This window comes from Psychrobacter sp. G (genome assembly GCF_000418305.1).
GTDB lineage: Bacteria > Pseudomonadota > Gammaproteobacteria > Pseudomonadales > Moraxellaceae > Psychrobacter > Psychrobacter cryohalolentis.
Genome location: NC_021661.1, coordinates 2,824,630 through 2,882,300 on the forward strand (window position 1 = coordinate 2,824,630; position 57,671 = coordinate 2,882,300).

Annotated in this window: 47 protein-coding genes (2 of these 47 only partly in view); 24 read left to right on the forward strand and 23 right to left on the reverse strand. The window is 43.0% G+C overall.

Features of this window, described 5'->3' with window-relative positions; translation table 11 throughout:
* A protein-coding gene (locus PSYCG_RS11830; RefSeq protein ID WP_020444387.1) for a hypothetical protein crosses the window boundary here: on the forward strand, nucleotides 1–185 show its end. It extends 688 nt beyond the left edge of the window; only the last 185 of its 873 coding nucleotides appear in the window; the start codon falls outside the window, past its left edge; the stop codon is at nucleotides 183–185.
* A 79-nt stretch (nucleotides 186–264) separates the two neighbouring features.
* On the opposite strand, the gene PSYCG_RS11835 is transcribed toward PSYCG_RS11830, so the two are convergent.
* The 5 genes from PSYCG_RS11835 to PSYCG_RS11855 all read right to left on the reverse strand — a co-directional run bounded on the left by PSYCG_RS11835 (nucleotide 265) and on the right by PSYCG_RS11855 (nucleotide 7,662).
* Nucleotides 265–2,082: an aminopeptidase P family protein gene (locus PSYCG_RS11835; RefSeq protein ID WP_020444388.1), complete on the reverse strand. Its 1,818-nt coding sequence runs from the start codon at nucleotides 2,080–2,082 to the stop codon at nucleotides 265–267.
* A gap of 361 nt (nucleotides 2,083–2,443) precedes the next feature.
* A complete protein-coding gene (locus tag PSYCG_RS11840; protein WP_020444389.1) occupies nucleotides 2,444–4,006 on the reverse strand; it encodes a peptide MFS transporter in 1,563 nt (520 codons plus the stop codon).
* A 312-nt stretch (nucleotides 4,007–4,318) separates the two neighbouring features.
* Entirely contained in the window at nucleotides 4,319–4,744 is a 426-nt protein-coding gene (locus PSYCG_RS11845; RefSeq protein ID WP_020444390.1) for a hypothetical protein, read from the reverse strand.
* Nucleotides 4,745–4,879: 135 nt separating this feature from the next.
* Nucleotides 4,880–6,454 carry an apolipoprotein N-acyltransferase gene (gene lnt, locus PSYCG_RS11850; RefSeq protein WP_020444391.1) on the reverse strand — a complete coding sequence of 525 codons (1,575 nt, stop codon included), beginning with the start codon at nucleotides 6,452–6,454 and terminating at the stop codon, nucleotides 4,880–4,882.
* Between the two features lie 308 nt (nucleotides 6,455–6,762).
* Nucleotides 6,763–7,662 carry an HlyC/CorC family transporter gene (locus PSYCG_RS11855; protein ID WP_011514586.1) on the reverse strand — a complete coding sequence of 300 codons (900 nt, stop codon included), beginning with the start codon at nucleotides 7,660–7,662 and terminating at the stop codon, nucleotides 6,763–6,765.
* Between the two features lie 276 nt (nucleotides 7,663–7,938).
* Here PSYCG_RS11855 and PSYCG_RS11860 point away from each other — a divergent pair, with 276 nt between their 5' ends.
* Nucleotides 7,939–9,282: a DUF4105 domain-containing protein gene (locus tag PSYCG_RS11860; protein WP_020444392.1), complete on the forward strand. Its 1,344-nt coding sequence runs from the start codon at nucleotides 7,939–7,941 to the stop codon at nucleotides 9,280–9,282.
* Nucleotides 9,283–9,334: 52 nt separating this feature from the next.
* On the opposite strand, the gene PSYCG_RS11865 is transcribed toward PSYCG_RS11860, so the two are convergent.
* Nucleotides 9,335–9,898, reverse strand: coding sequence for a YcgN family cysteine cluster protein (locus tag PSYCG_RS11865; RefSeq protein WP_020444393.1), 564 nt, complete (start codon nucleotides 9,896–9,898; stop codon nucleotides 9,335–9,337).
* A 160-nt stretch (nucleotides 9,899–10,058) separates the two neighbouring features.
* On the opposite strand from PSYCG_RS11865, the gene PSYCG_RS11870 reads away from it, so the two are divergent.
* From PSYCG_RS11870 to mutY, 4 genes are all read left to right on the forward strand, one after another.
* Complete coding sequence (locus PSYCG_RS11870; RefSeq protein ID WP_020444394.1) at nucleotides 10,059–10,796, forward strand: dienelactone hydrolase family protein; 738 nt, start codon at nucleotides 10,059–10,061, stop codon at nucleotides 10,794–10,796.
* Between the two features lie 153 nt (nucleotides 10,797–10,949).
* Nucleotides 10,950–14,063 carry a DUF2339 domain-containing protein gene (locus PSYCG_RS11875; RefSeq protein WP_020444395.1) on the forward strand — a complete coding sequence of 1,038 codons (3,114 nt, stop codon included), beginning with the start codon at nucleotides 10,950–10,952 and terminating at the stop codon, nucleotides 14,061–14,063.
* 156 nt (nucleotides 14,064–14,219) lie between these two features.
* On the forward strand, nucleotides 14,220–15,176 hold the full coding sequence (ylqF, locus tag PSYCG_RS11880; RefSeq protein WP_041772331.1) for a ribosome biogenesis GTPase YlqF: 957 nt from the start codon (nucleotides 14,220–14,222) through the stop codon (nucleotides 15,174–15,176).
* A 243-nt stretch (nucleotides 15,177–15,419) separates the two neighbouring features.
* Nucleotides 15,420–16,667 (forward strand): A/G-specific adenine glycosylase, encoded by a 1,248-nt coding sequence (mutY, locus tag PSYCG_RS11885; RefSeq protein ID WP_020444397.1) that lies wholly within the window; start codon nucleotides 15,420–15,422, stop codon nucleotides 16,665–16,667.
* 112 nt (nucleotides 16,668–16,779) lie between these two features.
* Here the strand turns inward: mutY and PSYCG_RS11890 are convergent, their stop codons facing one another.
* On the reverse strand, nucleotides 16,780–17,682 hold the full coding sequence (locus tag PSYCG_RS11890) for an acyl-CoA thioesterase (protein WP_020444398.1): 903 nt from the start codon (nucleotides 17,680–17,682) through the stop codon (nucleotides 16,780–16,782).
* 258 nt (nucleotides 17,683–17,940) lie between these two features.
* Complete coding sequence (gene rapA / locus PSYCG_RS11895; RefSeq protein WP_187289118.1) at nucleotides 17,941–20,829, reverse strand: RNA polymerase-associated protein RapA; 2,889 nt, start codon at nucleotides 20,827–20,829, stop codon at nucleotides 17,941–17,943.
* Between the two features lie 702 nt (nucleotides 20,830–21,531).
* Here rapA and PSYCG_RS11900 point away from each other — a divergent pair.
* The 3 genes from PSYCG_RS11900 to PSYCG_RS11910 all read left to right on the forward strand — a co-directional run bounded on the left by PSYCG_RS11900 (nucleotide 21,532) and on the right by PSYCG_RS11910 (nucleotide 26,033).
* Complete coding sequence (locus tag PSYCG_RS11900; RefSeq protein WP_020444401.1) at nucleotides 21,532–23,844, forward strand: sensor histidine kinase; 2,313 nt, start codon at nucleotides 21,532–21,534, stop codon at nucleotides 23,842–23,844.
* Nucleotides 23,845–23,928: 84 nt separating this feature from the next.
* On the forward strand, nucleotides 23,929–24,909 hold the full coding sequence (locus tag PSYCG_RS11905) for a response regulator (protein WP_020444402.1): 981 nt from the start codon (nucleotides 23,929–23,931) through the stop codon (nucleotides 24,907–24,909).
* Between the two features lie 185 nt (nucleotides 24,910–25,094).
* Nucleotides 25,095–26,033, forward strand: coding sequence for a D-2-hydroxyacid dehydrogenase (locus PSYCG_RS11910; RefSeq protein WP_020444403.1), 939 nt, complete (start codon nucleotides 25,095–25,097; stop codon nucleotides 26,031–26,033).
* Nucleotides 26,034–26,052: 19 nt separating this feature from the next.
* Here PSYCG_RS11910 and PSYCG_RS11915 read toward each other — a convergent pair whose 3' ends face one another.
* Both PSYCG_RS11915 and PSYCG_RS11920 read right to left on the reverse strand, forming a co-directional pair.
* Nucleotides 26,053–27,666 carry a flavin-containing monooxygenase gene (locus tag PSYCG_RS11915; protein ID WP_020444404.1) on the reverse strand — a complete coding sequence of 538 codons (1,614 nt, stop codon included), beginning with the start codon at nucleotides 27,664–27,666 and terminating at the stop codon, nucleotides 26,053–26,055.
* A 135-nt stretch (nucleotides 27,667–27,801) separates the two neighbouring features.
* The gene (locus tag PSYCG_RS11920; protein ID WP_020444405.1) at nucleotides 27,802–28,515 is read right to left on the reverse strand and encodes an RluA family pseudouridine synthase; all 714 of its coding nucleotides are present in this window, start codon (nucleotides 28,513–28,515) and stop codon (nucleotides 27,802–27,804) included.
* A gap of 353 nt (nucleotides 28,516–28,868) precedes the next feature.
* Here PSYCG_RS11920 and trxA point away from each other — a divergent pair, with 353 nt between their 5' ends.
* The 3 genes from trxA to PSYCG_RS11935 all read left to right on the forward strand — a co-directional run bounded on the left by trxA (nucleotide 28,869) and on the right by PSYCG_RS11935 (nucleotide 31,574).
* Nucleotides 28,869–29,195, forward strand: a complete 327-nt coding sequence (gene trxA, locus PSYCG_RS11925; protein WP_020444406.1) for a thioredoxin — start codon at nucleotides 28,869–28,871, stop codon at nucleotides 29,193–29,195.
* Between the two features lie 529 nt (nucleotides 29,196–29,724).
* Nucleotides 29,725–30,993 carry a transcription termination factor Rho gene (gene rho, locus PSYCG_RS11930; protein WP_020444407.1) on the forward strand — a complete coding sequence of 423 codons (1,269 nt, stop codon included), beginning with the start codon at nucleotides 29,725–29,727 and terminating at the stop codon, nucleotides 30,991–30,993.
* A 341-nt stretch (nucleotides 30,994–31,334) separates the two neighbouring features.
* Complete coding sequence (locus PSYCG_RS11935) at nucleotides 31,335–31,574, forward strand: hypothetical protein (RefSeq protein WP_011514602.1); 240 nt, start codon at nucleotides 31,335–31,337, stop codon at nucleotides 31,572–31,574.
* Nucleotides 31,575–31,743: 169 nt separating this feature from the next.
* On the opposite strand, the gene PSYCG_RS11940 is transcribed toward PSYCG_RS11935, so the two are convergent.
* A complete protein-coding gene (locus PSYCG_RS11940; RefSeq protein WP_020444408.1) occupies nucleotides 31,744–32,628 on the reverse strand; it encodes a neutral zinc metallopeptidase in 885 nt (294 codons plus the stop codon).
* A gap of 542 nt (nucleotides 32,629–33,170) precedes the next feature.
* Here PSYCG_RS11940 and PSYCG_RS11945 point away from each other — a divergent pair.
* Nucleotides 33,171–33,527 carry a hypothetical protein gene (locus tag PSYCG_RS11945; RefSeq protein WP_020444409.1) on the forward strand — a complete coding sequence of 119 codons (357 nt, stop codon included), beginning with the start codon at nucleotides 33,171–33,173 and terminating at the stop codon, nucleotides 33,525–33,527.
* Nucleotides 33,528–33,704: 177 nt separating this feature from the next.
* On the opposite strand, the gene PSYCG_RS11950 is transcribed toward PSYCG_RS11945, so the two are convergent.
* The 5 genes from PSYCG_RS11950 to rpmI form a co-directional block, all read right to left on the reverse strand.
* Entirely contained in the window at nucleotides 33,705–34,004 is a 300-nt protein-coding gene (locus PSYCG_RS11950) for an integration host factor subunit alpha (protein WP_011514605.1), read from the reverse strand.
* A gap of 247 nt (nucleotides 34,005–34,251) precedes the next feature.
* Nucleotides 34,252–36,657, reverse strand: a complete 2,406-nt coding sequence (pheT, locus tag PSYCG_RS11955; protein WP_020444410.1) for a phenylalanine--tRNA ligase subunit beta — start codon at nucleotides 36,655–36,657, stop codon at nucleotides 34,252–34,254.
* Nucleotides 36,658–36,761: 104 nt separating this feature from the next.
* The gene (gene pheS, locus PSYCG_RS11960; RefSeq protein WP_020444411.1) at nucleotides 36,762–37,817 is read right to left on the reverse strand and encodes a phenylalanine--tRNA ligase subunit alpha; all 1,056 of its coding nucleotides are present in this window, start codon (nucleotides 37,815–37,817) and stop codon (nucleotides 36,762–36,764) included.
* Nucleotides 37,818–38,156: 339 nt separating this feature from the next.
* Nucleotides 38,157–38,513, reverse strand: coding sequence for a 50S ribosomal protein L20 (gene rplT, locus PSYCG_RS11965; RefSeq protein ID WP_011281252.1), 357 nt, complete (start codon nucleotides 38,511–38,513; stop codon nucleotides 38,157–38,159).
* A 150-nt stretch (nucleotides 38,514–38,663) separates the two neighbouring features.
* Nucleotides 38,664–38,861: a 50S ribosomal protein L35 gene (gene rpmI / locus PSYCG_RS11970; protein ID WP_011514608.1), complete on the reverse strand. Its 198-nt coding sequence runs from the start codon at nucleotides 38,859–38,861 to the stop codon at nucleotides 38,664–38,666.
* Nucleotides 38,862–39,395: 534 nt separating this feature from the next.
* Here rpmI and hisIE point away from each other — a divergent pair.
* The 6 genes from hisIE (at nucleotide 39,396) to PSYCG_RS12000 (ending at nucleotide 45,127) form a co-directional block, all read left to right on the forward strand.
* Nucleotides 39,396–40,244: a bifunctional phosphoribosyl-AMP cyclohydrolase/phosphoribosyl-ATP diphosphatase HisIE gene (gene hisIE, locus PSYCG_RS11975; protein ID WP_020444412.1), complete on the forward strand. Its 849-nt coding sequence runs from the start codon at nucleotides 39,396–39,398 to the stop codon at nucleotides 40,242–40,244.
* Nucleotides 40,245–40,433: 189 nt separating this feature from the next.
* Nucleotides 40,434–40,676: a Sec-independent protein translocase subunit TatA gene (gene tatA, locus PSYCG_RS11980; protein ID WP_011514610.1), complete on the forward strand. Its 243-nt coding sequence runs from the start codon at nucleotides 40,434–40,436 to the stop codon at nucleotides 40,674–40,676.
* Between the two features lie 26 nt (nucleotides 40,677–40,702).
* A complete protein-coding gene (tatB, locus tag PSYCG_RS11985; RefSeq protein ID WP_020444413.1) occupies nucleotides 40,703–41,398 on the forward strand; it encodes a Sec-independent protein translocase protein TatB in 696 nt (231 codons plus the stop codon).
* Nucleotides 41,398–42,282: a twin-arginine translocase subunit TatC gene (gene tatC, locus PSYCG_RS11990; protein WP_020444414.1), complete on the forward strand. Its 885-nt coding sequence runs from the start codon at nucleotides 41,398–41,400 to the stop codon at nucleotides 42,280–42,282. The genes tatB and tatC overlap by 1 nt, the downstream gene beginning before the upstream one ends.
* A 218-nt stretch (nucleotides 42,283–42,500) precedes the next feature.
* Nucleotides 42,501–44,000 (forward strand): UvrD-helicase domain-containing protein, encoded by a 1,500-nt coding sequence (locus tag PSYCG_RS11995; RefSeq protein ID WP_020444415.1) that lies wholly within the window; start codon nucleotides 42,501–42,503, stop codon nucleotides 43,998–44,000.
* A gap of 104 nt (nucleotides 44,001–44,104) precedes the next feature.
* Entirely contained in the window at nucleotides 44,105–45,127 is a 1,023-nt protein-coding gene (locus PSYCG_RS12000; protein WP_020444416.1) for a tRNA dihydrouridine synthase, read from the forward strand.
* Nucleotides 45,128–45,176: 49 nt separating this feature from the next.
* Here PSYCG_RS12000 and PSYCG_RS12005 read toward each other — a convergent pair whose 3' ends face one another.
* Nucleotides 45,177–45,602: an MAPEG family protein gene (locus tag PSYCG_RS12005; protein WP_020444417.1), complete on the reverse strand. Its 426-nt coding sequence runs from the start codon at nucleotides 45,600–45,602 to the stop codon at nucleotides 45,177–45,179.
* 14 nt (nucleotides 45,603–45,616) lie between these two features.
* Nucleotides 45,617–46,030, reverse strand: coding sequence for an OsmC family protein (locus PSYCG_RS12010; RefSeq protein ID WP_020444418.1), 414 nt, complete (start codon nucleotides 46,028–46,030; stop codon nucleotides 45,617–45,619).
* A gap of 489 nt (nucleotides 46,031–46,519) precedes the next feature.
* Between PSYCG_RS12010 and PSYCG_RS12015 the strand changes: the two genes are divergently transcribed.
* On the forward strand, nucleotides 46,520–47,041 hold the full coding sequence (locus PSYCG_RS12015; protein WP_011514617.1) for an RNA pyrophosphohydrolase: 522 nt from the start codon (nucleotides 46,520–46,522) through the stop codon (nucleotides 47,039–47,041).
* Nucleotides 47,042–47,140: 99 nt separating this feature from the next.
* On the opposite strand, the gene PSYCG_RS12020 is transcribed toward PSYCG_RS12015, so the two are convergent.
* Together PSYCG_RS12020 and PSYCG_RS12025 are read right to left on the reverse strand one after the other, a co-directional pair.
* Complete coding sequence (locus PSYCG_RS12020; protein WP_020444419.1) at nucleotides 47,141–47,965, reverse strand: NRDE family protein; 825 nt, start codon at nucleotides 47,963–47,965, stop codon at nucleotides 47,141–47,143.
* Between the two features lie 197 nt (nucleotides 47,966–48,162).
* A complete protein-coding gene (locus PSYCG_RS12025) occupies nucleotides 48,163–49,836 on the reverse strand; it encodes a DUF4139 domain-containing protein (RefSeq protein WP_020444420.1) in 1,674 nt (557 codons plus the stop codon).
* 157 nt (nucleotides 49,837–49,993) lie between these two features.
* Here PSYCG_RS12025 and lgt point away from each other — a divergent pair, with 157 nt between their 5' ends.
* The 3 genes from lgt (at nucleotide 49,994) to PSYCG_RS12040 (ending at nucleotide 52,452) form a co-directional block, all read left to right on the forward strand.
* Nucleotides 49,994–50,878: a prolipoprotein diacylglyceryl transferase gene (gene lgt, locus PSYCG_RS12030; protein ID WP_011514620.1), complete on the forward strand. Its 885-nt coding sequence runs from the start codon at nucleotides 49,994–49,996 to the stop codon at nucleotides 50,876–50,878.
* A 73-nt stretch (nucleotides 50,879–50,951) separates the two neighbouring features.
* On the forward strand, nucleotides 50,952–51,824 hold the full coding sequence (locus PSYCG_RS12035) for a thymidylate synthase (protein ID WP_020444421.1): 873 nt from the start codon (nucleotides 50,952–50,954) through the stop codon (nucleotides 51,822–51,824).
* A 55-nt stretch (nucleotides 51,825–51,879) separates the two neighbouring features.
* Nucleotides 51,880–52,452 carry a dihydrofolate reductase gene (locus tag PSYCG_RS12040; RefSeq protein ID WP_020444422.1) on the forward strand — a complete coding sequence of 191 codons (573 nt, stop codon included), beginning with the start codon at nucleotides 51,880–51,882 and terminating at the stop codon, nucleotides 52,450–52,452.
* A gap of 114 nt (nucleotides 52,453–52,566) precedes the next feature.
* On the opposite strand, the gene uvrC is transcribed toward PSYCG_RS12040, so the two are convergent.
* Together uvrC and PSYCG_RS12050 are read right to left on the reverse strand one after the other, a co-directional pair.
* A complete protein-coding gene (gene uvrC, locus PSYCG_RS12045; protein WP_020444423.1) occupies nucleotides 52,567–54,411 on the reverse strand; it encodes an excinuclease ABC subunit UvrC in 1,845 nt (614 codons plus the stop codon).
* Nucleotides 54,412–54,559: 148 nt separating this feature from the next.
* Nucleotides 54,560–56,080, reverse strand: a complete 1,521-nt coding sequence (locus tag PSYCG_RS12050; RefSeq protein WP_020444424.1) for a DUF3360 family protein — start codon at nucleotides 56,078–56,080, stop codon at nucleotides 54,560–54,562.
* A gap of 453 nt (nucleotides 56,081–56,533) precedes the next feature.
* Between PSYCG_RS12050 and PSYCG_RS12055 the strand changes: the two genes are divergently transcribed.
* Nucleotides 56,534–57,112 (forward strand): DUF4442 domain-containing protein, encoded by a 579-nt coding sequence (locus PSYCG_RS12055; protein ID WP_020444425.1) that lies wholly within the window; start codon nucleotides 56,534–56,536, stop codon nucleotides 57,110–57,112.
* Nucleotides 57,113–57,302: 190 nt separating this feature from the next.
* On the opposite strand, the gene rplS is transcribed toward PSYCG_RS12055, so the two are convergent.
* Nucleotides 57,303–57,671, reverse strand: partial view of a 50S ribosomal protein L19 gene (gene rplS, locus PSYCG_RS12060; RefSeq protein ID WP_020444426.1) — the 3' portion only. It continues 60 nt past the right edge of the window; the window shows 369 of its 429 coding nt (coding positions 61–429); its start codon lies off the right edge, out of view; the stop codon is at nucleotides 57,303–57,305.

The following is a 57,671-nucleotide window of genomic DNA, read 5'->3' on the forward strand; positions in this document are numbered from 1 at the left end:
ATGCCAAACTCAGCGTCACTCATAAAGACTTAATTCATGAGCTTGAAATGCAGATTGACGATTATTTGAGCGATCAGATGATGCTGATGTCTGAAAACCTAAAATCTTGGCTACGTGCTGAGATGACTCAACATTTAAGCGAGCAAGACAAAACTCTGTCTAACGGTAATCTTCCAAAAAACTAAACGCATTCTCTGAACAAAAAAAAGCCCCATAAATATTACGGGGCTTTTTTATGCTTGCTTAAAAAAGCCCCGTAAATATTTATGGGGCTTGCGTACGCTCCGTTAGCCAGTCAAGTGCTGCGCCATCGACGCGATTTTTTAGCTCTGCATATACTTGGCGATGATAGTCATTCAGCCAATCGACCTCTACTTGACTTAATAATGATGGCTCAATCAAACGCGTATCAATTGGGCAGTAAGTAACAGTCTCAAAATTAAGGAAATTACCAAATTCCGTCTCTACTGGCTGAGCAATACGTTTATTAACCATCAAGTTTTCGATACGAATACCCCATTTGCCTTCGCGGTATAGACCCGGCTCATTACTAGATATCATACCTTCCTTCATCGCACGCTCTTTCGGCGTACTGGCGCTATAAGCAATAACTTGTGGACCTTCATGGACATTGAGGAAGTAACCAACGCCATGACCCGTACCGTGACCATAATCCATTTGAGCTTGCCATAGTGGCGCACGGCAAATCGCATCAATCAGTGGTGAGGCAATGCCATCAGGAAAATGTGCTTTTGCTAAAGCAATATGTGCTTTAAGTACGGTGGTAAAGTCGCGTTTGTGTTCCGTGCTTACTTGACCGATGCCAACCACGCGCGTGATATCTGTGGTGCCGTTTTGATATTGAGCACCTGAATCAATCAGTAGCAGTCCGCCTTCGCCTTCATTTACCTCTAAATAGCTGAATTTTTCTGGTGTTGCGCGGTAATGCGGCAAAGCACCGTTTTCATTGAAACCTGCGATAGTCGGGAAACTTGGCGACACATAATGTGGCTGCTGACTACGTACCTCAATCAGCATACTATCAACATCCAGCTCGCTTAAACGCTCACCGTCTGCTAAACGCTGCTCAAAGGTGGCAAAAAACTCACATAATGCTGCGCCATCTTGACGCATCGCTTCCCGTACATGATCGATGTCAGCGTCAGATTTAACCGATTTTAGCAAAGTACTTGGCGCCATTTGCTCAATAAAACCTACGCCATCGGCCATTTTAGATAGCGTACCCACTGCCACTTTACTCGGGTCTAATAGCAATAAGTCATCGGCTGTGAGCGTACCTAATGCGTCTTGCACTGCCTCATAATCAGCAATTGCGATGCCGCTATCTTTCAAGCTTTGTGCTATCTCGCTACTGACTTTATTATTATCAATAAACAATGTCGCGTCGTTTTCGCTAATGAGCATATGTGCCAAAAACACAGGATTATAATCAACATCAGCGCCGCGTAAGTTGGTCAGCCAAGCAATATCATCCAAGCTCGAAAGCAAATGATGCGTCGCCCCTGCCTCTGCCATACCCGCACGGACTGCGGCAAGTTTGTCGATAGCAGACTGCGCTAAAAACTGTGCATCATGTACATATAAACTGGCTGCTGGCAATGCTGGACGGTCAGTCCATACTTCCGTCAATAGATCACGCTCAGTAATTAAGGTAATATCATTGGCTTCAAAGGCATCAAGCAAGCGATCTTGCTCAGCGATAGACAGTACATTGCCATCGACTGCCACGCTATCACCTTCCGCCAGGTGCGCAGCGAGCCAATCGATATGGTTTGGCTGGCCCGGTGCTAGCTTCTCTAAAGTAATACCCGTGCCATCCAACTGCTCAGCTGCATGTACCCAGTAGCGGCTGTCGGTCCACAGACCAGCAAAGTCAGCGGTAACGACCAATGTACCGACCGAACCGGTAAATCCTGACAACCAAAGCCTCGCCTGCCAATATTCTGGTAAATACTCAGACAGATGCGGATCAGCAGAAGGGACAATAATCGCTGTCAGGTCTTGTGCTGCTAGGGTTTGACGTAAGCTCTCGATACGATCATGAATGGCTTGTTTATTCATTAGGTAATTCCTTATGAGTGTTTAAAAATTAGTATTTAAAACAGTTTTTAAAAAATAACGTGAGGCGACTATGGATAGCCGTCTTATTTGAGAAATTGCTTTGGTTCTTCATGTGAATTAAAAAATAACAAAGATTAGGCAAATGATATTAGGCAAAGTCATTTTGCATAGTAATCAGACAAGGTTGATGAAGCGTAAGAGTAAGAACAATACTCTTAGATGTTTGGGCGGACAGTCAGCTTTCAATGGTCTTAGGCAAATATCTTGCTAAATTAAAAAATAAGACGTGCTACCCATAATGGTAACACGTCTTATCATCAGTCACTGACTTGGACCACTCATCTAATCAATAACTGGTTATCTAGCTGGCTTGATCCGCATGCTCGCTTTTTTTGAGCATATTATTGATAGGTTTTGCCAATAATAGCAAGATAACTGCCGTTACTACCAAAAAGACAGTCATAGTGGTAAACAATCCGGGTAATCCTTCAATCTTATCTGCTGATACATGACCACCAAAGAATGCCGCAACTAAGTTGCCAAGTGCAACAGAAGCAAAGAACAGTCCCATCATCTGCCCTTGCATACCTTTTGGCGCAAGCTTCGTCATAGCAGACAACCCAACAGGGCTCAGTGCCAACTCACCAAGCGTCAGTAGTAATAGACTACCAACCAACCATAAAGGTGATGCCAAGCCGCCATCAGCGGTTAAGATGCTTTTTGATGCAAATATCATCAAGGCAAAACCAGCAGCCGCAAGTAACATACCAAGCGCAAACTTCGTCATACTACTTGGCTCAAGACCTCGATTGCCAAGCTTGACCCATAAAATACTAGCTATAGGCGCTAATATTAAGATAAACAACGGATTCAATGATTGAAACCAGATACTGGGTACTTCAAACCCTAAAACATTTAGATCTGTATAGCGATCGGCAAACAAGTTAAAAGACGTTGGTTGCTGCTCAAAACTTGACCAAAATAGCGTCGAGCCAATAATCAAAATAAAGCAAATCATCAAACGCAGCTTATCTGTTTTATCCAGTCTTGGTGAAATAGCCATTACTGCAAAATATAAGATGACCACTGCAGCAATGACATAAGTCATATATTCTGCGACCATTTCAGGGTTAAATGGCATGATACCAGTGGATACTAAAATCACAATGGCAACTAGCAAAGCTAAGAATCCTGCAACCCACTGACCGACGTTTTTAAACAGTCCTGTCGTTTGTTCCCATTCAGGGGTGATGTTTTTGGCACTGGCATAACGATTTAACGTCTTTTTAGCAGAAAAGCGGTAAATGATTAGCGAAGCCAACATACCAAGTCCACCAACGCCAAAACCTATATGCCACATCCCTTTTTCTTTAAATACACCCACAATCAGTGCTGCCAATAGCGCGCCAATATTGATACCCATATAAAATAAAGTAAATCCACCATCGCGGCGCGAATCGCCCTTAGGATATAAGGCACCAACCATCACTGAGATACAAGTTTTAAATAAGCCAGAACCCAAGACGATACAGATGAGCCCCATAAAGAACAGCGTCATACCGAACATAGCAGAAAGCGCGATACACAAATGACCCAAAGCAATAATAATACTGCCCCACCATAGCGCACGCTCTTGACCGAGCCAATTGTCAGCTAGCCAGCCGCCCGGTACAGCTGCTAAATACAACGAACCGGCAAAAATACCATAAATGGCAGAGGCAGTCACTTCATCAAAGCCAAAACCCCCACTATCGACAGTCGCTACCATAAACAATACCAGTAGCGGACGGATACTATAATAAGAAAAACGCTCCCACATTTCAGTGAAAAATAACGGGCGTAGCGGCTTAGGATGTCCCATAAAGCCATTTTCTAGCGATGCCAATTCGGCAGCACTTACCTCTGATTTTGATTCTATATTCATAAATCTATTCCCTTAAATTCCACTTAGATAATGCCCCAATTCCTAATTCTTTTAGTCAGTGGTTTTATAGGCGCAATATTGTTTCACCTGCTCGGAAGCAAGTAAAGAGAGAATTGGTCAATAATTACACAAACAACCATAAAAAAACCCCGCTCTCCATGATTGAGAACGGGGTTTTTATGGTTGTGCTGAGTCGTAATCATAGTGGCAATGGCAATGCCACTAAGTAGAGACTGAACGCTACATTGAGAGACTTAATTATAGACAGCTTGCTCATCGCTATATTTATACTAACACTCTAAAACAGCAAAATTACTGTGCAGCAGGCGCTTTTTCAGTAGTTTCCGCTGCTACTCCATCAGCAGGTTCTGCTGTTAAATCAGCATCGGCAACTGCCGCTTGACTTACTGTACCTTCAGCAGTAGCTGTACCTGCTTCTGCGCTAACAACGGCACTATCAGCGTCAGTTGCTGGAGTCACTGTCGCATCCGCGGGAGTAGCAGTCGCCGCTGCGGTATTATCTGCTGCTGGTGCAGTAGCAGTTGCTGCCTCTTCGGTTGCGGTTGCAGGTGCTTCTGCTTCAACTGCTGGCATAGTTTCAGCAGTGATATGCTCTCCCGCTGGGCGCAAAAAACCAGAAATACCGATCAATAAGACGATACCTAAAAATAAGGCGACACCGCCTAAAGTCAACAATAGCTCTTTTTTAGGGTTGTTTTCGACAATATGTTCTGACATACCTTATCCACCTTGCACAAAATATTTAAAATATTGGGCTATTATATCGCAATTTATGTCGATTTGTTAAAACCCTCACTAATTAAAGGTTTTATTATCGAAAAACATGATAGCCACCATATATTTACAGTGTAATTACTCAATCGTACGTGTTTGAGGCGTCGATCGTTTGCCAAGATAGCTCAATAACAATAGCAGCGCAATCACGATTAAAATAGGATAATTACCAAAGCGCATAAAAGGGGTATTACCGACACGCGCCTGAACATCGCCACGTAATACGGTACGCTCAAACTGCGGCGCACGTTTAACAATACGCCCTTTGTGGTCAATAATGGCGGTCACACCCGTATTGGTCGCACGCATAAACCAGCGTCCGTTCTCTAACGCGCGCATCTGTACCATTTGTAGATGTTGCAGCGGACCCGCTGAAGTGCCAAACCATGCATCGTTTGAGATGGTCAATAAAAAGTCAGTATCGATAGCGTTTTTGCGCGTGGTATCAGGATAAGCGACTTCATAACATACTGCTGCGCCCAGATTATGCCCACGTACACGCAGCGGTGATTGGCTATCACTACCGCGGCTATAGCTCATGATATCTTGGCTACCGGCAAGATTTGGCAAGATATCTAGCATACCCTCAAATGGAATATATTCGCCAAAAGGGACCAAACGCTGCTTTTTATACATCCCTTCCGCGTCACTACCAAGCGCAATCACACTATTATAAAACGGCGGGTACTTATCTATTTTTGGATCAAAGTCTGCTTGATCTCGATAAGGAATACCTGTGACCCATGTGGTATCGGTTTCTTTTGCCATCTTTACCATTTCATTGATAAAACCAACCGCTTCATCTTGAAACATAGGAATAGAAGATTCTGGCCATACGACAATATCACGTTCCCATTCTGTACTGGTCAAAGTTGCATATATTTTTAGCGTCTCTACTTGGTATTCAGTCAGCCACTTTAAGTCTTGGGGGATATTGCCCTGAATTAACGACACCGACAAATCAGGTGTGCCCTTTGGCTTCGTCCATTGTGGATTGATGAGCCATAAAGAAGTACTAATGATTAATAGCGCAAACGTAGCAATCAGATAACCACCGCGACGGCGAAATTGCTCCACGATACTGGCTGCTAATAATACGGCCACAAACGATACAGCAAACACGCCCGCGACTGGTGCTAATGACGACAGCCAATACTGCTCAGTAAACGCATAACCAACAAACAGCCACGGAAAGCCTGTGAACAGCCAAGTCTTCATCCACTCTTGCAATATCCATAGCGCGGCAAATGATAACGGCTGCTTGCCAACCAGCCGATTAAAAGTCAGCGCCAAAAAGCCATGGAATAACCCCATGCCCAGACCCATTAGCGCAATCATAATCAGCGCAAGCCATACTGGCGTATCACCATACACATGAATGGACGTATATAACCAAAACGCCCCCACACACCAAAGCCCTGTGCCATAAGCCTGACCAATAAAAAATGCTCGCTTACCACTCATCTGTGGCAATAATAAAGCGTATAAAATCGCCGGAGAGACCAAAGCCACGGGCCAAAAGCCATAAGGCGCGAGTGCAAATATAAATATTGCGCCTGCCAGCCACGCAATCAATATCGTCAGCACCAGAGGTAAGCCCTTTGGCTTCTCAGGGTTTAGACGTTTTTGCAAATCAACAGTAGACAGACGCATAGCAGTTATCCAAAACTTTATTATTCAGTAATTTCAAATCTTGATGATTCAATCGACGTTTCATATAAAAACAGGCATATTATGCTCAATACAGCCGTCAAAAATCAAACTTGCTCATAATACCAGTCTGTCCAAAATAATGGGTAAATTTGCGTGTTTTATCGATCAATTTATCGACCAAAGAGTGATTACAAATGCTAAAAAACAAAAAAACACGATCGCAATCGTGTTTTTTGTATGCTTATGACCTTTATTAAGCGTATCTTTAATAGCTCTAATCAATAGGCTCAACTTATTCAACAAAGTGTTTAATGGCTGCCAATCAAGATTTGTTGTTCAGGATTAATTTTAGTCAGCTCAAGATTTTGAATAAAACGCCCTTCGACATCAGTGATAGTGATTTGCCAATCGTCTATGACCACGCTCTCACCTTCTAAATCTCCGACATGACCAAGAGTCTGCATGACCAAGCCACCCATGGTATCGACATCAGTATCATCAAAATGACAACCAAGCTCATCGTTACAATCTTCAATCACGGTAGAAGCTTGCACACGCCAAGTATTGGGCTTTTCAGGGTCAGCGACGATATTATTAATGTCACTGTCTTCATCAAAATCATCATGCTCATCGACGATGTCACCGACGATTTCCTCAAGCAAATCCTCCATCGTGACCACACCACCAAAATTGCCAAATTCATCGACAACAATCGCCATATGAACTTGGGTACGCTGCAATGAACGCAGCAAAGTATCAGAGCGTGCACTTTCACTGATATAGAGTGGCTGACGCACCAAATCTCTTAAGCGCTTGCTACTGATTTTCTCTTCTTCATCGCGCACCATGTGCACCAACAGAGGAATCAAATCTTTTGCCAACAGAATACCAATGACCGCATCGTCATCTTGGCTATCAAAAACCGGATAGCGCGAATGGGTGGTTTCAAGGATGATGTCCATGACTTCAGCAAGGCTGGCGCTTTCGTGTAGCCCAACCACCTGCGGGCGCGGCGTCATGATTTCACGCACTTGTGTTGCAGGCAAATCAAGCACACCTTCTAACATATCCACGGTGTCAGGTTCTAGAAATTGGCGCGAGTCTTGCACCAAACGTATCAGTTCATCTCGGGTTTCGGGGGCGGTCGATAGCCAGCGTTTTAAGCCGCGCATCGACCAACTACTCGGGCTTGGAGCATCTTCAGACATGATGGTGTGAGTTAACCTCTTTAATTAATGTAATGGCAATTAGAATCATAAAAATGATAGATGGGGATAAAAAGGCTAAATAAAACAGTCAGCTTATCATTAAGAGGATATTAAAGCACAAATCATCCATCTTAATCAGGTTTACTTTATCGCAAGGCTTGGCGACATTCAACGTCAAATTCACTCAAATTGTATTGTCAGTGTGTTGCAATTTTTGCTATGGTCAAAGCCTGTTTCTTTCTTAATAAAAGCCAACACAAAGGCAAAATAAACCTTATGTCGCTACGTGCCTTTTTTTCTCGCCTATTTTCGTCGCACTCAACTGGTCATCGTTCAGACAATGGCTTAGGCAATCATCAGTTAAATAATGACAAGGCAAATAGCACATTGAATAAACCATCAAATCGTAAGCCACTAAAATCTAAGCCAACCAAACCCAAGTGGCGATATTATTTGCTGCAATTTTTTATTGCGCTAACGCTGTTACTGTCAGCGGTTTGGCTATTGCTAGCGATTTGGTATCAATTCGGTGGTCAATCAGTTATCACGTGGTTCACAACCATTACTGTCATTGGGCTACTGGCAGCACTGCTTGCCATTCGCTTGCGGACAAGCATGGCTGAGACACTGATAAACAGGCTTACTGGTATAAGGAAAGTGAATAGTAAACGTATTTCTGCAAAGACTGTTGTTAAAAGCCTTATAGCCGCTTATACGACATTTTGGCTCATCGGTCTTGGCTGGTTTTTCTCTATTGAAGCAGAGCAATCACGTGACTGGATGCCAGAAGTTTCTGAAAGAGTCACTTATAGGCGCGATCCTAGCAATCCTAATCTGATTACACTCACCAATGTACGAAATTTTGATTGGCATACCGACACAGAAGCGACAGAGCGCTGGGAGACGCGCACGATTGATATGTCTAAACTATCGGGTATCGATGTGAGTAATTCGTATTGGATGGGACCACTGATTGCTCATACTTTGGTGAGCTTTCGGTTTGAAGATGAGCGACCGCTTGCCTTTTCATTTGAGATTCGTAAAGAAAATGGCGAATCGTTTTCGGCATTGGCAGGATTTTTTAGACGTTTTGAATTGAGCCTGATTGCCGCTGAAGAGCGCGATATTATATACACACGTACTAACGCGCGCGGTGAGCAGGTGTATCTATTTCCCATTAGCCATCTACAGCAGCATGAAGTCAAAGCATTGTTTGAGTCATATTTGACAGCCGCTGATGAGCTCAATGCCAAGCCTGCGTGGTACAACACTTTAACCAGTAACTGTACCAATATTATCTTTTATATGGCGCGACTGGTCAGTGATGATCGTCTGCCATGGGACTACCGAATTTGGGTCTCGGGTTGGTTGCCCAATTATCTTTATGATGCTGGTATGCTAGATACCAATCCCGAAAATAGAGAACAACCTTGGTTGATGGATACCTGGTATGAGCGCACCCATATCAATCCAAAGGTTAAAGGATTTCAGAATAGCAGCGATATTCATGGCAGCGAATTTTCACGACAAATTCGACAAAGCATTCCTATTCCGCCATTGGCTGATTCGCAAAATATTGCCGAAGCAAATGCTAAATCCGCCGCTCAAGCTTCCCATTAATATCACTGCTACAAGAGATTAAAAATTTCAACAATAAAAAGATCAGAGATTGTTAAGGCTTCACCCAATTCACCACGCGCGTTTCCATCTCTTCATCATCCATACCGATCTCAGTCACGCAGCGCCCTGCTACGCCGACATTGGCAGCGCGCATTTGTTGCTTGGTTGCCACTGTATCTTGGGTCAATAATAAATGCCAATTTGGTAAGCTTTGACCTTTATATAAGCGTTTATAGGCACAGTGCGACGGTAGCCACATCATATTTGGCAGATTTTCAATGGTCAGCTGAATGCAATCTGGCACATGCTCTTGGCGTGTCGCATAATGCCTGCAATAGCCAGTCGCACAGTCCATTAGCTGGCAGGTTACATCAGTATATTCCACCAAATCTTCATCAACATTACCCTGCTCGTCCTCATCAATATATTTAATCAAGCAGCAACTGCCGCAACCATCACACAAGGCTTCCCATTCGCTAGGGTTTAATTCTGCTAGCGTATAGCGTGACCAAAACTGCGGGCGCAGTGATTCAGTCGAGCCACCTTCAAATAATAAAGGCGTGTCCGTAGCAGCTCTTAAGTGGGATTTATCGTTATTTAACAAGTTTAGGGTCATAAAACTGCCGTATCATTTTGACAAAGAGCGTTACAGTATTATAGCTGTTTTTGACTAAGTTGGGCGTTATGGTAGTAAAGGTCAGCAAATAGATCACTCAAAAAATACAGATATCTGATACTTATAATGTAAATTTCATTACCTAAAAAAGGACAACACTATGTCAATTAAGACGTTTGAATTAATCAGTACCACTGAAAATGGTATTCAATTGATTAGCTATGTCGCATTACCAGAAAATGCGACAGATGATAATCCTGTCGCTGGCATTTTGGTCGCGCCCGAATGGTGGGGCGTAGTCGAGCATCCAAAGAATGTCACTGAACGCTTAGCAAAAGCAGGCTACGCCGCGGTCGCTATGGACGTATACGGTGAAGGTAAACTGACTTCTGATGCTGCACAAGCAAATATGTGGATGGAGCAAGTATTAGCCGATCAAGATATGCTAATGGCGCGCTGCCGTTTGATTCTCAATGACTTTAGTGATCAACTAGCCGTTGATAGCGATAAGTTAGGTGCAATTGGCTATTGCTTTGGTGGCAAAATCGTCCTTGATATGGCGCGCGAAGGTATGCCATTAAAAGCAGTCGCTACCTTCCACGGCAACCCATCACCGAAGCAGCCTGCCGATGAGCAGTTCACTGCTAAAGTATTGGTTGCTCATGGTCGTGATGACTCTATGGTATCTATGGATGCGATAGAAGGTCTTAAGTCAGAGCTAGATGCGGCGAACGTTGATTACACTATTGATGTTTATGATGGTGCTAAGCATGGCTTTACCAACCCACATGCCGATGAGCGTGCAGCGAAAAATGAAGTAGATCTTGGTTACAACGAGACGGCGGCTAAACAGAGCTGGGACAATATGCTAGAGTTTATGAAAGATAATTTGGCATAATAGCTTTTTATACTACTTTGACATTCAATAAGCTTATTTAAGCCCTTTAAATTTCTTTGAATAAGCTCATTTGTGGCGTGTTGGCCGCGTCACTCTTGTGCTTACAATCAAATAGCGTCATTATCACTTAATGGATAGACAGATTGAGTGGGAATGATGCTATATTTTTTGATGGGTTCTTTAGGCTGGCTGGTTGTAATTACTTTAATAGTAATTATGATTGCCCTTTATATTAGGCTGCATCAGCAATTGGCACAACTGCGTCAAGACATGACGCAGCTAAAGAGCGAGCTTGAGCAGCAAAAGAATACTACCGCTACTGTAAAAGGTACTGTTGTAAAAAGTGTATTTGACATCGAATCACCTAGTGATGATGCATTGTCATCAACAGAAAAATCAATGCCGCCCCCGTTACCACTTAGTGCTTTATCTTCTAATCCTCTATCAAATAACTTTGTATCAACATCTGCAAAACAATCATCAGTTTCCAATAGTCAGCCTTTGACCGATAAAACCGCTAATGCGCCGATAGAACCTGACGAGCGCTCATTTCCTATTGTTACCTCACTTCTTTATTCGATTCAAAACTGGTTTTTGGGTGGCAATTTAGTGGTGCGTGTTGGAGTATTGGTTTTACTGATCGGCGTGGTTCTACTGCTGCGCTTACTAAGTGACTTAATCCAAGTGCCTATTGGCGTCAAGCTAACAGTCATTATTATCCTAGGATTAGGGCTGGCAGGATTAGGCTTGAAGCTGGCGGCAAAACGCTTTGCGTATGGTATAAGCTTACAAGGTACTGGCTTAGCCATCGCTTATCTGACCACATTTTTTGCCTATAGCGTCTATCAGGTGATTGGTAGTCTGCCAAGCTTTATAGCGCTTGGCATATTATCAGCAGTCACGGTCGCTTTAGCCGTGCGTCAAAATGCTTTTCCTTTGGCCTTATTAGCATTATCCGGTGGATTTTTTGCACCGATTTTGACCAGTCAAGATACTGGCAGCTTAACGATACTCTTTAGCTATTACTTGTTATTAAATATCACCATTGCGGTTATTGCTCATTATCGCCCGTGGAAGGTGCTGAACTTATTTGGCGCGAGCGTGACATTTGGGCTGGCTTATTATTGGGGATTGACTGAAAATTTAGCAGTAATCATAGAAAACCAACGCTGGGCATTGGTATTACTCGTCGCACTACATGTCATGTTGTATTTGTTCGTCGTGATTCGCTATGCACAGCAAATCATTGCTTATAACGATACTATTTTTTATAACGATAGTGACGCCGCTACCGTTACGGCTATTGATACCGACCAGACTGCTGATATGAAGAGTCAGCATGCCAGCTATGTGTTTCCTATTGATATTGGGCTACTGTTCTCTGTGCCGCTATCAGCATTTGGTTTATTTTCAGCGTTACTGTACGATATCAATCACGCTTTAACCTTAACTAGCGCAGTTTTAGCAGTAATTTATTTGGGGCTTGGCTGGACGTTTATTCAGCGCAGTCAGCGTTATGCATTGATTACGGAAGGGATGCTGGCATTAGGTTTTGGCTTTTTGGCATTAGTGATTCCGCTGGCATTAAATGCAGAATGGATTGCCTTCGGCTGGTCGGTGCAAGGCTTAGCGCTGGTATGGTTTGGCAGGCGTTCTCTTCGTGCATGGTCAGTATTATTGGGTTTAGTATTGCAGCTAATTAGCATTGGTATGTTATCAAATACCTTTGTCATTACCCTTGATTACTATCCGACGCTCGCATTAACCATTTCTGCCATCAGTGCAATTGCCAGCGTCTTTATCTTACGTGCCAGCAATTCGCCTATTTCATTACCTATTTCATCGCCTATGACAGCGACGCAAGGCTCAATGCCATCTGTCCACGATTCTGAAAATCAGCTTAATGCCAATAATACGCTGTCCGAATACGGCAAAGCGTTAGGCATTAGTGAGACAGCAACTCAGCAATGGTTTGAAAGTATCAACAACCAAAGTATCGCGTTTAAAATCATTTGGCAACGTCCTTCTTTGATACGGCTGTTAACGCTCACTGCGGTGGGTTGGCTGCTGTATGTGTTAGTCCTCGATTTTGACCAATGGCTTGCCAACTGGCAATTGGCAACATCGACGCTTATTGCCTTAGCAAGTGTCGTTAGCATGATTATTTATTATTTTATCAATCAATATCGTTCATGGCGAGAAATCAGACAATTTAGCCATGGTTTGCTGCTGTTATTTTATGCGATGCTGATCTTACAACTGCCACAACAATATGAATTTGACTATCAATGGACAGCCTTTTATTGGCCGATATTTACAACGTTGTTCATCGGCTGGCTGATTCTTGGTCAATTATGGCTAAAGACGTGGCATAACAATGCTAATAACGACGACAATAACGGTGCAGAATTAAAAGGCTACGATAGTGCAAGCTGGCTTGGTACTGGCATTATAGTTTTGGCAGAAGCAGTACATTATGGATTGCCCGATTCAAAAGGCGTGATGACCATCCTTGTGCCGGTTGTGCTTATGTTAGCTGGGCTCTGGTTGACGTACCGTCAGCAAAATAATAATCAGATGAAAAATTCATCTTCACCGCTCTCTATGTATTGGTTTGACTGGCAACGTGCACTGTTAGGTTGCGCCAAAATATTCGTGCCATTAACACTATGCTGGGTCATTTTTACCAATTTCACCTATGATGGCGTGATTTGGGGACTGCCCTATTTGCCCCTGCTTAACTTGTATGATGTGACGTTGTGGCTGGTGTTGTTTTATGGATTGGGCATTTATTTATTGCGTCAACGTGGCGCGCACTCGCAAAATTTATTTAGCGCCATTCGTAAGAGTGACACGTTGTTGATCGTACTAACGCTGATTAGCTTTTGGATACTCTCTAGTATGCTGGTCAGAACGCTGCACGCTTTTATTACTACACCGCTGTGGATAGCTGACTTATATGATGACCATACTGGCGGCGCATGGCATAGCGAGCAAGTGCAAACGGGTCTGACGATTTTATGGACGCTACTGGCATTGGTCGCCACCATTATCGCCAGTCGCTCCCTCCAGCGTGCACTGTGGTTTATGGGCATTGGCTTATTAGGTATTGTGGTCTTAAAATTGGTCTTAGTTGATTTGTCACAGACCGAGGCGATTTGGCGAGTCATTTCCTTCCTTGGTGCAGGCAGCTTAATATTGCTGATTGGTTATTTGGCACCGTTGCCGCCGGCGCGTGATGGAACAGCAGAACAGGTCGAATCATAGTTTCTTATTAGAGTAAATTGAAATTATAGCGTGAGCACTGTTAGCATTATTACTTTTTAGCATCCGTACGTGGCTTATGTAGTAAACTGAACACCATGAAAAGTAAATGACGATCGTCTTACTTTGAGCATTTTTTATAAAAGGTTATGAAAGCAGATGGATAAGAGAGTAAGTATTCAGTGGTTCCCTGGGCATATGAACAAAGCCCGCAATGAAATCAAAGAAATTATGCCGCAGATGGATGTGGTTATCGAAGTGATTGATGCGCGTATTCCTTATAGCAGCGAAAACCCGATGGTCGCTGCATTACGCGGTGAAAAACCGGTCATCAAAATCTTAAATAAAGCTGATCTTGCTGATCCTGAGCTGACCCAAGCTTGGATGGACTATCTTGAGCAGCAAAATGGTGTTAAAGCCATTGCTTGTGATACCGATAAAGCCAATGATGTCAAACGTATCATTGCTATCTGTAAACAACTCGTCCCCAATAAAGTGGGTACCGGTCGCCAAATCAAAGCCATGATTATGGGTATTCCAAACGTCGGTAAATCGACTTTGATCAACACTTTGGCTGGACGCGCCGTGGCTAGAACAGGTGACGAGCCAGCAGTCACCAAGTCGCAGCAATTGATTAAACTTGATGACGATATCATGCTTTATGACACGCCCGGCATGCTGTGGCCAAAAGTTGAAAACGAAAACTCTGGCTATCGCTTGGCTGCAACAGGCGGTATTCGTGATACGGCGTTTGATTTTGCGGATGTTGCCGGTTATACCGCTGAGTATTTATTAACCGCCTATCCTGAGCTGCTAAAAACCCGCTATAAAATTGAAGAACTGCCTAAGACCGATTGGGAGTTTTTCGAAATAGCTGGTCGCAATCGTGGCTGCGTGCGCGCGGGCAATAAAGTCGATACCTACCGGATGTCTGAAATCCTAGTAAATGAGCTGCGTAGCGGTAAGATTGGGCGTATCACTTTGGAGACGCCTCCTATGACTGAGGCTGAAGAAGTTGTCGTCGCTGAACAACGCATCGCGTCAGAAGAAAAAAGAATCGCTAAAGAAGAAGAGAAACGCTTACGTCGCCTTAAAACGCGGAAGAATCGGAAGTAGACACTAATTAACATAGCTCGTAGGGTGCGCCTAGCGCACCTGTTTTATCTTTATAATTCACCTTTAACTTATCTGAAAATCCTCACAATCTCACTTGGCAAACAATACAGTTAATTGCCATTTTATCCAATGATCCTCACAACTAAGCTCACCTACTGTTGTCTTGTATCAATCGTATTACACCCCATAAATAACCTTAATCCCAAATTTTATATATCCCTGTTAAATTTACAAGGAATACTCTTGCATACTCAATTTTCTCACTCATTAACTTCTTTAGACGCATTCGCACCCCGCCTACTAGATTGGTTTGCCGAAAATGGTCGCCATGACTTGCCTTGGCAACAGCACCAGACCGATACGCCAAACCCTTATATTGTTTGGCTATCAGAAGTCATGCTACAGCAGACACAAGTGACCACTGTGCTGCCCTACTTTGCCCGTTTTATGGACTCCTTTCCGACAGTGCAAGATTTAGCAGCAGCAGAATGGGACACCATCGCGGAGCATTGGGCGGGACTTGGCTACTATGCGCGTGCACGTAATTTGCATAAAGGCGCGAAGCAATTGGTCGCTGTAATTGACGAATCTGGCGACTTTCCGCAAACCTTGGCAGGTTGGGAAGCGATATCAGGTGTTGGTCCTTCGACCGCTGGGGCGATTATGTCAATGGGCTTGCATCGTTATGGCGTCATTTGTGATGGTAACGTTAAACGTGTCTTGACACGCTGGGCAGCAATTGATGGTGACATCACTAAGTCCTCGACGACTAAAGAGCTGTGGGCATTGGCAGAGCGTCTAACGCCTAGAGAACAATCAGGATTGTTTGCGCAAGCGATGATGGATATGGGTGCAACTTTATGCACGCGTAGTAAGCCTGCTTGTCTACTATGTCCACTACAAGACGACTGTTTGGCACATGCGCAAGGTCGTGAGACGGACTATCCAGTCAAGGCTAAGAAACAGCCTAAACCGAGTAAATTTAGTAATGCACTGCTTATTGAAAACGAAAATGGCGAAATACTTTGGTTACAGCGCCCTGATAATGGCATTTGGGGCGGACTGTGGAGTTTGCCGCTAGCATTTATAGAAAAAATTAGTGGAAAAGCTGCTGTGAAAGATGCTGACAAGAATAAAAATAAGAAACCAATTGCAGCGAATGATAATCAGCTTTTAGAAGTAGCTAGTAATGAAAAAATATACGAGACAGAATTTACCACTGCTGAGCAAATTATTAATGAGTGGTTAGATAAGAATCAATTGGTCACAAAATCAATCAGCAACACATTACTCGATGACGCACCGATTAAACATTCATTGACCCATTTTCATTGGTATTTAACCCCGCAATCAGTAACTTTAAACGATAAACAGGTGACTGAGATAACCAAGGCATTACAAGCAGCTGAAATTAATATTAACTGGTTAAACGCTGATGATGCACAGGCAACGCTAGGGTTACCAAGAGCGATGGTTAAGATTTTGGAATAGGATTGCATATATAATCACTAAAAAATCCGCTTAAAATAACGATTGTATACGCCATAAAAAAGCGACTCAGAATAATTCTAAGTCGCTTTTTTATTTATAGCAATATAAAAACTTAAGACTTTGGCACTCGCAAACGCATCAATCCTTCTTGCTGTACGGTCGCCACCAGCTTACCATCTTGCCAAAATTGACCATGATTGAGTCCCATCGCATTAGATGTCGTATCACTCCACATGTCATATAGCAGCCAATCATTTAGGTCAAAGTGACGATGAAAATGCATCGAATGGTCGATACTAGCAGCTTGTAAACCACTGGTCATAAAGCTAATACCGTGTGACATCAGCCCCGTGCCAACCAAATAAAAATCAGAAGAAAATGCCAGTAATGCTTGCTGAATCGCGACGGGTTGATTGCCAAGCTCGCGGATACGTAACCAGTTCGCTTGCTTAGGTTTCATTGGTTCCGGATGGATCGGGTCACGCGGTTTCACCGGTTTAATCTCGATATGACGACGGCGCATAAAACGAGATTTTAATGCCTCTGGAACTTTACCAACATAGTCTTCTTTTAGATCCTGCTCCGCAAGTAAGTCTTCAGGCGGTGGATAAACAGGCATATCTTCTTGATACTCTAAGCCCTCTTCCATCGGTGAAAAAGAGGCAATCATAGAAAATATCACTTGCTCAACCGGCGGCTTACCACGTACTTGCTTATACTGAATCGCTGTTACTTCGCGCGCGGACAAACTACGCCCATCACGTAAGCGGCGCACTTGATAAATCACCGGCTGATTGATATCACCGCCGCGCAAAAAATACCCATGCAAGGAGTGACAAGGCTTGTCTTCATCAAGCGTATGCGCTGCTGCCATAATCGCTTGTGCGAGCACTTGCCCACCAAAGATACGGGCACCAACATAGTCATGGCTTTTACCTTCAAATACATCAGGGCTGACTTCGATGAGCGCGACGGTAGCCAATAGCTCATCTATTAGTTGTGAATAATCAGACATGACGATTACTTTCCTTATTTTTATCAATAACGCCAAGCATCTAGATATAAGCGCCAAAGAATATCAAGACGATATGGCTTGAGCCGATATGGCGTTTTAATTTAAATAAAATGAAATCAATAGCAGTAATATACAAGATAAATCTTTAGATGAGCAATAAATGGATTATCGAAAACTCATAATAAAAAGTCATAAATAAAAAGTCATAAATAAAAACGAGATGCTTAAATACACCTCGTTTTTACTATTGTATTAAATTTATGGTTTTACTGCCACCAATACACGGATAGAATCTGGCACCAATGACAAGCCCGCCAATGCTTGCTCGCCTTGCATTTTTAGCTGCTCTAAACGCTCAATCTCTGCTGGACGCACGTTTGGGTTGATAGTTTGTAGATGCTTAAGACGTTTGATCTCACGCGACCACTGCTGGCTAAAGCGGGCACTTGCTTGTTCACCAATCTCAGTCAACTGCTGACGGGCAATATCTTCCGCTTCATAATAACGCTGCTCGATGACATCGCCCCGTACCTTAATCACTTGGCGGGCACGGTTTTTATCTAGGCGCTCAATGTGCGGCATGATCATATCGGCACTGATACGCGCTGACAAATCGCTGCCCTGCTCACTGATAAAGACGCGGATATTTTGCGTGCTCAAGGTAGCAGGCAAGTTAAGCAGTTTCGGCGCAATGGCTTCTACACGGAAATTCACTTCTAACATCACCATGCCCTGTGGTACCGCAGCGCTTTTTAGCATTGCAACCGTGGTATTACCAAAGGTGCTGGTACTTGCTAGCTCATAAATCGCCTGCATCAATGGATGTTCATGGGTAATAAAGGCAATATCCTCACGTTGCAGCGCTTGCTCACGCTCAAAAGTCAACGTCATACCGTCTTCATCACCGAGTGGCAGACCATCGATATAATCACTAATCTCAGTGCTGTCAATCGGTGAAATCACCCACGAGCCATCGCGTTGGATATTGTGCTCGATATTGGCTGAGGCAAAAAAGCGCTCGATAAACTGCGGCAATAGATTGTGCCCATCAAAATCGCGCATGGCATCAGCGATACGTCCAGCAACGCGCGGACGGCATGAGTTGTATTCTAATAAACGATCACGACCAGCTTGCAATTGTGTTTCAAGTCCCTGTCGTGTCTGCGCTGCTTCTGCGATAATATCTGCCAATATTGCACGATTGACGTCGTTATCGGCACCCTCAAGCATCGGTTTTAGCTCTTGGATATACTGTTCTTGTACACTTTGCGCTGTTGGTGAGATCTGATTAAACATATTTAGCGCATTGTTATACCACTTATACAGACGCTCTTGCGCGGTACCTTGCACATAAGGTACATGTAGCATAATTTGCTGCGTCTGCCCGATACGATCTAGGCGACCGATACGCTGCTCCAAAGTATCTGGATTGGCAGGCAAATCCCATAATATCAGCTGACTTGCAAACTGAAAATTACGACCTTCCGACCCAATCTCTGAGCATAATAATATCTGTGCCCCTTCACTATCAGCAAAGAACGCCGCGGCTTGGTCACGCTCAAGCAAGGTCATCTGCTCGGTAAAGATAGCGGTTTTGATACCTGCATGCAGACGCAATACCGCTTCCAAGCTCTCAACGGTCGCACCACTACGGGCAATTAACAGTACTTTTTTGTGCTTAAGCTCACCCTTTAAGATATCAATCAGCCAAGGCACACGTGGGTCGTCTTCCAACCAGCCACCATCAGGTTGATTTTCTTCGCCCCATAGCTGTTCACGCAATTTACCATTGGTTTGATAGCTGTCGACCCATGCTTCAGGTAATGGCAGTGGATAAGGCTGGCTACTACGACCATAAAAACCTTTCACACTCTCACGGGTATTACGGAATAAAATACGTCCCGTACCATGGCGATCTAGCAATTCATTTAGAGCATAAGTACGGAGTTTTTCGTCTTCGTTAATCGTTGCTAATTCATCGATACTAATCGTCAGTAAACTGCTCAGTGCGGAAATTTGTCCATCACTTAAAGGTTTATCTTCTATTAATAGGCTGGCAACGGCTGCCGTTTCTGCAAAAGCATCTTGACCATCGATAAACTCATCTAAGTCATCAAAGCGATCTGGGTCTAATAGACGCAAACGGGCAAAGTGACTTTGCGCCCCAAGCTGCTCAGGTGTCGCCGTCAATAGCATGACTCCTGCAGTCTCTTCAGCAAAATCTGCAATGAGGTCGTACTTATCATTGCCGCCTTGCGCTTCATCCCAGTGCAAATGGTGCGCTTCATCGACAACCAATAAATCAAACCCTGCTTCCATCGCCTGATCATACAAGTCAGGATGGTCAAGGAGTAAGTCCATACCAGCGATGACACATTGCTCAGTCATAAAGACATTTTGCTCAGGGTCGTGCTCTTTAATCGCTGCGGTACGCACCAAATCAAACAAGGCAAAGTTGAGATTAAAGCGGCGGCGCAGCTCAATCATCCACTGGTATTGCAGACTGTCTGGTACAAGAATCAATACACGCTCAGCTTTACCAGTCAGTAGCTGCTGATGAATAATCAAACCTGCCTCAATAGTTTTACCCAAACCAACTTCATCAGCCAGCAACACACGCGGTGCGATACGTTTGCCAACTTCATGAGCGATATAGAGCTGATGCTCAATGATATCGACGCGCGCGCCCATCAAGCCTTTAAGCGAGTGACCTGCAAGCGCTGATTGCATACGCAAAATATCTTGACGCAAATCGTACCAATCACTGCGCTCAATACGACCTGCTAGCAAACGCTCAAGTGGTTTCGCCAAAGTAATATTAGCAGCCAAACGGGTTTCCATAATGGCTTTTTCATGCTCATTTACACTGTACTTGAGCACGCCCATCACTTCTTCAACAGCATTTACTGTATAGCTCTTACCTGCCTGATCAGAGATACTATCGCCGACTTTAAACACCACACGAGATAACGGCGCAGAGTTTTTTGCATAAACGCGTGTCTCTTCACTTTGCGGAAATAAAATGTGCACACATCGGTCGTCTACATCGATGACCACACCTAAGCCCAGCTCGGACTCCGTATCAGATAAATAGCGTTGACCAACGGCGAATTCGGTGCTGTGCAATGAAGCGATAGAGATAGTCATAGGGCGATGTCTTTTTGTACTCAGATGATAAGAAAATAGGTAGTTTACGATGCAAGCCATGCTTGCTGGCTCAGTCAAATGGACGAACTGATAATTATTGGATATATGTTTATTCAATATACGGTCATTCAGTATATTGTCTATATCAGGCACATCAGCTTGTAAGCCAAATCCGTCGATAAAACAGATCATTATATAACGTTAGCGCTTAGATAAGTGCGTTAAGTTCACTTTTCAAGAGCAAATTTCTGCAAGATAAAGTCAAGGCTAAGCATAAGTTGGGCTTATAAACCAATAAGATAACGACTCGCAAGTAAACAAAAAATATTGTTATCGTAAAATTGTTACTGTATTGTTAAAAAATGCAATAGAACATCTCTCTTAATACCAAAGCTATTCAACTTAACTAAGTCATTAGACTTTTAGCTAACTACTACTTATATAAAAAATAGCATAGACCTCATAACCGTTATCGATGCTTTATCAGCGATTATGAGTATGCTATTGTCTGTGATAGTCCATTAAGTTATAAGTTGATTTTATTATCATAATTTTAAGTTATGATAATACTGTTTTTAGTTGACGTTTATGACTAGTGTTAACAAGCCATTTTGATGAAACTTAATCATATATTTCGTTGTAGCCAATCCATCCCATTGGCAATTCTTTTTGTGCTCCCTACTCCCAAGGACAAATCCCGTCATGAGTGCCTCTAAAAAAGTTGGCTTTTTTAATCAAGTCAGTACCCAAGTTACCACTATTTTGTTCATTGCTTTTGCGGTCGTACTTGCGGTCGTTGTCTATGTCGTTGATAAAGAAGGCCATGATAAAATCCGTCTTGAGTCAGCAAAGCTGGTCGCTGAACGTGGTAATACCGCGGTTAATAGTATCTCAGCCGACATCAATCGTGTCATGCGTAGTGCCTTGCTGTTACAGCAAAGCGCGCAAACGCTGCCACCGCAAGAGAATATTTTGCAAGTCAGTACCGCCAATGCATTCGATAAACGCGACTATAACTTATTGGGTAGTGGCGGCATTTGGCCAGAAAAAGGCGCTCTTGGTGCCAATACTGCAACCCATCCGTTTTTGATGGTACGCCAAAACGGTGATTATCAAGCGGTACTAAGCGATCCAAACCCAACCAATCCTTATTATCAAGAAGATTGGTTTAGCGTCTTAAAACTACTCAAACCTGACAGCTGTATCTGGAACCATGTTCGCGCCAGCCAAACCAAAGGCGAGCTTGCCATGAGCTGCGGTGTCGCAATCGAGCGTGACAATCAGTTTTGGGGTGCCAGTACGGTCAACTTTACCCTAAACCAGTTGCAAGAGAACATCGTCAAGTTGAGTGAGAGCTCTGGTTCAGGCTACATTTTATTATTAGATAACAGTGATAAGGTAATCGCCTCATCTAACCCTGAACGCTTAAGCTATATTGATGAAGCAACCGGTACACCACTTGATATCAAACAAGTTATCAACTCTGACCCTGCTTGGAATCCGGTATTAAACTTCTTGGAAACTCAGCGTAACGAGATTATCGAGCAAGTTGCAGCTAGCGTGTCACCGCAAGTTCAGCAAGTATTGAATACAATTGATAAAGCAGAAACAGGTGATTCCAAAGGTTATTATTTGGTCAACTATGCTGCTTACCTAAATAACGGTGAAAACAAGCAAAATGCTATGGATAGTCGCTTGCTACAAAGCTTTGAGCTGACCAATGATAACTTTTATAACGGCAGTCAAGCCTATGTCTTTGAAATTCCTGAAACCTATTGGAAACTTATCGTTGTCCAACCTGATGCTGAGATTAACGCCATTGCCGACAATCTAAGTGAAAACTTGATTAACTGGATTGCATTAGCGCTCCTTATCACCGCTGGTATTATCTACTTTATGCTAACTTTCTTAGCTTTCAAGCCATTGAAAGAAACCACTGATAAAATTTCTCTCGCAGAAAACATCATTAATAACAAGCAGTACAACAAGCTAAGCTCAGTTAAATTCAAGACAGGTCGCAACGAGATTGGACTGGTAAACGGCTCTATTAACGATCTATTAGATCGTATCCAATCTAACGAAGGTAAGCTTGCCAATATTAACCAACAGCTAGAGATTAAAGTAGAAGAACGTACTGCTGAGCTGCAAGACACACTAAAAGAGCTGAAAAGCTCGCAGCTACAATTGATCCGTTCAGAAAAAATGGCAACGTTGGGGCAGATGGTTGCGGGTGTTGCCCATGAAGTAAATACGCCTTTATCTTATGTACAGAATAACCTCGAGATTATCGGTCAGTTAACTGAGCAATACGAAGAGCTGATTGAACTGGTACAAGGGTTAAAAGGTATCAAGTCTGACGTCGCATCTGATGGCAAGATTGATAAGTTATTAGCAGATATCGTCCGTGCTTCCGATGAAATTCAAGAAGATGATTTGTCCGCTGAGCTAAAAGAGCTGATTAAAGACTCGCTATTTGGCGTCGAGCAAATCACCGAGATGGTATTAAACCTACGTAACTTTGCCCGTCTTGATGAGTCAAAAGTGAAGACCATTGATGTGCGCGAATGTATCGAAGCCTCGCTGAAAATCGCAGGTAACTCTATCAGACATCAAGAGATTGTCACTGATTTTGCGCCGACACCTGAGATCAAATGCTCACCGTCGCAAATCAACCAAGTCTTGGTCAATCTGCTCAATAACGCCGCGCAAGCCATGGGCGAAAAACCGGATGGCAAAATCGAAGTACGCACCCGCGCCGATGACAGCAATGTGTATGTTGATGTCAGTGATAACGGTAAAGGCATGAGCTCAGAAGTGCTAAGCCAAATCTTTGAGCCATTCTTTACCACTAAAGGCGCAGGCGAAGGTACTGGTCTTGGTATGGCAATCAGTCAGCAGATTATGGAGCAGCATAATGGCTACATTAAAGCCGTATCGACTGTAGGCGTTGGTACTACCTTTACCTTAACGCTACCGATTAATAATGATCTGACAGAAAAAAGCCTAGCGGCATAAACGCTAGGTTCTGTTGTTATTTTAATTGCTATTTTAATGATTATATAAAGCTATATCACTGTTATTCATCATAAGGATACCATCATGAATGAATTAGAAAATGACACCAGTAATGACACCAACAATAACATAAGTACCGCTGAGTTAGGGGTTGAAGCGAAACCGAAATTGGCGTTCATTGACGATGAACAACGTATTTTACGTTCTATGAAACTGTTATTTCGTAAAACGCATGACGTTTTTATTACCACTGACCCGACTGAATACATCGACTATATCAAAAACAACCATGTACACGTTGCAGTCAGTGACCAACGTATGCCTGAGCGGGTTGGCGTTGATATCTTGCGCGAAGTAAAAAACGTATCACCTTCTACCATGCGTATATTATTAACCGGCTATGCTGATTTAAACGCGATTATTGGCTCTATTAATGATGGTGAAATTTACCGTTATCTAACTAAGCCGTGTAAATCTGAAGAACTGCTCGCTGTCGTCGGACGCGCCACTGAAATCGCTTTGACTTATAACCCAGACGAAGACGCCGAGCAATTCGACAGTTCAGGCAATAAGCAGACTTTATTGGTCATTGATGAGACCAATGAGTTGATTGAGCAAATACGTAAGCAATTCTCTAATAACTATAAAGTGCTGCACGCCCAAGGTTTAGAGGAAGCTTACGATTATTTGGCGAACGAAGATATCGGTGTTTGTATTACCGACATCAATGTCAGCGGCGAGAATATTGCGCCGATTATCTTTACCTTAAAACAAGATGCGCCGCATCTGGTGGTCTTGGTACAGACCGAATTCCAAGATGCAGGACTGCTGATTGATTTGATTAATAAAGGTCAGGTCTATCGCTGCCTACCGAAGCCAATGCGCGCAAGCCTCCTTGAAATTAGTGTCAATCGTGCATTCCAGCACCATGCAAAACTAAAAGCCAGCCCTGAATTGGTCAAACGTTATGAAGTCGAGCACGATCCTGAAAACGATGTGCGCATTGACTTGAGCAGTCGTGTGCGTAGTCTGATCGGTAAATTGCGTAAGCGTTTTTCTTTATAAGCGCAAAAAAATAAGTAAGCGCAATAAACTAGTGTCTCAATAAATAAAACCTCTATTTCAGCTCGAAGTAGAGGTTTTTTGCTTTGTGCTTTTTGACATGTTTTTTGACTAAATACATCAACGTGCTACATTAAGCCGATAATAAACAAAACCCATTTACGATAACAACGAGATAAGGAATCATCATGCAAGCGGTTTTTTTAGATAAAGGCACTTTTTCTGATAACGTCGACTTGCCAGCACCCGCTGGCGTTACTGATTACATTACTTACGATGATACGCCTCAAGCACTGATCATTGAGCGCTGCAAAGACGCCGATATTATTTTTACTAATAAAGTGCAAATCAATGCCAAAGCGATTGCTAAGCTGCCAAAGCTAAAACTTATTCAACTGACCGCTACGGGTATGAATAACGTTGACCAAGATGCTTGTGTTGAGCGTAATATCGCGCTCTATAACGTCGCCGGTTACGCGGTGAAAAGCGTGCCTGAGCATACCTTTATGCTGATGCTAAATGCCATGCGTGCCGGTCTGCATTATCATAATAAAGTCACCGATGGCACGTGGGCAGATAATGGGAATTTTTGCCTACTTGATATCCCGCTTATAGATTTGGAAAATAAAACGCTGGGTATTATTGGCATTGGTACCATTGGCAAACGCGTCACTGATATTGCGCGTGCTTTTGGCATGACAGTATTGTGGGCTGAGCACCAAGGGCGTATGCCGCGTAATGATGACTATACAGCGTTTGAAGACGTGCTGGCGCAGTCCGATGTACTGAGCTTGCATTGCCCGTTAAATGAGAAAACTCAGCACCTTATCAATGCAGACACCTTGGCCAAAATGACTAAAAAACCTCTACTTGTCAATGTCGCTCGTGGTGGTATTGTGGATAGCCAAGCGCTTGCTGATGCCATTAATAATGAGCAAATTTTAGGGTATGGCAGCGACGTTTTTGAGCAAGAACCTATAGCTGCCAATGATCCCTTACTGGCTCTTGGCGAGCATCCACGCGTGATATTTAGTCCGCACAATGCTTGGGGCAGCAAAAGCGCGCAAGAAACCTTGTGGCAGATGCTTAGTGAACAAGTCAGTGATTTTATCAATCAAGCGCAGTAAGATTAATAATTAGTCAATTCTAACGACTAAACTTTAGCCACTCATCTTTGATTTTACGGTATTTGAGCATGATGCGATCGGTGACATAGTTATTGTTCACCCGCCAAGGATAGCGATCACCTTGTTTTGGCAGCTCATCCTTGGCACGGCTGACATACCCTGCCGATAGTGCCCCAAGCACCGTGTCTGCCTGCATTTTCACTTGTTCGTGCTCAGTCTCAGCCTGCGCACATACTGTTTTGTATCCTTCTTTATTCATATAACTCAGTAAGCGCAGCACATACTGACAAGCTAAATCAATCTTCAATGTCCAAGACGCATTGGTATAGCCAAACATGATTGCCATATTTGGTACATTCTCAAGCATCACTGCTTTGTAGGTCATTCGTGCGCCCACATCGATCGGCTCCCCGTCGACATACAAAGCTGCACCGCCTAGCATCTGTAATTTTAGACCCGTCGCAGTAACGATGATATCTGCGTCCAAATGCTTGCCTGATGCTAATGCAATACCAGTTGAGGTAAACTGGCTGATGCTATCGGTTACCACTTCAGCGCGCTTGCTATGCAAAGCTTGAAACAAATCGCTATCAGGTACCGCACACAAACGCTCTTCCCAAGGATTATAAGCCGGTTTAAAATGGGCAACATCCACGCCACTACCTTTAAGCTCTTCTCTGACTTTATGGTTTAATAGCGCTTTCATCACCTTTGGCGCATAAATCGCCACCTGATAAACACCTTGTTGAAACATCACATTGCGCGTACGCAACAAGGTGTACGCCTGTGCTTTTGATAAAGGTGAGAATTTACCTGATAGCCAGTCAAGCGCATGATCATCGCCTGGTACGCTTGCAACATACGTCGGTGAGCGTTGCAGCATGGTGACGTGACGGGCACATTGTTTACTACTTTCATCGACCAATGCCGGTATCAGTGTCATCGCCGTCGCGCCACTACCAATGACGACGACCTTTTTATCGTCGTATTGTGTGTCTTGCCAATGCTGCGGGTGGACTATTTCACCTTTGAAATTTTCTTCATTTTTAAAATGTGGTCTATAACCAGTTTCATAGTCATAATAACCGGTCGCCCCAACGACAAAGTTTGCCGTTAAGCTCAATACTTCACCGGTAGCATGATTTTTAAACATCGCCGTCCATTGCTGACTGTCGCTTGACCATGATAACTGCTGTACTTCATGCTGATAGCGAATATGCTCTACCACCTTAAACTCGCGTGCTGTATCAGCAATATAGTTTTTAATGTCTGAACCTTTTGCAAGCATCTTATGATCCAGCCACGGACGGAAACTATAGCCAAAAGTCAGCGCATCCGAGTCAGAACGAATACCAGGATAGGTAAACAAATCCCACGTACCGCCCAAATCCTCACGTTTTTCTACGATTAAAAATCGTTGGCTATTAAGTTTGAAGCGTTTTTTCTGCTTAACGCTTTTACTATCAAAAAGACTTTTTTGCGAGCTCTGCTGCTGCAAATGGCAAGCCATGCTGATGCCTGCGATACCCGCACCAATAATCAGTACCTCATAATCTGCAGGAACATCTGATGAATAAGGTTTAGCTTTAAAGCGCTTTTTAAGCGCCTGCTTGGCAGTAGTCATATTAAGCATAATACAATCCTTGTTTTGCAAGTTGGCTGACCTATCAGAGCGCAGGATGCCCTACTAATTTTCCATAGCAACTTTATCTAGTAACTTTATCTAGTAATTTGCAACAATACTAGATTTTAGTTTATTTTAAAAACACTAAAAAGGCGTTGGACTTTCCCAGTCCATCCACGCTCCAAGCGTTGGATGTTTTAGGCGCAGTTGCTGCGCATGTAGATTTAGTCTTGGCGCAATATCCAATGCAATACCTTCTGCATAAATCGGGTCACCAATCATCACATGTCCGACATGTACCATATGGACTCGCAGCTGATGACTGCGACCGGTGACTGGTTTTAATAGGACGCGAGTTACTATTTGACCATCACATTCTTCATGCGCCAATACTTCATATAAAGTCAGCGCATGTTTTGACCAGTTAGGATCGACGATATGACGCGGTTTGGTTGCAGGCTCATAGCGTACTGGTACCGATATCTTGCCAGTAGCGCCAACGCTGTCCCATTGACCAAAGACACGCGCTTGATAACTTTTTTGCGGTAGTCGGTCGATGAACTGCTTACTAATATTGGTTTGTGCCGCTGCATTTTTGGCGAAAATAAGCAGCCCAGAGGTATCCATATCGAGGCGATGAATCAGTTTGACGGCAGGATTGGCACGTTCAAGGCGAGCTAGCAAGCTTACTTTTAAGCTCTTACCGTCGACACTCAATAGTCCTGCTGGCTTATCGACTACCCAGATATCTTCATCTTCATAGACGGTAACTTTTTTTGCAAATGTTTGAAAAAACTCAGGCGAACGGGTTTTTTCTTCAGCATTAAGGGCATCGATTTTTTCATCTGTAAAGGGCATAAATGTGGGCTACTTATATGAATGGACTTATATTAATCAGTTCGGATATAAAAATCAGAATCCGTTATAGAATCAAAATGCAAGTAATCTTAACGAGCAGTTAAAAGCAGAAATCAATACAGTAGGTAACAGATAAAAGCCAACCCTGTATCCTTATGTGTCGATTTATTGTGCTAATCGTAATTGTTAAACAATTTAACCAGTCTACGTCTGTCAACTTTAGGCAAACATGTTAATATAATGGCAGATTTATACACATTCTTAACATTCGTTAGCTGGTCATCATTTTGGTATGACATTTATTGTTTTATCGATAAATGGTGACACATATAATAAAACAAGAGAGAAAAATTATGTCAGACCTTATTGTTAATACCACTGATGCCAACTTTGACCAAGACGTCTTACAATCTGACGTGCCAGTATTAGTTGATTTTTGGGCAACATGGTGTGGTCCTTGTAAAGCCATCGCACCTATTTTAGAAGATTTAGCGACTGAGTACCAAGGTAAAGTTAAAATCGTTAAAGTTGACGTTGATAACAACCCACAAGCGGCAAGCCGCTTTGGTATCCGCAACATTCCTACCCTATTCGTATTTAAAGGTGGCGAAAAAGTGGATTCAGTCATGGGCTTACAGCCAAAAGCTGAATTGGCAAAAGTATTAGATAAGCATCTATAAATTAACGCATGCTTGCTTTGGTCATTCTTAGTAAAAGCGCTGAAAACATCGTAAACGTCAAAGCCATTATCTGACACAGATAGTGGCTTTTTTATTGATTTTATGAGCAAAAAGCTAGATTACTTTACTTTTTTGGCAAAAATTATTGACAATACTATCTTTAAGCCCGTATAGTCTGCTGATAAGAGAACACTAATGGCTCTCCTAAATATCTTGTCGCTATTCTCCTCGTGTTTATCAACAAAAACACCATCGTCATTATTAAATACCACTACTGACCGAATGACTAAACACAATGACTGATATTGAGTTTTTGACGCAGACTCTTATGTAGATTTCTTTATCTTCACCTTTTATAACTTGTCTGCCTCTCTTGCGACAAGCTCATAAACTGACACATAAAATCAAAACTACATAAATTTTAACTCTGTATATATACCCTCTATCGCCCTAATAACATTGTTTTAATCACTGTCGTGATTTGTGAATAATGGCATCTCTCATCTTATCAACTGCTAACGACCTATCTATGAATCTTACTGAATTAAAGAAAAAATCAATCGCTGAGCTACTGGCCATCGCTAAAGAGATGGGTCTTGATAATATGGCACGTAGCCGTAAACAAGACATTATCTTTGCCATTCTAAAAACTCATGCCCGTAACGGTGAGGCCATCTATGGTGATGGTGTGCTTGAAGTGCTCCCTGACGGTTTTGGTTTTTTGCGCTCATCTGAAGGCTCTTATTTAGCAGGTCCTGATGATATCTATGTCAGCCCAAGCCAAATTCGCCGTTTTAGTCTAAAAACTGGTGACAGTATCGCAGGCACGATTCGTCCACCAAAAGACTCTGAGCGTTATTTTGCACTATTAAAAGTCGGTGAAATCAACTTTGATACGCCAGACCGCTCACGTCATAAGCTTATCTTTGAAAACTTAACGCCATTATTTCCAACTGAGCAGCTAAAGCTTGAGCTAGGTAACGGTACGACTGAAGATTTGACTGGTCGTATTATCGACCTGATCGCACCGATTGGTAAAGGTCAGCGCTCTATTATTGTGGCACCGCCCAAAGCGGGTAAAACGATGCTGCTACAGTCAATAGCACAATCGATCACTCGTAATAATCCTGAATGCTACCTCATTGTGCTGCTGATTGATGAGCGTCCAGAAGAAGTCACCGAGATGGAACGTACTGTACGCGGTGAAGTGGTTGCCTCAACTTTCGATGAGCCGCCACAGCGCCATGTACAAGTGGCTGAAATGGTCATTGAAAAAGCCAAGCGCTTGGTTGAGCATAAGCAAGATGTGGTCATTCTGCTTGACTCGATTACCCGTCTTGCCCGCGCCTATAACACTGTTATTCCTTCATCAGGTAAAGTATTAACCGGTGGTTTGGATGCCAATGCGTTAGAGCGCCCAAAACGCTTCTTTGGTGCTGCTCGTAATATTGAAGAAGGCGGCAGCTTGACCATTATCGCCAGTGCCCTTATTGATACTGGTAGTAAAATGGACAGCGTTATCTTTGAAGAATTCAAAGGTACCGGTAACCAAGAGATTACCCTTGAGCGTGATTTGGCAGAAAAGCGTGTCTTCCCTGCCATTAATATCAAAAAATCGGGTACACGCCGTGAAGAACGTCTGCTTGATGAAGATAAGCTGCGTAAAGTTTGGATCCTGCGCAAATTGCTACAGCCGATGGATGGTGTACAAGCAACTGAGTTCTTATTGGATCGCTTAAAAGAAGCCAAAACCAATGATGAATTTTTTGAGCAAATGAAGCGTAAATCACAAAATTGATTTTAAATCTTTTACGACAATAAAGTTATATAAATAATTGACGTTTTACTCATAAAGGCTGCCTATAAGGCGGTCTTTTTGTTTTTATTACTATTGGCTCTATCATTAGGAATAATTCGCGTCGAGAACAGTTAGCTTACTATCAGGATAAATACAATAACCCTAAGCAAAGGCACTACCAATGACACAGTGAGGCAACATAATTTACAGCTTACTTGCAAAGCTTAGCGTTTTTACTACGACCAGATTTATATATAAGGGCTACTATAAGGGTTAAGAACATACTGAAATATATACTGTATACTTAGTATTTTAAACTTGACGATTTAATAGGTGATATTATGAAACTTGCTAAAACTATCGCAATGACGGCTCTAACTAGCTCTGCTCTTATCATGGGTGGCTGTGCTACTAACGGATATAGCACTGGTCTAAGTAATACAGCTAAAGCTGCCACTGCTGGCGCTGCTGCCGGTGCACTGATCAAAAGTAAAGGCGATAGCAAAGATATCGCTCGTGGTGCAATCGCTGGTGCTGCTATTGGCGGCGCTGGTGGTTATATCTATGATCAAACCAGATAATCAGTTTTAAGCAGCTCTTTTGGCACATATATTTTAATGAAAGATATTACCTAGCCAACTAGCTGACAAAAAAAGCCTGCAATTGATTGCAGGCTTTTTTGTGTCTAATGATTACTATATTAACTATTGATCATACCAATCAATATAACTGGTTTTATAATAGTCAGTGCTATAAAGCACCGCTAAACGTATCACAAGTTTGCACATTACCGCTCTCTAGACCACGCGTAAACCACTCTACACGCTGTTGGCTAGTACCATGAGTAAAGTTATCAGGTACTACCGCCCCGCCTCCTGCACGCGCTAAGCGATCATCACCAATCTGACTAGCAGCATTGATAGCTTCATCGATATCACCTGCTTCTAAAAACTGTACGCGCTCTTGATTGCGCTGCGCCCAAACACCAGCAAAGCAATCAGCTTGTAGCTCTTGTAGTACAGACAATTTATTTGCTTGGGCCCGAGTCACTTGACGGCTGGCTTCATTTACTTGCTGAGTAATACCAAGCAAAGTCTGTACATGGTGACCTACTTCATGGGAGATCACATAGGCTTGGGCAAAATCGCCCGCTTTATTCTGATTGTCACTATCCCCTGAGTTTTGAATATCACCAGAGATACCAAGCTTTTGACGCATCTCTACGAAAAACGACGTATCTAAATAGACTGTTTGATCACCTGGGCAATAAAAAGGACCAGTCGCTGAGCTGGCACTACCACAAGCAGAACTGACTTGCCCATTAAACAAAATCAGTGACGGCTCTTTATATGTACTACCACCCTCATTGAATATTTGATGCCAAACCTCTTCAGTGTCCGCTAGGACAACTTTGACAAACTGTGTATCCCGATCGTCACTGGTAGCTGGTTCAGTAGATGTATTACCACCGCCTGCGACCTCTTGACCTGTCTGCAATGCGGTCATGGGATTTACCCCAAACACTAGCCATAAAATACCAGCAATAATGATACCGCCGATACCACCGCCCATTAGTTTACCGCCACCACTACTAGTGCGTACATTAGTACTGCCACGTCTGCCTTGCCATTTCATAATCCTTCTCCCAAAAAAATACGATATCTTATGCCACTCATATCGATCATGATTCATGTTATATAGTTTTTAGCTCAATCCTTTGATGTCACATTTTGATAACCTTTACTAATTTCATCTGCCACAGACTACAAACTGTTTTAAAACACTTAGCGCTTTTTTATATTTACAGCCAGTTATTATGACTACCATTGAGCATTACTTATGTATCCGCTATCTTCTTTATTATGCTGTCATAAATAGCGCAAACAGATACAAAGTACCAGACATAAGAAATTTCTCTGCAATAAGCAGATGTCGTTGATTATACGTCGATTAATTTGACTTTTTGTATGGATAATTATGTAAAATAAGTAAAATAAAACCCTATTTACAATTTTATTGTAACTTAATTGTACAACCTCTTTCTATGCAGAAAGAAATCATATAGAATGCGTGAAAGCTGAGTAGCTGTGACTAAGACTAGTTGAATATCTGAGACATCTCGGATGTTCAACCTTTTTTGCTGCTACTGCTCATTTAATTATCCCGGAGAAAACCTTATGAACTTAAAATTACTTGCTCTAGCTGGTATCATGACTGCAACTATGGGCTTAACTGCCTGTGATAGCAACAAAGAAAACGCTGCTGAAGATTTATCTGACGCTCAAGAAGAAGTAACTGATGCTTCTGAGCAATTAGACGAAGCTGCTGCTGCTGGCGAAGCTGTTCCTGCTGAAGCAGAAGCTGCTGTTGCCGGCGCTGAAGCTGATATCGCTGATGCACAACTTGCTACTGCTACTGACGAAATCGATGCTGAAGTACCTGTAGACGGTACTACTACTAGCGTTGACGTAGCTAGCGAAACTCCAGCTGTAGACGCAGCTGACGAAGTTGTAGTTGAGCAACCAGCTCAGTAATTTTTATTTTTATAAATAAAAATACTGTACTAAAAAAAGAGAGCCTATGCTCTCTTTTTTTATGCCTGCAATTTGTGTTTTATATAACTGAGACAATGTCGCATAAAAAAATGATGGCTATAACAGTCGATTTAATAGACAACTGCGAACCATCACTTTTAATCTTACCCACTACTATTATTGGTCAAATAGGCGCTCATCGACCTGTTGACGAAATTTTTGTCCTGTTTTAAAGGTCACAACGCGGCGCGCTGATACCGCGACGGGCTCCCCTGTCTTAGGGTTGCGTCCTGGGCGACTATTTTTGTCTTTAAGCTCAAAGTTGCCAAAGCCTGAAAGCTTGACCTCTTTGCCATCAATCAAACTCTCTGACAGTTCGTCAAAAAAATTCTCTACCAAACAGCGACCTTCTTGGCGCGTTAGGTTTAGATGATTCATCAAATGCTCGATCATGTCAGATTTGGTTAAGGTGCTCACAGTACGACTCCTATGCTATGTCGTGATGTCGAATATCATGGTTTAGCGGTATGAGAATTAGTGTTAGCTATTATAAAGGTTTTTGTGCGTCTTTTTAATAAAGTCTGCATTAAAATCCTTTATTAATAACCACTTAACTTACTCTATGAATAAAATCTTCTATCAGTTAATAATTTTTATAAATAGCAAAAATCCATAGCCTCATTTATATTGAGGCTATAGAGTATTTGTCTTTTTTGATTAGAGGTTAGCTGTCACGTAGCTGTGCTGAATGCTCAACCGTTAATGCTTGTACCACTTTATCAGTGGCCGTTTTTACAGCGTCATCCGATAAGGTTTGCGTTTTATCTTGCCATATCAAGGCAAATGCTAATGAGCGTTGACCTGCTGGCACTTTTTCGCCTTGGTATACATCAAACAGCCAAAGATCAGTCAAGAGTGCACCTGATGCCTTACGTATAGTTGACTCTAGGGTTTGAAGGCTGATATCGCTGTCTACTAATATAGCAATATCGCGGCGTACTTGCGGGAACTTACTTGGAGTAGTAATGGCATGCTGTTCACGAGCAAGCGTTAGTAACGGTGCCAATGACAACTGCGCAACCCACGTAGCTGGCAGATCCAACTGTTTAGCGGTATTAGGATGCAATTGCCCTAACCAGCCAACATACTGATCATCGATATAAAGCTTGGCACTTTGACCCGGATGCAAGAAAGCTAGCTCACTACGCTCATAGCGGATACGCGCACCATCCACTTGCGCAGGTAATAATTGCTCAATATCATGCTTAAGATCATAAAAGTCTAACGCACGGTTTTGATACGCTTGCTCGTCCCAAACATCTCCGACTGCTACTAATGCAATACTTGGCGTTTGTACTAACTCGCTAATACTTTGACCAACAAAGCTAAGCCCAGTTTCAAAGAAACGAACGCGCGGCTGCTGACGATTAAGATTGTACTGCACGCAAGGCAATAAGCTTGATAGCAAAGTACGGCGCATCACGGCTAAGTCACTAGAGATAGGATTGGCCAGTGCCAGTACTTCTCCTAGGGCTTTATCATCGAGCAAGGCTTCTATTTTTGCGTCACTAAAGCTAAAGCTGATCGCTTCCATATAGCCATTATCGACTAGCGAAAGCTTCATCTCGTGTGTCAAATCTGCCGTATCGTCATAATCCATACTGACTTGCAGGTGTGGCAAGATGCTTGGGATATTGTCGTAGCCATAGATACGAGCAACCTCTTCGATCAAATCTTCTTTAATGCTCATATCAAAGCGATATGATGGCGGCATACAAATTAGGCTATCTGCTTGCTGCTCTACCTTAAAGCCTAATTGGGTTAAGATACGCACCATCATTGCTGGCTCAATCTCAATACCGATGACATCACGAACTTTAGCAATTGGTAAAGTGATTGGTGCCCGTGCCGGTAGGTGCTTACTGCTTTCCGCTTTTACTATTTGTCCGGCTTGCCCATCAGTAACGCTAGTAATCAAATCAACAGCACGCGCTAAAGCAAGCGCTGGCAATTCAAAGTCTACCCCACGCTCAAAGCGTTGTGAGGCATCAGTATGCAGACCAAAACGGCGTGCACGTGCAGCGATAGCCAATGGATTAAAGAAGGCACTCTCTAACACAATATTGGTGGTACTATCAGTCACACTACTGCGTTGACCGCCCATGATTCCAGCAAGTGCAAGTGCGCCTTTATCATCAGCAATGACCAATTCATCACCGGTTAAGGTAATGGTTTGCTCATTCAATAAAGTAATGGTTTCTTCAGGCTGTGCCAAACGCACAACGATATCGCCCTCGATAGTATCGGCATCAAAAGCATGTAGCGGCTGACCCAATTCCATTAATACATAGTTGGTCACATCAACCAAAAAGTTGTGCGAGCGTAGTCCTGACTGAACCAGCGCATCTTGCATCCACTTTGGCGTATCGATAGTACGATCGATATTGCTTATCGACTGTAAAAGGTAGCGTGGACAAGCTTCTACAGCACTGACTGTTACAGCTGGTATCACTTCGTTTTGAGTGAAATCGATATTATCAGGGATATTTGGCATTTGTAACGGCAAATCGTTAATCACTGATATCTCGCGCGCAATACCACGTACGCTAAAACAATCACCACGGTTTGGCGTGATAGAAATATCCAATATTTGATTGTCTAAGCCTAGATATTCACGGATATCAATACCGATTGGCGCATCAGCTGGCAATTCGAGCAAACCATCAATGTCATCGACTAAATCAATTTCAGAAGCGCCGCAGAGCATACCGTTAGAATCGATACCACGTAGATTGCCATTTTTAATTGTGAAGCCTTTTTTGTCATCACTTGGCAAAACGGCACCAACAGTCGCAACAGGCACTTTCATACCGACAGTCACATTGGGCGCGCCACAAACGATTTGTAACCGCTCAGCTGCACCAATATTGACCTGTGTGACGCGTAGCTTATCAGCGTCTGGATGCTGCTCGACGCTGATAACTTCACCAACGACCACACCACTAAAGGCACGGGCGACCGCATAGCGATCATCAATCTCTAGCCCTGCCATGGTGAGTTGTTCAGCCAACTGCTCACTGCTATTGTTTGGGTTTACCCATTGACGTAGCCACTGTTCGCTAATTTTCATAAGTATCTCGGATCAGAATTTTATAATAAATATTTTGAAGTAAAGGTTGGCACATTAACTTGTTATATTAACAAGGAGCACTTTTTATATAAACAAAGAGCACTCTAGCCAAACTGCTTTAAAAAGCGTACGTCGTTTTGGAAAAACAGGCGCAAATCATCGATACCGTAGTACAGCATCGCAAAGCGCTCAATCCCCATCCCAAAAGCAAAACCAGTATATTTTTCGGCATCAATACCGCAGTTGGTCAGCACTTGTGGATGCACCATACCGCAGCCCATGACCTCAAGCCATTTACCATTATCATCTAGGATATCGACTTCAGCTGACGGCTCGGTAAATGGGAAAAATGACGGGCGGAAACGTACGGTTAGCTCTTTGGCAAAAAACGCTTCCAAGAACTCACTAATCAAGCCTTTTAGCTCAGCAAAAGTGCTCGACTCGGTAACCATTAAACCTTCTAGCTGATGGAACATCGGCGAATGGGTTTGATCCGAGTCATTACGATAGACGCGACCGGGACAAATAATACGAATCGGCGGCTCATTTTTTTCCATGGTGCGAATTTGCACGGGGCTGGTATGCGTACGCAGTAGGTAATGCGCATCAAAATAGAAGGTATCGTGCATCGCACGTGCTGGATGATGCGACGGAATATTGAGCGCTTCAAAGTTATAGTAATCGCTCTCAACTTCAGGACCAGTAGCAACGTTGAAACCCGCTTGTATAAAATACTGCTGCATACGTTGGGTAATCATGGTCACGGGATGCAAATGACCTTTTTGACCACCGCGAGCAGGCAAGGTGATATCAATGCTTTCGCTTGCAAGCTTGGCATTTAGTGCAGCCACTTCTAGCTGCTGCTGCTGCTCTGTCAACGCATCTTGAATACGGCTACGGACTTGATGCAACCAGCCGCCGTAGGTTTTTTTATCGTCGCTGCTGAGTTTACCCATCTGCTTTGACCAGCCAGTTAAGGGACTCTTTTTACCGGTCAATTGCACCCGCAAATCTTGCAACGTACGCACATCAGTTACTTTTAGAATCAAGGCTTCAGCGGCACTGGCCAACTCATTTAGCTGAGCTTCATTAAGCTCGCTTAGCTCTGTTGACAAGGTCGGTAGCGCCGACAAATCGGTGGTAGCAGCAGGGGTAGTCATAAGACGCATTCTTCCTGATTTAAACGGACTATTAATAATAGTGATAGGTAATTGTAGGGATTTGACCAAATATTGCAAATCATTTACCCATTCATGTGATGATAATTTCAATGATATGAATGGCTTGAATATTTAGACGATGATAAACGCTATCCTATAACAGCGTATGTGATTCTGGTATTAAAAGTAGGCAGTCAGACAATGTGATATAAAAAAAGCCACCGACCAGCGGTAGCTTTTATTAATATCAACCTATTAATCAATATTATTCCTATCCATGTAGATAACTACTTATCAATAATTATTTAAAAAGCAGCCTACCTAAAGGAAAGTTAATATTTATGCCAGTTCCGCTTTAGCTTTTTCGACCAACGCTGTGAAAGTCGCTGCATCATGCATAGCGATGTCAGCAAGTACGCGACGATCGATTGCAATGTTAGCTTTTTTCATGCCATTGATAAAGCGGCTATAGCTTAAGCCGTTTAAGCGTGCACCAGCATTGATACGTGCAATCCAAAGACGACGGAAAGTACGTTTTTTGTTGCGACGGTCACGATAAGCATATTGACCAGCTTTGGTCACTGCCTGTACCGCTACGCGGTAAACACGTGAACGGGCACCGTAGTAGCCTTTTGCACGCTTTAAGATTTTTTTGTGACGACGATTCGCCTGTACACCACGTTTTACACGGGCCATAAATTACTCCAAGATATTTTTAATCATTATTAAACGAATCACGATGTCATCGGATAATAGACATCGTTATCAAATTGCAAAGTCATATACTTTTAATTCAGTCGCTATTCATTAAACAGCGCTTAATTAAAGATAAATGACGATAGCCTATTAAATGTATGGGCACATACGACGAACTGCTGCTTCGTCAGACTTGTGCACCAACTTAAGACCACGCAACTGGCGAATACGCTTAGGTGATTTCTTGGTCAAAATATGGCTTTTGAATGCTTGCTTACGCTTAAAGCCGTTCGCTGTTTTTTTGAAGCGTTTAGCTGCACCGCTTCTGGTTTTCATCTTATTTTTCATGATGATTTGCCTCTTTTTCTGTTTTAGAACCTGGTCGTCAAATAGTAAATAATGATTAGTGGCTGTAAAAACAGGCACCAAACCTCTATTTGCCTCGAGGTGGGAGGCGACATTTTAACAGATCGTGCGCTGTTTTGCCAAGGAAAGTTTTAACGCTGTTTAGCGTATGTTGTTCTTTCTAATCACAAATACCTTGCTGCTTATTTTCGTCTTCCAAAACTTGATTATTAGCCACTTAAAGCACACGCTTAGCAGCAAAAAATGAGCAGCCACAAGCGATAGCTAGCTGAAAACAAACTAGGCGAATTAAAAACACTGTTAATTTGCAATTCTTGCTGTATCAAAATTCAGCTCGAGTATAATTGTGCTGTATTTACTGATTTAACATATTGAATGTCAGCTTAAGCTGTGTTTAAGTAGAGACTGCGTGTTGATAAAACGCTTACATAAATGACAGATAGGCTGAATAACTATTATTTAGCGAATACTTAGCGACTTTTTATTATTTTCTACCTATAAGATGGCAACAAGATTATGACTTCACCTGCTTGGCTGGCTGCCGTAAATTTTAATGCAGATGGTTTGATTCCTGCAATTGCTCAAGATCATAAGTCTGGGCGTATTTTGATGATGGCGTGGATGAATGCCGAATCCCTACAATTAACCGCACAAACGCAGACAGCGGTTTATTTTTCGCGCTCACGTGCCAAATTGTGGCATAAAGGCGAGTCATCGGGTCATACTCAGACCGTACATGATATTCGCTTGGACTGTGATGCAGATGTGATTGTACTTAGTGTCACTCAGGCTGGCGGTATCGCTTGCCATACTGGTCGCGAGTCTTGCTTCTATCAGCGTTTGGATTTATCAGGGCAAACGCCTGAGTGGCAAACGGTTGATAAAGTATTGAAGGATCCTGCTGATATTTATCATTCAAATACAGTAACACAAGCCACGCCTGAAATTAATGAAGCGGCGGCGGAAAATATAGACCATTCACACAGCCATCAAAATAACAGCCTTGCTACCACTCATTCCATTTTGCAGCAGCTTGATAAAGTATTAGGAGAACGCAAACAAGCGGATGCCGATAGCTCATATGTAGCAAGCTTATACGCCAAGGGTTTGAATAAAATATTAGAAAAAGTCGGTGAAGAAAGTACTGAAAGTATCATCGCTGCTAAAGACTTTGCCAATTGCAATGAAAATACGGATAAAGCCCAATATGACGAAGCGCGTCATGAGCTGATCTATGAAGTCGCTGATGTTTGGTTCCATACTTTAGTAGGTTTGGCTTGGTTCGATATCGAATCAGAGGCAGTATTAAATGAGCTAGGTCGACGCTTTGGTCTCTCAGGTATTGATGAAAAGGCGGCTCGATAGCGTTTTATAAGATTAGCCATTACCCTGTTTGATTATTGTTGCTTTCACCTTTTTGTCATAACAGCAGGTTATAATAGTGTGACGTGTTACTTCGCATAAGCTGTCGATAGCTTTTGTGTACGATCACAATACTCTATACACTCAACATATTCCTATAAAGACTGAAAACCAAGACATAAGGATAGCATTATGGGCAGTTTTTCCATTACGCATTGGCTGATTTTATTGGTGGTGGTGGTTGTCGTATTTGGCACCTCCAAACTGAGAAATGCTGGTAAAGATTTGGGCGGCGCGGTCAAAGGTTTTAAAGAAGCCGTCAAAGATGAAAATACTGAACATGCCAAAAAGCAAGTGGTGCTCGACCATGATGGCAACGCACACACTGAAGAGCGCCCAACAACCACTAAGGTTGATGACACGCATAATGTATAGCATCTAGACAGTGACATCGAAACATTATGTTTGATATTGGGTTTTCTGAATTATTGCTTTTTGGCGTCATTGCCTTAATCGTCTTGGGGCCAGAAAAGCTGCCCCAAGCGGCGCGTACCGCTGGGCAATGGTATGCCAAAATTCGCCGCACGGTTTCTACTTTGCAATCTGAAATCGAAGCGGAACTTGACTTAGCTGAGACGCGCCAGCAAATGCAAAAAGAGCTGGCCAAAATTCGCCAGACTGAAGCAGAAATGCGCCGTGAAATGGCAGAAATGCGCGGCAGTATGCAAGAGTTTGAATCCTCGAAAAACCAGCATTTAAAGGCATCGCGTGATCTAGTCGATGACGCTAAGCCCAGGCAAAGTAGCCAAGCCAGTAGTGAGAATGATGATAATCGACCAGTGAGCCCAAAATCCTTTGACTATGCCTACGATAGTAATAGACAGGCTGAGAAACCAGAAAGCTCTGAGCAGCCATCGGCACAAGGTGATAACGACAGTCTAAAAACTGATTTTAATGATAACGCCAATCCAGTGATTCAAACCATCACAACTAGACCGTGGGAAAACATGTGGTTTCGTCTTGGTGCTTATGATAAAGCGCGTCGTTTGCCGCAACCGCCTTACTTGCCAAACTATAAAGCCGATATCTTACTAAACAGCCATCTAGACAGTCCTTTACCCAAACAGACTTCTGTTAGTGCGCAGGAGAGTAATTAGTGGGCTTATTTAAACGTAAAAAAAGCCGTCAAGAAAAAGTTGCGGATTCAGATATCGAGACCTCAACAGCTACCATTAATGATAATGTCGACAGCAATACTGACGACTCTGGCGATATCCTAAGCTCACTTGGCGATATGCCGATTACCGAGCATTTGATTGAGCTGCGTCGTCATTTGATTAAGATATGTGTTGCCGTACTGGTAATATTCTTAGCATTGGTCGGATTTTCCCGCGAGCTGTATGATTTTTTGTCCGACCCATTGGTTGCCCAGTTGCCTGCCAACTCAACGATGATCGCGACGGATATCACCTCCAACTTTATGGCACCGATACGTCTGACTGTTTTCGTCGCTGCATTTTTTGCAATGCCCTATATTCTTTATCAAATATGGTCGTTTGTAGCACCCGGTTTATATAAAAAAGAGAAAAAAATCGCGATTCCCGTTTTGATGTCCTCTATATTTTTATTTTATGCGGGTGTGGCTTTCTCTTATTTTATTGTCCTTAAAGGGGTTCTCAAGTTCTTTATTATGTTCGCGCCGCAGAACGTCTTGCCGATGACCGACATCGACAGTTATTTAAGTTTTGCACTTAAACTCTTTATGGTCTTTGGTTTAACCTTTGAGATTCCAGTCGTCACCTTGCTATTGATATTGACTGGCGTCGTCTCCATTCAGAGTTTAGAAGATAAACGTCGTTATATTATTGTCGGCTGTTTTGCCGTTGCTGCGGTCGTTACACCGCCTGATGGGGTGTCGATGTTGATGCTCGCCATTCCGATGTGGCTACTATTTGAGCTAGGATTATTTTTAGCGAAAATATTAATTAAAGAAGAACACAGTCCTACCTTAGCAAGCGATACAGGGTTAAATAAAGAATAACATCACTTGTCAGACACTTATTCCAAAAACAGCCAACGTGCTAATCTGTTAATATAACCTGCTTATTTCCACCTTTATTTTCTATCAGTTTTTTTATTATTGTCATGTGCACTTGCAAGTATTTTGCAATTTCATATGACGAGCCAGCCATTGTCTATGCAGTGGCTTTTTTTACCCCCGTCATTTTTGATCCGTTTTACTCTTTTAGGTAATTTTTTATGTCCGCATCTATGCCAGCTTATATGAGCGATCCCACTGATGAGCAACTGAGCGCGCTCAACATGGCGATGGACCACAAGTCATTTAAAGTGGTGGCGTATGCGGGTGCTGGTAAAACGACGACCTTAAAACTGATTGGTGAGCGTTTGCGTGGACGTGGATTATATTTAGCCTTTAACAAAACAATTGCCAATGATGCTCGCTCAAAGTTTCCACCGCACGTGGAATGTCGCACCTTTCATTCGCTTGCTTATCGTCATGTCGCCCGTGATATCACAGCTAAGCTGTCGTTGCCGCGTTTTTCACCCAAACGTCTGGGTGATGATTTGGGTTTGCAGCCCGTCCAAGTACGTCGGCAAATGGATGGCATTAATAAATACATTACCCTCACACCAGCTAGACTATCTCGGTTTGTCAGTGACGCTGTCAGCAATTTTTGTAGCACCCATGCCAGTTATCCTGCACCAAGGCATATCGAATTTCCAAGCTGGCTCGATGAGTCAGATGCCGAACAGTTGCGTGAAATGCTCTACCCTGCCGTCGAGCAGCGTTGGCTACAGTCAATTGATGCGCGCCATCCAGCTGGTATCGGGCATGATATTTATCTTAAATTGTGGGCATTATCGAAGCCAAGCATTCCAGCGGATTTTATTTTGTTTGATGAAGCCCAAGATGCCGATCCATTGATGATGGGAATCTTGACCCAGCAGCCACGGCAAGTGATTTATGTAGGTGACGCTCATCAGCAGATTTATGAATGGCGCGGCGCAGTCAATGCAATGAAAAAATTGCCATTGCCACAAACCTTATTGACCCAGTCGTTTCGTTTTGGCGAACCGATTGCTGAGATTGCCAATACTTTGCTCAAAGCATTGCAAGAAGATGTCCCGTTAAAAGGCAATCCGAATAAGCAATCCTCCACCGACAAAGGCATGGTACACAGTAAAAAAGACGCCATTCTATGTCGCACCAATGCTGCTGCGATGTCGCAACTATTGACTGGACTCAAGCTCGGTCACCGCGTGGCGCTACAAGCTGATACCGATCGTATGCTTAAATTTTGTCAGGCAGCCGAAAACTTAAAAAATGGCAAGTCTGCTTATGGCGTGCCCGAGCTAGCGTATTTTTATAATTGGGGTGACGTTCAAGAGTATTCTGAAACTAATGAAGGCAGTGATCTAAAAACTCTGGTGAAATTGGTCGATGATCATGGCACCAATGTATTAAGCCAAGCAGTTAATAGCCTAACCAGTATCGAAAATGCTGACTATGTTATCTCCACTGCCCATAAGGCGAAAGGGCTCGAATGGGGAAAAGTACAGCTCGATGATGATTTTTATTATGATGTGACGACCAATGCGGTAAAAATAAGCCCTGAAGAGTTGCGTTTGCTCTACGTCGCTTGCACGCGTGCCCAGAGCAATTTAGATATTCATAATATTAAAGATCTAATATCAGGATTGCAGACAGGTAAGAAAGTTATTTTTGGTAATACTTAATTTTCCTCAGTTAGTCACTCTCTGTATTTGCCACTCTAAACCTCTAGCCTACCTTTCTTTATGGCAATCCTTTAATAGCACCCTTTTAGCAGTGAACAACAAGCATGAATAATAGTCAGCAACTTCAAATACGTCAAAAAACAATACAAAATCTATTTGCCAATCCTGTCCGACTCCTTGCACCAATGGAAGGTTTGACCGACCCGTTAATGCGGCAAATCCTCACGCAAATTGCATCAGACTTGGGTTGCCCTTATGATTGGTCGGTTAGCGAATTTATCCGTGTGACTCAGCATGTCTTACCCGCGCATGTATTCTATAAATACGTTCCAGAATTGCGTCATGATGCCAAGACTGCCTGTGGCACACCGATTCATATCCAGTTGCTCGGTAGTGAAGCGCAACTCATGGCAGACAATGCGGCATATGCCTGTGCGCTTGGTGCACCTGCCATTGATATCAACTTTGGTTGTCCTGCCAAGACTGTCAATAGCCACCGTGGTGGTTCGGTATTACTGGATGAACCCGAAACCATGTATCAGATTATCAGCGCGGTGCGTCAAGCGGTACCTGCCGACATTCCAGTCTCAGCCAAAATTCGTTTAGGTTATACCGATACCAGTCTCATGGATGATATTCGCGGCGCGATTAAAGACAGTGGTGCTGATTGGCTAACTGTTCATGCACGAACCAAAACCCAAGGCTATAAGCCGCCAGCCTATTGGGACAAGATTCAAAGTTTTAATGCGCTCGATATTCCAGTCATTGCCAATGGCGAAATATGGAATGCAGAGCACGCACAAAATTGTATGACGCAATCGGGTACAGAGCATTTGATGTTGGGTCGCGGTGCAGTTACCCGTCCCGACTTAATTGCACAGGTTGATAGAGAACATAGTCAGACTTTAAACAATGAAACAACATTATTATGGCAAGACCTGATTGCGCATCAGATTAAATTTCTGCAAGGCACAGCAAAAAGCGATATTGTATTGGTCGGTCGTTATAAACAATGGTTAGCGATGCTCACCAAAGGCTATAGCGAGGCGAAGATATTATGGGACAGTATTAAAAGAGAGAAAAATAAAGCAGCTATCATTAGCGCACTACAGATGAGTGCACAGTAACGTTAGCTGCTTTTATCTTATAAGCATTAGTATTTTCAATCAACTGCTACTATACACTGACTCGAATAGCTAAATAAAAGAGCATGAGACAGCAGGCAATAGAAAGACCCCAGAGGATAGAGCGGAACATCGCCAAATTAGTGACGTAAGCGACGCAAAAACCAATGCGAATGAGCACGTATAGCCAAGCCAATGTATTCACAATCAGCTGTGGCACAAAAAACAGCATCGCTGCCAAGACTGCAGCTAAGAATACCGGTAAAGTCTCATAGCTATTCTGCTGCGCGGCATTAGCACGTGCAGCAGCACCCGTCGTACCCTGTAAAAAATCACGTGGATGGGCATTGTCAGCCAAATTAAAGCCGCCAATAGCTTTCGCTGTCAACGCCATGGCAAGCGGTAATAAACTTGCTACGACCATCGCCCAAATGGCTGACGATGCAGTATCAGAGACCAACCCTAAGAATAAATTCATCAATATATTCGCCTTTATCCTGCGATAACTTCAAAGTCATGCGTCACATTGACCCCGCCTTGTACTAACATACGACTGGCTGAGCAGTATTTTTCTGCGGATAATTTTATGGCTTTTTCTACTTGGCTTTCTTTGACATCTTGACCGGTCACGACAAAATGCATATGAATATCAGTATAGACAGCCGGTACGGTTTCGGCACGTTGAGCAGTCAGCTCACAAAGTACGTCAGTCACATTTTGACGCGATTTCTGCAAAATCGCCACCACATCATAGCTAGCACAACCACCAAGCCCTAGTAGAATCAGCTCCATTGGACTGGCGCCTTTTTCTTTATCAGCATCGATTTGTACATTATGACCTGACGGTGATACGCCCATAAAAGCTTTGTTTTCTTGCCACGTGACACTTGCTTTAGATTCTGACATTTTTAATATTCCTAGTTTTATTTAATAATAGGTTCTTATTTGTTCGATATTATTGGTTCAATATATAAGAATAGCTTTATCGATTTAATACTTTATCGTTGATTAAGATAAGCAAAATATGACTAGTGTAGCATAAGCTAAAACCTGCATTAATGAATCAAAAACTCGTATTATTACTTATATTATTAAGTAAGCACTTATAACGATAAGACACTAAAGCAAAAACTTTGACAGCAAAATAACTTAGCTAAAAAATATACAAAAGTCTGCTTAAATATATTTATATAACCTCTTGATTTTAAATCATTAAAGCTGTGAAACATTTTATAGCAAAATACTGTTACACATTTTGCTCTTTTCTTGGTTTAATGATGGTAATGAATCTTATTTTGCCAAAGTATCGATAGCAATCACCCTATAATAATTATGATTGCTGTCACTGTGCCTTGTTGAAATAAGCTATTTTTAAACATTTTAAAAGGTTACGTCATGATAGATGCAGACGGCTTTCGCGCCAATGTCGGCATCATCTTGGCAAATACACAAGGGCAAGTTCTGTGGGCAAAACGTATTGGTCACAACGCTTGGCAGTTCCCTCAAGGCGGTATCGACCGTGGGGAGACGCCGATGGATGCGATGTATCGCGAGCTCTGGGAAGAGGTCGGTCTACATCCGCGTCATGTCGATTTGCTAGCGGTTACGCAAGATTGGTTGCGTTATCGTCTGCCAAAACGCTATGTGCGTCATGGACAGTACCCTTTATGTATTGGGCAAAAACAGAAATGGTTTTTGCTACGCTTAGATGAGCCAAATACCCAACACATCCGCTTTGATGAGGGAAAACCAGAGTTTGATAACTGGCAATGGGTCAGCTACTGGTATCCACTTGGACAAGTGATTCACTTTAAACGCAGCGTATATCGTCGCGCCTTACAAGAATTGGTGCCCGAGCTACCGCTTCAACAAGGGCTTATTATTCCGGAACAAAACAACCATTTGTTGGTGGAATAAAGTCACCAATTTTTAATGCAATTAGCACAATAACGAATACCGTTAGTGATATTTAATATGACTAACGGTATTTTTTTCTCACTGGATTTTTGTTAATAGCTAATGAGTACATTCACGGCTGACGATTTCAGCTTGAATGCCTGAATCTTTAATAGTATTTCGCCGTAACGTTAAAATACTTTGTGTCCTTGTACCATAGCTTGGCACGGCATTATTGGCAGCCTCCTTACTAGCAATGCCAGTAAGATTGGCACCTTCAATATAAATCGAAGACAGCGCTTGCTCTATTTTGATATCGATACCAGTATTTGGTAACTCTTCTTCTGGTGCTTGAGTATTATCGGACAATACCTTAAAAGTAGCGTCTTGCCAGTATTTCGCATCACTATTTTCGCTAATTAATGGCAATATTTCTTGACGTAACCTGCCACGCAAACGCTCTGTCTTAAACCAACCCTCTTCTGGCTGACCATTAGAGAATACGTGCAAGCCTCCATATAAGGGTGTTGGTGCATGACCACGGTTATTAACGACAACCGCTTGTTTGCTATCGCCGATAATCAGATTAAACCCAGCATATTCTTGCAGACTGATTTTCCGTGCAAATTCCATCGGGCTTAAGCAACTGGTCAAAAAATCAGCGACCAATTCACCACGTGAGCGCTCATCATTACTTGCCTGCACACCATCGCGAAAGTTCAATACTGCCGCCCAGCGACCATTTTGCTTATAAAAGTCAGCATGCTGCTCTTGGTGAATTCCTAACCACGTACCGCCACTTTGCGCATCACGCCCTGCAAAAATAGGCTTATCTTCCCATTGATGTAGTGGTTCTGTGGGGCGCTGTAAAAACTCATCGCGATTGGAAAATAAAACCAAAGGCAGCTCATCAAATAACTGCCAAGCAATGGCGACAATACACATAGAATTCCTTTTATATGATTGTTATATAGTCATTTCAATATAAAATAGAGTCGTTCAAAATAGGGTTATGCTGGGATAAATTTTCCTCGCTTGCTGTGCGCTTCGCACTCCAGAGGCTTCATAAAATTTATCCCAGCAGCATTCCCATCAGGATTGTATTTTTTAAATTGAATCGATTATATGGTTCTGATTTAACATTAATTCGTGCTTAATTTTTTATCCGCAGGATAGCTAATTTGATAGATTGACTGCACGACTTGAGATTGTTGACTCGGTAAATCGAACTCCCACGCTACCATTCCTTTGTTATCATTCCAATCTTTTTTGCTAATCGCTGGTGTATGCGTCGCGGTTACTTTAATGCTGTCATCGCTACTCAAGGGTTCTGTGCCTAACACTTGCATGCGCATACTACGATTGTGCTGATTGGTAAATTGATACGCCTGAGTGATGGTCTTGGTTTGTTGACGATTAAACACGCCTTTATCGCCTTTTTTGTCTTCATCAGTCAGCGGTTTTACAAGCAAGCTCGGATCAACACCAAAACCAATCCCCTGCTCTTTTAGACTCTGATAATCATAGCGCGACTGACCAACATAGTTATCGTCGCGATACAGTTGCAATGAACCATCTGCCCAAGCTGGCGTCAAAAATGGCGCAGACGCATACCAGTAAGCGGCAGCTTCTACGCTCGGTGTACTCCGTAGCCATAACTTACTGGTGCCAGACTGCTCATCAATAATAGTGCGTACACGCCTGCCATCACTTGGAATACTGACGCGCTGCGGTAAGCGATACTCGGTAATACCATTTTTATTTTGACTACTAACCGTAAAGCTCGGTAGCGGCGCCATACCACCTGCACCGCCATAACTGTCGCTGGCAGAAACAACAACCACTGGAGCAGCTTCCATCATTGGTTGTGCATAACGGCTCAACTTAGCTTGCTCTTCTTCATATAATGACAAACGTTCGACTCTTGGTAGCTGGCTGGTCGTCGTTTGATTGGGATTGACAGTACTCAAAATAACGGGCACGTTGTTCCAATTCTCGCCTGTTTGTTGGGCGATGATGGCAGAGGCGGTGATATTGAGCTGTTTATTATCGGTATTTAAACGCGCTTGATAAGTCGGCTCCCAGCTGGCACCGCGTACTTGATAATGTAATTTAACACTACTAGCAGAACGGCTAGCGGTACGTACACTGACTTGGGTGACATTACTTTGTACTGAAGAAGTACTGCCAGCGACCAGCTGATTTAAATCATCATTGGCACGGGCTTCTCGTTTTTGCAGCTCTACTATTTTTTTGTTAATACTGGCGGCTTGCGTTTCTAAGTCGCGTGCATTATTGGCAAGGGTGCCAGTGGTGTTTATTTGCGTGACTTTGGTTAGGTTTTGCAAATAGGCTTTGGTCAGGCGTGCCGCTTCCAATTCGGCACTGATATCCGCTAGATTATTCTGCTGAGTCTGTACATTAGCTGCCCCTTGATACTGGCACTGCGCTGCTTGCTCGCCACTCAAGGTTTGAATACTGACTTCACCGATATTAACATTGCCCAGTGCTTGCACACTAATACTGTCAGGTTCAATCGCAGGCGAAAGACAGGAAAAAACCAGTGTCTGCTCACCTGTGCCACTGATGGGCAGTACACGCGTGACACTGGCTAAGCCTTGATAAATGGTAATTTGTTCGATACTACTGGTTGCTGCTTGCGCCGTCACTGGCACAAAAAAACTGAAGCCTGATGCGACTATACACAATAAAGATAATGGCAATCTGTTTAGCTTAAGGTTTGGCGATTGCACATCAACTGCGGTAGTTAACCGTTTATCGTGCAAAAATGATCGTGATGATACGGTAGCAGACATGATAATTCCTTAGAAGTTGATGCGCTTTTTTTCATCTTATCGGTTTTTTTAGCGCTTTGCTATTCATTCAATAAACCATACATTTATCATAGTGTTCGCAAGGGATGAATTTTGCTATTATAGACAGCATTTAATTACCAATAATGATGATGCCCTTATGATAATTCATCCTCAGTATAATCCTGTAGCGCTGTCCTTGGGTCCAGTAGAAGTACACTGGTATGGCTTGATGTATTTGCTCGCATTTGCTGCAGCTTTTGGTCTGGCTTGGTATCGCAGCAGCAAACGTGACAATTGGACCACCGATATGGTGTCCGATTTGGTCTTTTATGGTGCGCTTGGTGTCATTTTGGGCGGTCGTATTGGCTATGTGCTGTTTTATCAATTTGGCGAGCTATTACAAAACCCTGCTTATCTATTAAAAGTTTGGGAAGGCGGTATGTCTTTCCACGGCGGTTTTATTGGTGTCATGGTAGGCATGTGGTTTTTTGCTCGTAAATATAAAAAAACTGCCTTCCAAGTATTCGATTTTATCGTGCCTTGCGTGCCGACTGGCTTATTATTTGGTCGCATCGGTAACTATATCAATGGTGAGCTGTGGGGGCGCGTCTCAGACGGTGGCTATAACTGGCTGACTTATTTTCCGCAAGCCGCTGCCTTTGATATGGAGCAATTACAGAGTAATCCACAATTGCAAGAGCTAATGATTGAGGTTAATGGTCAGTATGTGCTGCCGCGTCATCCATCGCAGCTATATGAAGCCTTTGCCGAAGGTCTGCTGCTATTTATCTTCTTATGGTGGTATTCATCAAAGCCGCGTCCACGTATGGCTGCATCTGCTGTGTTCTTACTAGGTTATGGTATCAGCCGATTTATCATCGAATTCTTCCGCCAGCCTGATGTTGACCAAGGATTTATACTATTAGGTTGGATGACCAAAGGTCAACTATTGAGTGCACCGATGATTATTGCCGGCTTGATTATGCTGATTTATGCTTATAAGCGTGGTATTTATGATTGGGGTAAGCAAGCCGCTTATTAAGCTTTACCTTCTTCATGCACCACGTTAAGAACTATATTAAAGATGCGTTTTAATAGCACAGAAGAGTAATTTTATGACCATGAACAGCTCTATCATTAAAAACGAGCAAGCCTATTTAGACCTGCTACGCCTTGTCCTTAACGAAGGCACGGAAAAAGGTGATCGTACTGGTACTGGTACGCTAAGCCACTTTGGCGCGCAGCTACGTTTTAATTTAGCCGATGGCTTTCCATTGTTAACCACCAAAAAAGTTCATCTTAAGTCTATCACTTATGAGCTCCTATGGTTTTTAAGTGGCAGTACCCACGTTGATTATTTGCAACAAAACGGTGTACGCATTTGGAATGAATGGGCAACTACAGAGCAAACTGCGCGCTTTAATCGACCTGCAGGCGATTTAGGTCCTATTTATGGTCACCAATGGCGTAATTATGGCGCGACCACAACTGCAGATGGGCAGTATAACTCTGACGGTGTCGATCAAATCGCACAAGTGGTTGAACAAATAAAGACTAATCCTAATTCGCGGCGCTTGATCGTGTCTGGTTGGAACCCTGGCGAAGCAGATCAAGTCGCCTTACCACCTTGTCATACGTTATTCCAGTTTTTTGTTGCGGACAATAAACTCTCCTGCCAACTCTATCAGCGCTCAGCAGATTTATTTTTGGGCGTACCTTTTAATATCGCAAGTTATGCCATGTTGACTCATATGGTGGCACAAGTTTGTAATTTAGAAGTTGGTGAATTTATTTGGACCGGTGGCGATTGCCATATTTATCAAAACCACCGTGAGCAAGTGGAGCTGCAGCTGACCCGCTCGCTTTATACGCTGCCGACATTAGCGCTTAACCCTAATGTAAAAGATATTTTTGCTTTTAATTATGATGATATCAGCGTTGATGGGTATGAGTCGCATCCAGCGATTAAGGCGCAAGTGGCGGTATAGCGCCTGTTTATTCGATTGTATTTAAATATACTTAAACATTAGCAAAGGATAATTTATGAGTTATGCCAACACCGAAGTTGCCCAAATCGCGGCTATCAGTAGCAATCGCTGTATTGGTAAAGACAATGAGCTACCGTGGCATATCTCAGCCGATTTGCAGCATTTTAAAAATAGGACAACCAAACCAAATGACGGTGCGATACAAGGTATCGTGATTATGGGTCGTAAGACCTTTGAGTCAATGGGCAGCAAGCCGTTACCTAAACGTGTGAGCTTTATTATCAGTAGCCAGATAGATTATGCTGAGCAAAAGGGCTTGGTAGGTAGTGAAAAAGCTTATGTCATGCAAAATTTAGACGATGCCTTAACCCAAGCAGCAAGCCTTGCGCATGGTGCGCATCTTGATACGATTTGGGTAATTGGTGGCGAGCGCGTGTTTAGCGATGCATTGCTGTACACCGACCGTATCGAACTAACTCACGTTGACACTGAAATCGTTGATGGCGATGCCTTTTATCCTGAGCTGCCAAGTGAGTTTGAAGTTGCGGAAGAATCTGAGCAGATGCATGATGAAAAAAGCGAGTTAGATTTTAGATTTGTGACTTATAAAATAAAAAGCGCTGAATAATAGTAAAATTTTAAACATGAAAAAAGAGGCTATCCTAAATAACTCTAGGACAGCCTCTTTTTTCATGTTTAAATTTTATGAACATAAACCTAAATTTGAAGAACATTACCTAGACTACTCATGCAATACCTTATAAACGGTTTTCGCTAATACCGGACCAATTCCCTGTACGCCTGCCAATTCTTGCTGCGAGGCACCAAGCAATTGCTGCATGCCGCCAAAGTGATTGAGCAAGTCACGACGACGCTTTTCACCCAGCCCCGGAATCACTTCTAGCACCGACGATGAACGACGTTTATCACGCTTCTTACGGTGCGCTGTAATCGCAAAACGATGCGCCTCATCGCGGATATGCATTAATAAATGCAGCGCCTTGCTATCCATAGGCAAGTCAAGTGGCTCATGGTCAATAAAGTGCAGAACTTCAAGTCCAGCCTTACGTCCTTCACCTTTTGCCACACTGATAAGCAAAGTATCACCAAGGATACCCAACTCAGTCAGCACTTCTTTGGCGATACCGAGCTGCCCTTTACCCCCATCGATAAGCAATAAATCCGGCAATGGCTGCTTCTTATAACGCCGTGTCAACACCTGCTTCATCGCTGCATAGTCATCACCGCCAACAATGTCATGGATAGCATACTGACGATAATCACGACGACGCGAGCCACCTTGATCAAAGACCACACAGCTACCAATCGTCGCCTCGCCCATCGTATGCGAGATATCAAAACACTCGATACGGTCAATGGTACGATCCGTGACTTCAGTCAAAACATCTTTTAACGCCCCAAAGCGTGCATGTAACTCTAAATAATCGCCAAGTTTGGTTTTTAGTGCATTATTGGTATTAAGTTTTGCTAAGTCTAACCATTCAGCACGGTGCTCACGTACGCTGGTTTTGATAACGACCTTACTACCAAAGTGTGTTGCCAACGCTTCACTCACTGCTAGCTGATCTGGTAATTCATCGCTCAATATAATCTCTGCTGGCAAATCATCTGTCACCTGAAAATAAAATGAGGTAATAAACGCTGATAAATTGTCTGCAAGAGGCTCACTGCTATCCACATCAGGGAAGTAGTTCTTACCGCCAAGCACTCGCCCACCACGTACCGTCAATACGTTGACACAGGTCATGCCTGCTTGACTGGCAATAGCAATCACATCTGCCTCACCCTGTACTGTATAAACGGCTTGCTTGGCTTGTACTTCACGCAGCATAGACAGCTGATCGCGATAAAAAACTGCCTTTTCAAAGTCTAGCTCTTCAGCAGAAGCTTCCATTTTTTCAATCAAAGCAGTATGGATATCACTAGAGTCACCTTTTAAGAAACGAATAGTATTATTGACGTCCTCGCTATATTCTTCTGGCGATACTAAGCCCACACATGGCGCACGGCAACGCTTAATTTGATACTCGAGGCACGGACGCTTACGTTGCTTAAAAAAGGTATTGGTACATTGGCGCATTTGAAACATTTTTTGCATGAGCACCAGTGTTTCTTTTGCCGCATGCGCAGAAGGAAAAGGACCGAAAAAGCGACCCTTTTGGTGATTGCCTTTACCGCGACCATAAGCCAATCTTGGATAAGGCTTATCTGCTGAAATAAACACATAAAGATAAGATTTATCATCACGCAGTAGCACGTTATAAGGCGGACGATATTCTTTAATCAGATTTTGCTCAAGTAACAGCGCTTCCGTCTCACTGCGGGTAATGATGGTTTCAATATTATGTATCCGTGCCACCAGTGCTCGTGTCTTAGGATGATCAATGGTTTTCGCAAAGTAGCTATTCACACGGCTCTTGAGTGATTTAGCTTTGCCGACATATAAAATATCACCATTTTTACCCAGCATTTTATACACTCCCGGCAAGTTTGGCAGGCGCTGGATTAAATGTTTAAGACGGGCTTTCTTGTCATCGATGGGACTCGATTCTGAGACATTGACCATAGAATTTATTGCTCTCAAGATACTGATATACAGATGTTTATGGGGCGATGGCATGGGTTTTACAAGAACCTTTATCAGCTTAGCAACAACCATAAAAAAAGCCAGCACCAAGGCTGACTTTTTGCAGAAAAACAACCTTACAGTGCGACTAGTGACGGAAATTTGGTAATAGTGCTGGGATACCCGGCAACATACCGACGATTGCCATAACCCCGGTCAGTATCACAAAGGTGACGACAGGAATAATCCAGCGGCTCATTTTGGTCAGACTGGCACTACGCTCTTTAGAGCCAATTAATCCTAAATTATCAAGCACCAAAGTAATAGACCAACCGAAGGCGGGGTTAACTAGTGCGGACGCAAAAACCACAATAGCAGCAGACTGAGTAGTTTTACCCTCACGCGTCATCTCCATCCCAGCTTCAAGCAATGGAATGAATACCCCAACAATCAGCGCCACACACATCACTGGCTCCCAGATTGCCAAGTCCATAGGGTAACCCCAAACACCTGCGATAAGGCAAAATAGTCCTGTCAAAATCGCACCAGCTGGAATGGGACGTTTGGCAATTGCTGCAGGTACAATATAAGTACCCCATGACGACGCAAAGTTCGCCCCACCGAGCACAGAACCTACGACCTGACGAAACGATGCGCTGGTCATCGTATCATCAATATCCATCAGTACACGTTCAGTACGTTTGGGATAGCTGATTTTCTGGAAAACCTGATGACCTAAAAAATCTGGCGACCACATAGCAACCGCTAACACCGCAAAAGGTAATACCACGATAAAGCTCTCAACCGTCGGCAATCCTAACATCCAACCAGTATTTTCGCCCCACCAATACATAGGGCTCATATGCGGTAGACCGGGTGCGGTTTTAAAGGCAAAAGGTGCACCCATAGCAAATGCCATGCCACCACCTAACAAACAGCTCAGCGGCACAGCCAGCCAGCGCTTTTGAAAATTTTCTAACACGGCATACAATATAATCGTCAGCAAAATCACCACAAAAGCAATATGCGCCATGCCAATGCCCTCTGCCCATGCAAACAAGTTTTTAACTTGTGATATCGTACCAATAAAACCCAAGTAGAGCAGCAAACCACCGCACACGCCTTTACTGGTCAAATTTGCTAGTAAACTGCCCCCTTTACTGATTGCCAATAATAATCCAAAGGCACCGATGAGCAGACCAAAGGCCATCGGGTGACCACCAGCTGCGACAACAATAGGAATAAGCGGAATTAAAGGCCCATGAGTACCCGCAAGGTTGGCGGTCGGTAGTAGAAATCCTGAGAATAAAATGACAAAAAACGAAACAATCAATAACTCATAACGGACGTTTTCTAAGATAAAAGCATCACCCAAACCGAGTGGCCCTGCAAAGGTCGCCGCAATAGCACCCACCATTACAACTTTACCAATGGTCGCAGCCATTGCTGGAATGGTATCTTCGTACTCAAAACGATAATCACGGAACGGCAAATTAGGCCGCCAGCGTTTCGGCTGCATGATTTGCAGTTCATGATTGAGGTAGGCATCACGATTTTTAAAACTTGAATAGGGCTTATGTAATTCTACATAACTACTTTGAACATCATTATCAGAAGGGATTGGCTGCTGCGGATTGGCATCTAAAGGGGGAAGCTGCGTGTTACTCATCACATTTCCTTGTGTCGACCGACGTTTTAGTGACTGGTTATCCACTTACTACTCTTACGATAAGTGTTAAGCCACTGAAGAAAAAATGCAGTCATTGTATGTCATGAGACTTTAGAACGCGAATGTATAACGATTCGAATATACTATAAATATAGCAGCTATTAATAACATAAAGTTTCCTTTTAAAATAAATACAAACTTATTAACTACTTAGTTGCTAATAAAATAGTAGATTGTAGTCATTATGATAATGGTTCTTATAATTAATAATGCGTGATCGTACATAAACCATCAACGATCACGCATAGACAAGAAACAAGGCGCTAAGATTTGAATGAAGTTACGCTTTAGCTCTAGCGCCTTTATAAGTTTTTCACTATGATAAATACCTTTTTACCCATAACGATTGAATAATAGCAGTCTAAAAATCAAGAAGTACCCTAGGATAAGTTTATGAGTTTACTACCCAAAAATCTTGAGACGCTAAAACGTAACGCTAAAAAAAATATTATGCCATTGCTCACGCCTTATCTGCTCAAGCTACGTATCAACACTTATGCACCTTATATCGGTGCCGGCATCAAGATTGAGCACATAAACCTTGACCAAGGTTTATGTGTGGTCAATATGGGACTAAATAGTCTAAATAAGAACATTGTAGGGACACAGTTTGGCGGCAGCTTATACTCAATGGTTGATCCATTTTATATGCTCATGCTCATGCATCAACTGGGTAGCAGTTACGTCGTTTGGGATAAAAGCTCACATATTGAATTTATCGCGCCAGGTAATAGCAAAGTTACTGCTCGCATGAAAATTCCTAGCAGTGAGATTAAAGCCATTCAAGAACTGGCAAAAGACGGTGAACCCGTATTTCGTGAATACCAAGTAGATATCGTGGACGATCAGCAAAAGACCATCGCTATCGTCACCAAGACGCTATACATACGCTTGCGTAAGTACAGCAAATCTAAAGACCAAAACAGCCGTATTGAAAATCTCGATGATTCAAGGCAACGTTTAAAGCCTTAATTTAAGTTTGTGATTTAAAGCGACAGAAACAAAAACCCCAATCTGGCATTCGCACAGATTGGGGTTTTGTCTTTTTTGGTATGACCCGCTTATTTATATGATAAACCTATGAATAAGGGTTTGTATCTACTATCGCCTTACTCTAGTAAACTGTATACCATACAGCTCACTAAAGATGGCAAACTTTTGCTTAAATACCAGGTGCAGTTTCAACTGCATCAGGAACGCGAGCATTAGTTTTTGCCTTAACAACTTTAGGCGCACGCGGAGCAAGCTTCTCGCGGATACGTGCTGATTTACCAGAGCGCTCACGTAAGTAGTATAGTTTCGCACGGCGAACAGCGCCACGGCGTTTCACTTCGATGCTATCGATAATTGGTGAATGCAATTGGAATGCACGCTCAACACCAACGCCACTTGAGATTTTACGTACGGTAAACGCTGAGTTTAAACCGCGGTTACGCTTAGCAATTACAACGCCTTCAAAAGCCTGTAAACGCTCACGCTCACCTTCACGTACTTTTACTTGAACCACAACGGTATCGCCGGGTGCAAAGCT

Excerpts from the sequence above, each read along its gene's own strand:
- PSYCG_RS11835 (WP_020444388.1), bottom strand. The coding sequence starts at position 2,082 with ATGAATAAACAAGCCATTCATGATCGTATCGAGAGCTTACGTCAAACC.
- PSYCG_RS11840 (WP_020444389.1), bottom strand. The coding sequence starts at position 4,006 with ATGAATATAGAATCAAAATCAGAGGTAAGTGCTGCCGAATTGGCATCG.
- PSYCG_RS11845 (WP_020444390.1), bottom strand. The coding sequence starts at position 4,744 with ATGTCAGAACATATTGTCGAAAACAACCCTAAAAAAGAGCTATTGTTG.
- lnt (WP_020444391.1), bottom strand. The coding sequence starts at position 6,454 with ATGCGTCTGTCTACTGTTGATTTGCAAAAACGTCTAAACCCTGAGAAG.
- PSYCG_RS11855 (WP_011514586.1), bottom strand. The coding sequence starts at position 7,662 with ATGTCTGAAGATGCTCCAAGCCCGAGTAGTTGGTCGATGCGCGGCTTA.
- PSYCG_RS11860 (WP_020444392.1), top strand. The coding sequence starts at position 7,939 with ATGTCGCTACGTGCCTTTTTTTCTCGCCTATTTTCGTCGCACTCAACT.
- PSYCG_RS11865 (WP_020444393.1), bottom strand. The coding sequence starts at position 9,898 with ATGACCCTAAACTTGTTAAATAACGATAAATCCCACTTAAGAGCTGCT.
- PSYCG_RS11870 (WP_020444394.1), top strand. The coding sequence starts at position 10,059 with ATGTCAATTAAGACGTTTGAATTAATCAGTACCACTGAAAATGGTATT.
- PSYCG_RS11875 (WP_020444395.1), top strand. The coding sequence starts at position 10,950 with ATGATGCTATATTTTTTGATGGGTTCTTTAGGCTGGCTGGTTGTAATT.
- ylqF (WP_041772331.1), top strand. The coding sequence starts at position 14,220 with ATGGATAAGAGAGTAAGTATTCAGTGGTTCCCTGGGCATATGAACAAA.
- PSYCG_RS11890 (WP_020444398.1), bottom strand. The coding sequence starts at position 17,682 with ATGTCTGATTATTCACAACTAATAGATGAGCTATTGGCTACCGTCGCG.
- rapA (WP_187289118.1), bottom strand. The coding sequence starts at position 20,829 with ATGACTATCTCTATCGCTTCATTGCACAGCACCGAATTCGCCGTTGGT.
- PSYCG_RS11900 (WP_020444401.1), top strand. The coding sequence starts at position 21,532 with ATGAGTGCCTCTAAAAAAGTTGGCTTTTTTAATCAAGTCAGTACCCAA.
- PSYCG_RS11905 (WP_020444402.1), top strand. The coding sequence starts at position 23,929 with ATGAATGAATTAGAAAATGACACCAGTAATGACACCAACAATAACATA.
- PSYCG_RS11910 (WP_020444403.1), top strand. The coding sequence starts at position 25,095 with ATGCAAGCGGTTTTTTTAGATAAAGGCACTTTTTCTGATAACGTCGAC.
- PSYCG_RS11915 (WP_020444404.1), bottom strand. The coding sequence starts at position 27,666 with ATGCTTAATATGACTACTGCCAAGCAGGCGCTTAAAAAGCGCTTTAAA.
- PSYCG_RS11920 (WP_020444405.1), bottom strand. The coding sequence starts at position 28,515 with ATGCCCTTTACAGATGAAAAAATCGATGCCCTTAATGCTGAAGAAAAA.
- trxA (WP_020444406.1), top strand. The coding sequence starts at position 28,869 with ATGTCAGACCTTATTGTTAATACCACTGATGCCAACTTTGACCAAGAC.
- rho (WP_020444407.1), top strand. The coding sequence starts at position 29,725 with ATGAATCTTACTGAATTAAAGAAAAAATCAATCGCTGAGCTACTGGCC.
- PSYCG_RS11935 (WP_011514602.1), top strand. The coding sequence starts at position 31,335 with ATGAAACTTGCTAAAACTATCGCAATGACGGCTCTAACTAGCTCTGCT.
- PSYCG_RS11940 (WP_020444408.1), bottom strand. The coding sequence starts at position 32,628 with ATGAAATGGCAAGGCAGACGTGGCAGTACTAATGTACGCACTAGTAGT.
- PSYCG_RS11945 (WP_020444409.1), top strand. The coding sequence starts at position 33,171 with ATGAACTTAAAATTACTTGCTCTAGCTGGTATCATGACTGCAACTATG.
- pheT (WP_020444410.1), bottom strand. The coding sequence starts at position 36,657 with ATGAAAATTAGCGAACAGTGGCTACGTCAATGGGTAAACCCAAACAAT.
- pheS (WP_020444411.1), bottom strand. The coding sequence starts at position 37,817 with ATGACTACCCCTGCTGCTACCACCGATTTGTCGGCGCTACCGACCTTG.
- rplT (WP_011281252.1), bottom strand. The coding sequence starts at position 38,513 with ATGGCCCGTGTAAAACGTGGTGTACAGGCGAATCGTCGTCACAAAAAA.
- rpmI (WP_011514608.1), bottom strand. The coding sequence starts at position 38,861 with ATGAAAAATAAGATGAAAACCAGAAGCGGTGCAGCTAAACGCTTCAAA.
- hisIE (WP_020444412.1), top strand. The coding sequence starts at position 39,396 with ATGACTTCACCTGCTTGGCTGGCTGCCGTAAATTTTAATGCAGATGGT.
- tatA (WP_011514610.1), top strand. The coding sequence starts at position 40,434 with ATGGGCAGTTTTTCCATTACGCATTGGCTGATTTTATTGGTGGTGGTG.
- tatB (WP_020444413.1), top strand. The coding sequence starts at position 40,703 with ATGTTTGATATTGGGTTTTCTGAATTATTGCTTTTTGGCGTCATTGCC.
- PSYCG_RS11995 (WP_020444415.1), top strand. The coding sequence starts at position 42,501 with ATGTCCGCATCTATGCCAGCTTATATGAGCGATCCCACTGATGAGCAA.
- PSYCG_RS12000 (WP_020444416.1), top strand. The coding sequence starts at position 44,105 with ATGAATAATAGTCAGCAACTTCAAATACGTCAAAAAACAATACAAAAT.
- PSYCG_RS12005 (WP_020444417.1), bottom strand. The coding sequence starts at position 45,602 with ATGAATTTATTCTTAGGGTTGGTCTCTGATACTGCATCGTCAGCCATT.
- PSYCG_RS12010 (WP_020444418.1), bottom strand. The coding sequence starts at position 46,030 with ATGTCAGAATCTAAAGCAAGTGTCACGTGGCAAGAAAACAAAGCTTTT.
- PSYCG_RS12015 (WP_011514617.1), top strand. The coding sequence starts at position 46,520 with ATGATAGATGCAGACGGCTTTCGCGCCAATGTCGGCATCATCTTGGCA.
- PSYCG_RS12020 (WP_020444419.1), bottom strand. The coding sequence starts at position 47,965 with ATGTGTATTGTCGCCATTGCTTGGCAGTTATTTGATGAGCTGCCTTTG.
- PSYCG_RS12025 (WP_020444420.1), bottom strand. The coding sequence starts at position 49,836 with ATGTCTGCTACCGTATCATCACGATCATTTTTGCACGATAAACGGTTA.
- lgt (WP_011514620.1), top strand. The coding sequence starts at position 49,994 with ATGATAATTCATCCTCAGTATAATCCTGTAGCGCTGTCCTTGGGTCCA.
- PSYCG_RS12035 (WP_020444421.1), top strand. The coding sequence starts at position 50,952 with ATGACCATGAACAGCTCTATCATTAAAAACGAGCAAGCCTATTTAGAC.
- PSYCG_RS12040 (WP_020444422.1), top strand. The coding sequence starts at position 51,880 with ATGAGTTATGCCAACACCGAAGTTGCCCAAATCGCGGCTATCAGTAGC.
- uvrC (WP_020444423.1), bottom strand. The coding sequence starts at position 54,411 with ATGGTCAATGTCTCAGAATCGAGTCCCATCGATGACAAGAAAGCCCGT.
- PSYCG_RS12050 (WP_020444424.1), bottom strand. The coding sequence starts at position 56,080 with ATGAGTAACACGCAGCTTCCCCCTTTAGATGCCAATCCGCAGCAGCCA.
- PSYCG_RS12055 (WP_020444425.1), top strand. The coding sequence starts at position 56,534 with ATGAGTTTACTACCCAAAAATCTTGAGACGCTAAAACGTAACGCTAAA.